At 71.0% G+C, this 42,192-nt stretch carries 34 protein-coding genes and 5 pseudogenes; 16 read left to right on the top strand and 23 right to left on the bottom strand.

What is annotated here, in order from left to right; genetic code table 11:
* Nucleotides 1–84 precede the first annotated feature (84 nt).
* From H8R17_RS33190 to H8R17_RS33165, 6 genes and pseudogenes are all read right to left on the bottom strand, one after another.
* Nucleotides 85–751: pseudogene (locus H8R17_RS33190) on the bottom strand (GNAT family N-acetyltransferase).
* Nucleotides 752–848: 97 nt separating this feature from the next.
* Complete coding sequence (locus H8R17_RS33185; protein ID WP_187826924.1) at nt 849–2,006, bottom strand: HoxN/HupN/NixA family nickel/cobalt transporter; 1,158 nt, start codon at nt 2,004–2,006, stop codon at nt 849–851.
* A gap of 154 nt (nt 2,007–2,160) precedes the next feature.
* Complete coding sequence (gene prcB, locus H8R17_RS33180; protein ID WP_187826923.1) at nt 2,161–3,015, bottom strand: proteasome subunit beta; 855 nt, start codon at nt 3,013–3,015, stop codon at nt 2,161–2,163.
* A 130-nt stretch (nt 3,016–3,145) separates the two neighbouring features.
* Complete coding sequence (locus H8R17_RS33175) at nt 3,146–4,642, bottom strand: hypothetical protein (RefSeq protein WP_187826922.1); 1,497 nt, start codon at nt 4,640–4,642, stop codon at nt 3,146–3,148.
* A gap of 161 nt (nt 4,643–4,803) precedes the next feature.
* On the bottom strand, nt 4,804–5,553 hold the full coding sequence (locus tag H8R17_RS33170; RefSeq protein ID WP_187826921.1) for an HAD family phosphatase: 750 nt from the start codon (nt 5,551–5,553) through the stop codon (nt 4,804–4,806).
* 55 nt (nt 5,554–5,608) lie between these two features.
* Nucleotides 5,609–6,016, bottom strand: a complete 408-nt coding sequence (locus tag H8R17_RS33165) for an SgcJ/EcaC family oxidoreductase (protein ID WP_187826920.1) — start codon at nt 6,014–6,016, stop codon at nt 5,609–5,611.
* 102 nt (nt 6,017–6,118) lie between these two features.
* Here H8R17_RS33165 and H8R17_RS33160 point away from each other — a divergent pair, with 102 nt between their 5' ends.
* Nucleotides 6,119–6,850, top strand: a complete 732-nt coding sequence (locus H8R17_RS33160) for a nucleoside/nucleotide kinase family protein (RefSeq protein WP_187826919.1) — start codon at nt 6,119–6,121, stop codon at nt 6,848–6,850.
* On the opposite strand, the gene H8R17_RS33155 is transcribed toward H8R17_RS33160, so the two are convergent.
* From H8R17_RS33155 to H8R17_RS33135, 5 genes are all read right to left on the bottom strand, one after another.
* Nucleotides 6,792–8,621 (bottom strand): hypothetical protein, encoded by a 1,830-nt coding sequence (locus tag H8R17_RS33155; RefSeq protein ID WP_187826918.1) that lies wholly within the window; start codon nt 8,619–8,621, stop codon nt 6,792–6,794. The two genes, H8R17_RS33160 and H8R17_RS33155, sit on opposite strands and share 59 nt — an antisense overlap.
* Before the next feature lie 7 nt (nt 8,622–8,628).
* The gene (locus H8R17_RS33150; RefSeq protein WP_187826917.1) at nt 8,629–9,531 is read right to left on the bottom strand and encodes a carbohydrate ABC transporter permease; all 903 of its coding nucleotides are present in this window, start codon (nt 9,529–9,531) and stop codon (nt 8,629–8,631) included.
* Nucleotides 9,528–10,439 carry a carbohydrate ABC transporter permease gene (locus H8R17_RS33145; RefSeq protein WP_187826916.1) on the bottom strand — a complete coding sequence of 304 codons (912 nt, stop codon included), beginning with the start codon at nt 10,437–10,439 and terminating at the stop codon, nt 9,528–9,530. The genes H8R17_RS33150 and H8R17_RS33145 overlap by 4 nt, the downstream gene beginning before the upstream one ends.
* A gap of 125 nt (nt 10,440–10,564) precedes the next feature.
* Entirely contained in the window at nt 10,565–11,887 is a 1,323-nt protein-coding gene (locus tag H8R17_RS33140; protein ID WP_187826915.1) for an extracellular solute-binding protein, read from the bottom strand.
* Nucleotides 11,888–12,161: 274 nt separating this feature from the next.
* Complete coding sequence (locus H8R17_RS33135; protein WP_187826914.1) at nt 12,162–13,283, bottom strand: ROK family protein; 1,122 nt, start codon at nt 13,281–13,283, stop codon at nt 12,162–12,164.
* A 251-nt stretch (nt 13,284–13,534) separates the two neighbouring features.
* On the opposite strand from H8R17_RS33135, the gene H8R17_RS33130 reads away from it, so the two are divergent.
* From H8R17_RS33130 to H8R17_RS33105, 6 genes and pseudogenes are all read left to right on the top strand, one after another.
* Nucleotides 13,535–14,434: a BadF/BadG/BcrA/BcrD ATPase family protein gene (locus tag H8R17_RS33130; protein WP_187826913.1), complete on the top strand. Its 900-nt coding sequence runs from the start codon at nt 13,535–13,537 to the stop codon at nt 14,432–14,434.
* A gap of 253 nt (nt 14,435–14,687) precedes the next feature.
* A pseudogene (locus H8R17_RS48905) lies at nt 14,688–16,603 on the top strand (phosphatase PAP2 family protein).
* Between the two features lie 91 nt (nt 16,604–16,694).
* Nucleotides 16,695–18,374: a glycosyltransferase family 39 protein gene (locus H8R17_RS33120; RefSeq protein ID WP_187826925.1), complete on the top strand. Its 1,680-nt coding sequence runs from the start codon at nt 16,695–16,697 to the stop codon at nt 18,372–18,374.
* An 89-nt stretch (nt 18,375–18,463) separates the two neighbouring features.
* Entirely contained in the window at nt 18,464–19,381 is a 918-nt protein-coding gene (locus H8R17_RS33115; protein WP_187826912.1) for a MurR/RpiR family transcriptional regulator, read from the top strand.
* A 337-nt stretch (nt 19,382–19,718) separates the two neighbouring features.
* Nucleotides 19,719–20,099, top strand: coding sequence for a hypothetical protein (locus tag H8R17_RS33110; protein ID WP_187826911.1), 381 nt, complete (start codon nt 19,719–19,721; stop codon nt 20,097–20,099).
* A 32-nt stretch (nt 20,100–20,131) separates the two neighbouring features.
* Nucleotides 20,132–20,410, top strand: a pseudogene (locus tag H8R17_RS33105) (antibiotic biosynthesis monooxygenase); the annotation flags it as partial.
* Nucleotides 20,411–20,513: 103 nt separating this feature from the next.
* Here H8R17_RS33105 and H8R17_RS33100 read toward each other — a convergent pair.
* A pseudogene (locus tag H8R17_RS33100) lies at nt 20,514–20,759 on the bottom strand (alpha/beta fold hydrolase); the annotation flags it as partial.
* 297 nt (nt 20,760–21,056) lie between these two features.
* On the opposite strand from H8R17_RS33100, the gene H8R17_RS33095 reads away from it, so the two are divergent.
* Nucleotides 21,057–21,572 (top strand): hypothetical protein, encoded by a 516-nt coding sequence (locus tag H8R17_RS33095; RefSeq protein WP_187826909.1) that lies wholly within the window; start codon nt 21,057–21,059, stop codon nt 21,570–21,572.
* 28 nt (nt 21,573–21,600) lie between these two features.
* Here H8R17_RS33095 and H8R17_RS33090 read toward each other — a convergent pair whose 3' ends face one another.
* The 4 genes from H8R17_RS33090 to H8R17_RS33075 all read right to left on the bottom strand — a co-directional run bounded on the left by H8R17_RS33090 (nt 21,601) and on the right by H8R17_RS33075 (nt 25,730).
* Nucleotides 21,601–22,146 (bottom strand): superoxide dismutase family protein, encoded by a 546-nt coding sequence (locus tag H8R17_RS33090; protein ID WP_187826908.1) that lies wholly within the window; start codon nt 22,144–22,146, stop codon nt 21,601–21,603.
* A 173-nt stretch (nt 22,147–22,319) separates the two neighbouring features.
* On the bottom strand, nt 22,320–24,713 hold the full coding sequence (locus H8R17_RS33085) for an excinuclease ABC subunit UvrA (RefSeq protein WP_187826907.1): 2,394 nt from the start codon (nt 24,711–24,713) through the stop codon (nt 22,320–22,322).
* 152 nt (nt 24,714–24,865) lie between these two features.
* Nucleotides 24,866–25,276 (bottom strand): VOC family protein, encoded by a 411-nt coding sequence (locus H8R17_RS33080; protein WP_187826906.1) that lies wholly within the window; start codon nt 25,274–25,276, stop codon nt 24,866–24,868.
* Between the two features lie 10 nt (nt 25,277–25,286).
* Nucleotides 25,287–25,730, bottom strand: coding sequence for a helix-turn-helix transcriptional regulator (locus H8R17_RS33075; protein ID WP_187826905.1), 444 nt, complete (start codon nt 25,728–25,730; stop codon nt 25,287–25,289).
* Between the two features lie 115 nt (nt 25,731–25,845).
* Between H8R17_RS33075 and H8R17_RS33070 the strand changes: the two genes are divergently transcribed.
* Both H8R17_RS33070 and H8R17_RS33065 read left to right on the top strand, forming a co-directional pair.
* On the top strand, nt 25,846–26,562 hold the full coding sequence (locus H8R17_RS33070; protein ID WP_187826904.1) for an SDR family NAD(P)-dependent oxidoreductase: 717 nt from the start codon (nt 25,846–25,848) through the stop codon (nt 26,560–26,562).
* A gap of 499 nt (nt 26,563–27,061) precedes the next feature.
* The gene (locus H8R17_RS33065; RefSeq protein WP_187826903.1) at nt 27,062–27,208 is read left to right on the top strand and encodes a hypothetical protein; all 147 of its coding nucleotides are present in this window, start codon (nt 27,062–27,064) and stop codon (nt 27,206–27,208) included.
* Nucleotides 27,209–27,220: 12 nt separating this feature from the next.
* Here H8R17_RS33065 and H8R17_RS47650 read toward each other — a convergent pair.
* From H8R17_RS47650 to H8R17_RS33050, 4 genes and pseudogenes are all read right to left on the bottom strand, one after another.
* Nucleotides 27,221–27,546, bottom strand: a pseudogene (locus H8R17_RS47650) (iron transporter); the annotation flags it as partial.
* Nucleotides 27,547–27,676: 130 nt separating this feature from the next.
* Nucleotides 27,677–28,099: a hypothetical protein gene (locus H8R17_RS33060; RefSeq protein WP_187826902.1), complete on the bottom strand. Its 423-nt coding sequence runs from the start codon at nt 28,097–28,099 to the stop codon at nt 27,677–27,679.
* A 943-nt stretch (nt 28,100–29,042) separates the two neighbouring features.
* Nucleotides 29,043–29,516 (bottom strand): carboxymuconolactone decarboxylase family protein, encoded by a 474-nt coding sequence (locus H8R17_RS33055; protein ID WP_187826901.1) that lies wholly within the window; start codon nt 29,514–29,516, stop codon nt 29,043–29,045.
* Nucleotides 29,517–29,614: 98 nt separating this feature from the next.
* Complete coding sequence (locus tag H8R17_RS33050) at nt 29,615–30,049, bottom strand: Lrp/AsnC family transcriptional regulator (protein ID WP_187826900.1); 435 nt, start codon at nt 30,047–30,049, stop codon at nt 29,615–29,617.
* 99 nt (nt 30,050–30,148) lie between these two features.
* On the opposite strand from H8R17_RS33050, the gene H8R17_RS33045 reads away from it, so the two are divergent.
* The 5 genes from H8R17_RS33045 to H8R17_RS33025 all read left to right on the top strand — a co-directional run bounded on the left by H8R17_RS33045 (nt 30,149) and on the right by H8R17_RS33025 (nt 37,665).
* Nucleotides 30,149–31,087: an SMP-30/gluconolactonase/LRE family protein gene (locus tag H8R17_RS33045; protein ID WP_187826899.1), complete on the top strand. Its 939-nt coding sequence runs from the start codon at nt 30,149–30,151 to the stop codon at nt 31,085–31,087.
* 85 nt (nt 31,088–31,172) lie between these two features.
* Complete coding sequence (argG, locus tag H8R17_RS33040) at nt 31,173–32,624, top strand: argininosuccinate synthase (RefSeq protein ID WP_187826898.1); 1,452 nt, start codon at nt 31,173–31,175, stop codon at nt 32,622–32,624.
* Nucleotides 32,625–33,189: 565 nt separating this feature from the next.
* Nucleotides 33,190–36,564, top strand: a complete 3,375-nt coding sequence (locus H8R17_RS33035; protein ID WP_187826897.1) for a pyruvate carboxylase — start codon at nt 33,190–33,192, stop codon at nt 36,562–36,564.
* Nucleotides 36,564–36,845, top strand: a complete 282-nt coding sequence (locus H8R17_RS33030; protein ID WP_187826896.1) for a hypothetical protein — start codon at nt 36,564–36,566, stop codon at nt 36,843–36,845. The genes H8R17_RS33035 and H8R17_RS33030 overlap by 1 nt, the downstream gene beginning before the upstream one ends.
* A gap of 4 nt (nt 36,846–36,849) precedes the next feature.
* Nucleotides 36,850–37,665: a class I SAM-dependent methyltransferase gene (locus tag H8R17_RS33025; protein WP_187826895.1), complete on the top strand. Its 816-nt coding sequence runs from the start codon at nt 36,850–36,852 to the stop codon at nt 37,663–37,665.
* On the opposite strand, the gene H8R17_RS33020 is transcribed toward H8R17_RS33025, so the two are convergent.
* The 3 genes from H8R17_RS33020 to H8R17_RS33010 form a co-directional block, all read right to left on the bottom strand.
* Nucleotides 37,601–38,065, bottom strand: coding sequence for an inositol monophosphatase family protein (locus tag H8R17_RS33020; protein ID WP_316959601.1), 465 nt, complete (start codon nt 38,063–38,065; stop codon nt 37,601–37,603). The two genes, H8R17_RS33025 and H8R17_RS33020, sit on opposite strands and share 65 nt — an antisense overlap.
* Nucleotides 38,066–38,204: 139 nt before the next feature.
* Complete coding sequence (locus tag H8R17_RS33015) at nt 38,205–41,336, bottom strand: amidohydrolase family protein (protein WP_187826894.1); 3,132 nt, start codon at nt 41,334–41,336, stop codon at nt 38,205–38,207.
* Between the two features lie 166 nt (nt 41,337–41,502).
* The gene (locus H8R17_RS33010) at nt 41,503–41,664 is read right to left on the bottom strand and encodes a DUF5132 domain-containing protein (RefSeq protein WP_223125769.1); all 162 of its coding nucleotides are present in this window, start codon (nt 41,662–41,664) and stop codon (nt 41,503–41,505) included.
* 149 nt (nt 41,665–41,813) lie between these two features.
* On the opposite strand from H8R17_RS33010, the gene H8R17_RS33005 reads away from it, so the two are divergent.
* On the top strand, nt 41,814–42,095 hold the full coding sequence (locus tag H8R17_RS33005) for a hypothetical protein (RefSeq protein WP_223125767.1): 282 nt from the start codon (nt 41,814–41,816) through the stop codon (nt 42,093–42,095).
* Nucleotides 42,096–42,192 lie beyond the last annotated feature (97 nt).

Raw genomic sequence — 42,192 nt, 5'->3', positions numbered from 1 at the left:
GCCAGCACGGCAGGACTCACCCACCCACCGGAGATCAAGACAGCGAGTTATTAATCGGCAAGCCCTAACTACACGGCATTGGGCCTAGTCCCGGCGGCGGCCCCGTCTCTCGGGGAGTTGCTGGAAGCCGGCTGACTTGTAGGTGGCGAGGGCGCCGGCATTGGAGGTCGGGGTGCAGACGAGCGCGCTCGACGAGCCCAGCGACTGGAGTGCCGCCGCCGCAGCGACGGTGATCGCCTTGCCGTAGCCGTAACCGCGATGTTCCCGGTGCACGCCCATCGGCTCGAGCAGCCCGGGCTTCCCCGGACCGGCCGACCACACCGTCACCGCCGCCACCGCGTTGCCCTCGTCGTCGTACGCGACCAGACACCGGGCGTCGGCGTACGGCAATCCGGCCGCCATCGCGCACCGGCGATCGACCGTGAACGTCGACCCGTCGAACGATGCCCGCAGCACGGCGGTCCACACGTGCGCCTGCTCCGGCCCGATCACCTCGATCCGCACGCCTGGGTCCTTCACCGGCTCCGCGAGGGCGCGGCGCAGCGGCGTCCATGGCTCGTCGGTGTTCCAGCCGACCTCGGACAGCAGATCCTGGGCCAGCGCGCCCGTGGGCGCCTCGACGTACCCCTTCCCCTCCATCAAGGTCCCCCGGATGCAGTTGCATCGGCGCCGCGTCGTACTGCCACTCCCGCAGCACGCCCACAGCCTCGCTCAACCCGTCGGCTCCCGGCTTGCCCAACCCCATCGTCATCGCCCCATCACATCCCACCGCGCCGACAGTGCGCACCCGGTTTCCGGCCGGCCGACGTCGGGGGATCGGGGATTCGGGAAGGGGGCAAACAGCGGGCTCAATGATCTCCATCGACCGGTCCGGTGAGGCCGGCTGACCACCTCTCCTCGATGCGGCCGAGTTTCCACACCAGCAGGGCGATCAGCCAGGTGGCGGCGAAGAGGCCGACCACCGCGTAGCCGAGGGTGTTGAGGTCGAGGCCCGCGATCCAGTCCCAGAACGGGCCGTGCAGACCGAGCCGCTGCGCGAGCAGGCCGAGGAGTTCGGCGGTGCCGATGAGCAGGGCGACGGCGACGGACAGGCCGGTGATGGTGAGGTTGTAGTAGACCTTGCGGACCGGGCGGGAGAACGCCCAGCCGTAGGCGAAGTTCATGAACGAGCCGTCGATGGTGTCGAGCAGGGACATGCCCGCGGCGAACAGCACGGGCAGGCACAGGATCGCGTACCAGGGCAGGCCGGAGGCGGCGCCGGACCCGGCGAGGACGAGCAGCGCGATCTCGGTGGCGGTGTCGAAGCCGAGGCCGAAGAGCAGGCCCAGCGAGTACATCTGCCAGGGCCTGGTGATCGACCTGGTCACCCGGCCGAGGAGGCGGTTCATCAGGCCCCGGCTGTTCAGCTGCGCCTCCAGGGCGGCCTCGTCGAAGTGCCCGGAGCGCATCCGGCGCAGCACCTTCCAGATGCCGGCCAGGACCACGAGGTTGACGGCCGCGATGACGTACAGGAAGGTCCCGGAGACGGTCGTGCCGATCAGGCCGGTGATGTCGTGCAGGGCGGAGCCGTCGTCGCGGACCGGTCCCGCCACGGCCTTCACGCCGAGGGCGAGCAGCAGGGCCAGGACGAAGACCACGCTGGAGTGGCCGAGCGAGAACCAGAAGCCGACCGACAGGGGCCGCTGCCCCTCTCCCATCAGTTTCCGGGTCGTGTTGTCGATCGCGGCGATGTGGTCGGCGTCGAAGGCGTGCCGCATGCCGAGCGTGTACGCGGTGACGCCGATGCCGACGCCGAAGGTCTGCGTGCCGATGCTGTGGTGCTGCGGGGCGACGACGGCGACGAGCGTGAACCAGCCGATCAGGTGCAGTCCGAGGACGACGGCGGCCATCCCGCCCGCCCTGATCCACTCCTGCCGCGTCATGGAGGTGCGGACGCGGTGCCAGACCGTGCGGTGTGCGGCGGTCCGGGCGGGGAGGGTCGGAGCGGAGTCAGGGGCGGCCGTCATCGGGGAGGGACTTTCTCTCGGCTGAGCGGCTGCGTGTACAGCCTTGTGCCATCCTCCAGTACCTGCAACTCATGTGCAGTAAAAGCCCTGACAGGTCTTGCCCACGGAAGCGGAAACTCCGGCAGCTTCCGGCAGCTCCTGGTGGGTGTGGTGATCACACGTCGGCGTTCGGCCCGTCCGGGCGGCCGTGACGCTGCTCCACCATCTCGTGGCTCAGCTCGGCCGTCTCCGCCTCCGGCAGCCGCTCGAAGCCGCCCTCGGTGATGACGGACACGACGGGGAAGATTCGGCGGCTGAGATCCGGGCCACCGGTCGCGGAGTCGTCGTCGGCGGCGTCGTACAGCGCGTGCAGGGCGGTGAGGGTGGCCTCGCGGCGGGACAGGCCGGGGCGGAAGAGCTTCTTGAGCGCTCCCCGGGCGTACGGGGAGCCGGAGCCCTCGGCGTGGAAGTCCGTCTTCTCGTACCGCCCGCCGGCCACGTCGAAGCCGACGATACGGCCGTGTGCGCCGTCGGGGGCGTGCACGTCGTAGGCGGCCATCAGCGGGACGACGGCCAGGCCCTGCATGGCCTGCCCGAGGTTCTGCCGGGTCATGCCGGCCAGCCGGGTCGCCTTGGCGCCGAGGGTCATGGGGACGCCCTCGATCTTCTCGAAGTGCGCCAGTTCGACCTGGTAGAGCTTCACCAGGTCCAGTGCGAGGCCGACGGAGCCGGCGAAGGCCACGGCGGTGTGGTCGTCGGCGGGGTGCACCTTCTCCAGGTCGCGCTGGGCGATCAGATTGCCCGCCGTGGCCCTGCGGTCGCCGGCGATCAGCACGCCGTCGCGGTAGGTGAGGGCGAGGACGGTGGTGCCGTGCGGGACCCGGGCGGGCGGTGCCTGCATGCCGTCGGGGAGGATCCAGTTGGTGTTCAGCGACTCGGGGCGGTGCGCCGCGAGGAACTCAGTGAAGGACGACGTGCCGGGCGTGAAGAACTCCTCCCCCAGCCGGCCCTCGCTGTCGTGCACGGTCATCCGGTTACCCCCTCGTCCGTCGAACACCTGACGGTCCGTCTCCTACCTGAACCGGCCGGAGGGGAAACGCCCTTCGGGGATCACGGTGCCCTGCGGCGGATCAGTACGGCCGCGAGCGACGGCTCCGGAGTCACGCGGCGCCGTCCTCCCGCGCCGTCGGGGCGACGTGGACGGTCAGTTCGCCGACGCGGTGGGCGGGCCAGGTGCGGGCGTAGGCGGGCGGGGTGCCGCCCGGCGCGACGAGGGCGGCGGCGGGGATGCGATGTGCGGTGCGCACGATGTCCGCCACCGTGGAGTTCTCGTTGTGGCCGCCGGTCGCCGCGGAGGAGCAGCCGGTGTAGTAGCCGACAGGGATGGCCTCGTGGCCGGTGAGCAGGCAGGGCGGGCTGACGCCGAGGCGGTGCAGTGTCTCGGCGGCGCGGGTCCAGTCCCGGCGGGCTTCGGTGTTGCGGTCGACGGTGCGCGCGAGCACGGCGTACTGCACCGCCAGATGTCCGGCGAGCCCGACCGCGACGAGAGCCGCGACCGCGGGCCTCCACTTCCCGTTCGGCGCTTTGGCCAGGGACCACAGCGCGTCGGCGACGGGCAGGGCCAGCAGGGCGTAGGCGGGCAGCAGGAAGCGGGGCGCCGCGTATCCGATCATGAACAGGTAGGGCACGGCGGCGGTCGTGGCGCAGGCGAGCGCGAGCACCGTGGGTGCGGCGCGGCGGGCCCGGACCGCGACGGCCAGGCCGAGGACGGCCAGCACCGGCAGGACGTACCACCACACGGTGAGCAGCGGGTTCGGCATCGACCCGGTGCACGGGCGGCACAGGGCCCGTCCGCCCAGGCTGCGCAGTTGGTCGTCGACGGCGAAGTACCAGCCCAGTCCCCCCTGGATGCGCGAGGCCTCGCGCAGCCGCTCCCCCAGCCCTCCGAAGCCTAGATACGCCTCGATCACCCACTCCACCGCCCCGGCCGCGAGGCCCGCCGCCAGCGCGAGCAGCGGTCGCCAGTACCGGCGTACGAGCGCGAGGACGACGAGCGGCACGGTCACCCAGACCGCGTCGGTCGGCCGCATCCACGCCATGAGGCAGCCGCCGGCCGCGACACCCCACAGGGCGGCCCGCGCGGAGCGGTCCGTGCGGGCCCGCAGGAAGCAGCCGACGCAGATCAGGGCGCCGACCGCGACCCAGTAGTTGGGCATGGCCTGCGGGCCGTAGAACAGGGTCACCCACAGGGAGGCGAACAGGGCGCCCGCCACGACCAGGACGCGGGTCGGGAACAGGCCGCGCCAGGCGCGCAGGGCCACGTAGAGGCCGAGGCCGGCCAGGACGGCGAGGTAGATCCGGAGCAGGGGCGTGGACGTCGACCACGATGCGATGGGCGCGACGAGCAGGGAGACGCCGCGGGAGCGCGGGGCGCTGAAGAAGGCCGCGGGCCCCTGGGTGCCGACCTGGCTGACGTACACGGTCTCGTCCCAGCCGAGCCCCAGGCCGGGGCGTACGAGGACGAGCTGGGCCAGCGTGAACACTCCGGCGAGTGCCGCGAGCGGCGCGGTGCCGCGCGCACGCCGGGACGCGTCGGCGCCGGGCGTCTGCTCACGCCCTCGCATACCTGTGAGGATGGCGCTCGCGCTGTGGGCCATCGTCCACCCCTTACCCCTACAAGTCGTTGGATTTCTGAGACGTTTCAGCTTGACGCATTTAATATGAAAGTACGGCAAAACGGAAAAACATTGACAAACTAACCCGTGAAGTGTCAGCACGCCGTGCGGAATTCCGCCGAATGCGCGGCAGGACCAGGCCGTCAGGTCCGGTGGGTCACTCCGGTCAGGTCGGCCAGGCTGGCCACGACCCGGTCCGCGCCGTGTGCGTACAGGGCGGCGGCCTGTCCGGTGCGGTCGACGCCGACGACGTAGCCGAAGTGGCCCGCGCGGCCCGCGTCCATGCCGGCGAGTGCGTCCTCGAAGACGGCAGCCTCCCGCGGCGCGACGCCGAGCTCGTGGGCGGCGGCGAGGAAGGTGTCGGGGCGCGGTTTGCCGGGGAGGTGGCGCTCGGCGGCGACGATGCCGTCGACGGTCACGTCGAACAGGTGCCCGGCGCCGACGGCGCGCAGTACGTCGCGGCAGTTGGCGCTGGCCGAGACGATCGCGGTGCGCAGGCCGCGGGCGCGGACCGCCTCGATGTAGCGCAGGGTGCCGTCGTAGGCCTCGACGCCTCCGGTGCGGATCTTCTCCCGCAGCAGGGCGTTCTTGCGGTTGCCGACGCCGTGCACGGTGGGGGCGTCCGGCGGGTCGTCGGGGTCGCCCTCGGGCAGGTGGATGCCGCGGGCGGCGAGGAAGGTGCGTACGCCGTCGGCGCGGGGGAGGCCGTCGACGTACGCGGCGTAGTCGGCGCCGGCGTCGAACGGCCGGAACCGCTGGCCCTCACGCTCGCGCAGGAAGGCGTCGAACGTCTCCTTCCAGGCGGCGGCGTGCACGACGGCCGTCCGGGTGACGACGCCGTCGAGGTCGAACAGGCAGGCCCGGATGTGTGCGGGGAGTCCGAGGTGCGTCATACGTCGCCGGGTTCCCCCATATGCGGGACGGGCTCCCTGCGCCGCGCAGACGCGGTCAGTCGTGCGGGAACGAGTGGTGCTCGTGGGCGACCACCCAGCGGCCCCCTTCCTTGCGCAGGCCGAAGGTCAGGCGCAGGCGGAGGGTGGGGCGTTCGGCCAGTTCCTCCGGGGTGCCGCAGCGCAGCAGCGCGTGGGCGTAGGCGACGTCGGTGCCGGCGGTGACGTGGAGGGACGTGATGTCGAAGCAGGCGCCCTGGGCCTGCCAGGCGAAGAAGGGCGGCCAGGTCACGCAGTAGGCGGCGAGGCCATGGATGCCCTCGTGGGGCGGGGGGACGTCGTACATGACGATGTCCCCGGCGTGCTGGGCGAGGACGCCGTCGAGGTCGCCGCGGTGGACGGCTTCGGCCCATCGGGTGATCAGGGTGCGGATCTGCGCCTCGTCGTCGGGTGTGGTGTCGGGCATGGTGCGGTTCCCTCCCCCCCCGGTCCTGGCGCGCTCCGGCCCGGGAGACTCCCCGCCTGGCCGGAAGCCGCCGCCTGCGCGCAGGGTGACACACTCTCCTGTGTGCCGCTGACTTTCGACGACCTCCTCGACCGCGCCCGGGCCCTCGCACACGGCGGGCGGCGCGCGCTTCTCGGCATCTCCGGCAGCCCCGGCGCGGGCAAGTCGACGCTTGCCGAGCACCTGGTGCAAGAACTGAACGGCGACGCGCAGCCGTGGGTCGCGCACGTCCCCATGGACGGCTTCCACCTGGCCGACGCGGAACTGGAGCGGCTCGGCCGCCGGGACCGCAAGGGCGCGCCGGACACCTTCGACGCGGCCGGGTACGCGGCGCTGCTGCGCCGACTGCGCGAGGACGAGAAGGACGACGGGAAGGAGGTCGTCTACGCGCCCGGCTTCGAACGTGTGCTGGAGCAGCCGATCGCCGGGGCGATTCCGGTGCCGCCGACGGCCCGGCTGATCGTGACGGAGGGCAACTACCTGCTGCTCGACACCGGCGCGTGGGCCCGCGTCCGGCCGCTGCTGGACGAGGTGTGGTTCTGCGAACTCGACGAGGAGGAGCGGATCCGGCGCCTGGTCGCCCGCCACGAGCGGTTCGGCAAGCCGCACGACGAGGCGGTGACCTGGGTCCTGCGCTCCGACCAGCGCAACGCCGACGTGATCGCCACGACGCGGCACCGCGCGGACCTGATCGTCCCGACGGCGACGCTGCCGTCGCCGGACGAGGCCCGTAGTCCTACGCCCGCAGCGCCAGCTCCGGTTCCCCGTAGGGGCCGCCCGCCGCCGCTCCGATGACCGCGGTGAAGGCCTCCGTGCGGACCGTGAGGTCGTCCCCCTCGCGTGCGAAGGAGGGCGTGAACCCACCGTCCTCGCCGTAGCGGACGGCGAAGACGTGCAGGTTCTCCGGGGCGCCCGGGGCCGGTTCGGCTTCCAGGGCCGTGGAGGAGACCAGGTGGCGCCAGCCCTCGTCGGGGTTGCCGTAGCCGCGCGGGTCGGCGGCCAGGGCGAAGGCGGCCTGCTCCTGGGTCGTGTCGGCGCGGGCGTCGAAGTGGTCCACGGTGTCCGAGGACGGATGCGTCAGCCGCAACGAGCCGGCCGACGTCACCTCGGCCTCCGCGGTCCGGCGCACCCGGTCGCCGTCGTCGGCCGCGTACGGCAACCCGGCCAGCAGGTACGGCGTACGGGGGAGGCGTTGCACTGCGACCGTCATCCACAGGCGGGTGCCGTCGGTGACGTACAGGGACTGCAGGTGACGCAGGACGTGGTCGCGGCCGACCACCGGCTTGGTGACCAGCTTGGCGGTCAGTCCGTCAGCCCTCAGGTCGCGGACGCGGACCTCGCCCATGGGGCGACACATCAGGAAGCCGTCGGTGACCGGGCCGAAGCCGTGCTGGCGGTTGACGGCGGCGGGCAGGTAGTAGGTGCCGGCGGCCTCCACCAGGGAAGGGGTCATCCGGTCGTCGAAGGCCACCGACACGCTGCCCGCGCGCAGTTGGTGCCGGGCCGGCGCCGTGGACGGTGTGCGGTGCCAGGACGTCGTGTCCTGGATCTGCCAGACCAGCATGAACGCGAAGTGGCCGTCGATGCCGCCGTCCGGCTTGACCGCGTGCCGGGCCCACCGGCTGTCGCCCCGGTAGCGGCCGAGGTCGGAGCCGATGCGGCGGCTGAAGTAGCGCAGGCCCAGGACCGACTCGAAGGCGGAGTGCTGCTCGCTGTAGCGCGGACCGCCGTTGTCGAAGCCGCCGCCCGTCAGGCGCGCGTCGATGTAGCGGGCGAGCGCGTCGCCGTCCTCCGCGAAGATCTCCTCGCCGCTGACCCGGTGCGCCTGGGCGAGGAAGGACAGGGAGATCGGGCCGTAGTTGTTGTCGTAGGCGCCGCCGTGCTCGGGCGGCAGCAGGGCACCACGGTCGGCGACCCGGTGGGCGCGGATCTTCTCCTCGTAGAGCCGCAGGGCCTCGCGCCGCACCGACTCGCCCTCGGCGGGCGGCAGGTGCCGGGCCAGCATCAGGCCGCCGACGACGCAGCCGATGGCCTGGTTGCCGGCCTCCTGCGGGTTGTAGAACGTCGCCTCCGTCAGCCAGCGCCAGTAGCCGTGCGCCACCTCCAGCAGTTCTGCGCGCTGTCCTTCGTCGACGAGGCCGTCGGCCGCGTCCAGCACGTTGACCGCCTGGAGCAGGGCCCACACGGTGCTCGGCCAGTCGCCGATGGGGTGGGCGCCGGCCGCCAGGGTGTAACGGGCGTACGGCAGCCCGGAGTCGCGTACCCGCAGGTTGGGGTAGCCGGGATTGTCCTCGGTGTACACCCGCTCGCTCAGGTGGAAGGCGAGGCTGCCGCGCACCGCCTCCGGCAGCCGCGGGTCCTTGTTCCGCTGCCAGGCGAGGGCGAGCAGGGAGGTGAGGCCGAGGGAGGTGTCGCCGATGTCGTCGACGCAGTCCGGGTGTTCGAGGTTGCCCTCCGGCGTCATCCGGGCCAGGGCCTGCTCGGTGACGTCGGCGAGGACGGCGTCGTAGGCCTCCGGGGTGTCCGGGAGGTCGTGCAACGGGCCGCGCTGGTGAGGGAGATGCACGGGTGGGTCAGTCCTTCAGTCCGGCGTTGATGTCGGCGTTCATGACGTAACGCTGGAACACCAGGAAGACGACGATCAGCGGAATCATGGAGATGACCGATCCGCCGAGCACCACCGACCAGTTGATGTTCTGCGCGCCGACGAGGCTCTGGATGCCGATTTGCACGGTGAACTTGTTGGGGTCGTTGAGCATCAGCAGCGGCCAGATGTAGTCGTTCCACCGCCACTGGAACGACAGGATGGCGAGCGTCAGCATGATGGGCCGGGAGATCGGCACCATGATCCTCAGAAAGATCGACAGTTCACGCGCCCCGTCGATGCGGGCGGCCTCGATGAGCTCGTCGGGGACCGTCAGGAAGAACTGGCGGAACATGAAACACCCGGTCGCGGTGAGCAGGGCCGGGAGGATGATGCCGGCGAGCGAGTTGTAGAGGCCGATGTCGCGGACCACCAGGAACTGCGGGGCGAGCATGACCTCGGAGGGCAGCATCGTCGTGGCCAGGATGCCCATGAAGAACACCTTGAGCCACTTGTTGTCGTACTTGGCCAGCGCGTACCCCGTGCAGCAGCTGACTCCCACCGTGAGGATCGTCGCGATCACACACACGATGGTCGTGTTGATGAAGTACTGGGAGAAGTTGGCGCTGTCCCACGCCGTCTTGTAACCCGACAGGGTGGGGTCGTGCGGAAGCAGCGTCAGCGGAAGGGAGAACAGGTCTCCCGCCGGCTTGAAGGAGCTGAGTACGAACCACAGCACCGGCAGCCCGTAGAGGGCCGCCAGGACCCACAGCAGTGTCGTCGCGGGCACCGCGCGCCGAAGCCCACCGCTGGCCGCGCTGCGGGGCCGCTTCTTGGGAACAACCGGTCCGAGCTCGGCGTCGACCGGGCGTGGCATGTCTGTGGTTGTCATCGGTTCTCCACCCGCCGGTTGACGATCAGCTGGATGATCGCGACGGCCATCAGGATGAGCATGAGCACGAACGACGCGGCGCTCGCGTAGCCGATCTGGCCCGATTTGAAGCCGGTCTGGTAGATGTACTGGACAAGCAGGTTGTTCGACGTTCCGGGTCCGCCGTTGTTGAGGGAGGCGAACAGCGGGTATTCCTTCATCGCGTGGATCGTGTTGAGCAGGATGACGATGAAGGAAGTGGGCGCGATGCTCGGCAGTGTGATGCTGATGAACTGGCGCCACGGACCGGCGCCGTCGAGCGATGCCGCCTCGTAGTACGACACCGGTACGTTCTTGATCGCCGCGATGAACAGCAGCATCGAGAAGCCCGTCCAGGCCCAGGATGCCGCCGCCACCACCACCATCAGCGACAGGTCCGCGTTCGACTGCCACGGAACGGCACTTCCGCCGAACTTCTCGATGACGTAGTTGACCAGTCCGAAGTTCTCACCGAACAGCCACCGCCACAGGACACCCACGACGATGGGTGACAGTAGCCACGGGATGAAGAAGAAGACGCGGGCGACCGACACGCCCTTGGCGTGCTTGCTCACCAGCACGTTGGCGATGAGCAGCGAGAACACGAAGTTCAGCGGAACGAAGAGCACGGTGTACAGCAGCGTCCGGGTCAGCGCGCTGTAGAAGGTGGAGTCCCCGAACAGGTTGTGGTAATTGTCCAGTCCGACGAACTGGAACGCCCCCACGCCCGTGTAGTTCGTGAAGGAGTAGACGAGCCCGATCACCGCCGGCCAGACGAAGAACAGCGCGAAGAGCACGACATTGGCCGCGATGAGGACGAGCGGCGCAAGGATGTACTTACTGCGTCTCCTGGGCGGGCTCGCGGACACGTCCGGGGCGCGTTTGGTCATCTTCCTGACTCCGTGCTGGTGGAATAGGTTCCTGTGGGCTCAGGGCCGTGAGCCCGGCATCACGTGGGGGCCCGAGGCCGGGCGGCGGTGTCTCGACCCCGCCGCCCGGCCCTGTCGGCCTGGGCTCAGCCGCCGACCTGCTGGTTGTAGCCGGCCACGATGTTGTCCAGCGCCTTGTCGGCCGACTGCTGGCCGTTGATCGCCTTGCCGAGCTCCGTCTTGGTCGGGTCCTCGGTGAGGCTCTTGCCCTTCAGCACCCAGTTCGTCTGCGCGGTGTTGAAGTAGCCGGAGATCGGGGCGTACAGCGGGATCGACTCGTTGTACAGCTTGAACGCCGCCTGCGCCGCCTCGGACTTGAAGGGGTACTTCGGGTTCAGACCGCTCTCGACCGGCAGGAACCCGGACGCCTCACACAGCGCCTGGTAGTGGGCCGGCTCGTACAGCCAGGACAGGAACTTCGTCGCGGCGGCGGCCGCGTCGCCGTTGTTGTTGAAGCCCACCGTCATGCCGCCGCTGTTGACGTCGCTGGCCTGCACCGGCTCGGCGGGAGTCGGGACGCTCGCCCAGTCGAACTTCTTGATGCTCTCCGCGAAGGCGGGAACCTGCCACACGCCGGACCAGTAGGCGACCACGTCACCGCTCTGGAACATGGCCGACGGGTCGGCGCCGCTGGTCCACACCGACTTCGGCATGGTCTTGTCGTCGTTCATCGCGACGAAGCGCTTCACAGCCTTCCTGGTCGCGGCGTCCACCGAGAACTTGCCGGAGGAGTCCGCGTGGACGTACTTCCCGCCGAGTTCGTACACCATGGCGCGGAGCCGGGACGGCGACTGGTCGAAGGTGAGGGAGTACTTGGCGCCGGTCTTCTCCCGGACCTGGTCCGCCGCCTTGATGAATTCGGTCCAGGTCCAGGTCTTCTGGGGCGAGGTCGGGAAGGAGACACCGGCCTTCTTGAACAGCGTCTCGTTGATGAACAGGCCGGACGCGGTGATGTCCGAGGGGATGGACAGCACCTTCCCGGACGAGTCCTTGGCGACGAAGTTGCCGTTGATCTTGTTGCTCTTCTTGTTGGCGATGGAGCTGAGGTCGATCAGCTTGTTCGCCCAGATCGGGTCCAGCTTCGGCACTGCCGCCACGTCGGGCAGGGAGTTCGCCTGCGCGGCGTTGCGCAGCTTCGCGTCGTAGCCGTCGTAGGGGATGTTGACGAGCTTGACCTTGACGCCGGTTTCCTTCTTGTACTGCGCCACCATCTTCTTCCAGCCCGCGTCCTGCCCCGGAACCGTGGAGATCCAGAACGTCAGCGACTTGGAGGTCCCGCCCGAGCCGGATTCCGACCCGCAGGCGGAGAGCAGGAGGGCACCTGCCGTGGCCACGGCAGCGAGGGGAACAACGCGGCGTATGCCGCCGCGGCCGAGTCGGCGGGAGCGCCGCACACCCACACTGGTCATCTTCAGTCCCTTTTCGTCGTAGCGGAAGAAGCACGGCGCCAGCCGAGGCGGCACAGGTGCATTTTGCGGGAAATTTCGCTTTCCGGGGGCACGGCCTCGCCCGGCCGCGTCGCCTTTGACGGTGGGGTCCCCGGCCATGACGGCCCACGTCGCACAAGCTCACCCTCGTGCGGCTGCCGTACTTCGTGTACGGGCGGGAGGCTCACCCGGAGTCGGTGTCCCGACCGACTCAGAAAGCGCTTGTCCGGACATTGGCAGACCGATGGCGCGCCCGTCAATGCTTCGCCCGTACAGCTCCGGTCACGGTTTGAATTCCATGGGCCACGGCCAGCCTGCTGGCGCCCGCCACCGTGCCGGTGTCCCCCACGACGCTGCTGACCACCTCGGTGGGCCAGCTCAGCCGGGCCAGCTCGTTCCGCACCCCGGGCAGCAGCTGCGGGTCCGCGCCGGTGGCGCCGCCCAGCACGATCAGCCCGGGGTCCAGTACGGCGGCCACGGCGGCAGCCAGCCGGCCCACGTCGGCGGCGTGCGCGGCGATCACCGCGTGGGCGGTGCCGTGCCCCTGCCGGGCCAGGGCGAAGAGCCGCTCGGCGCTGCGCGGGCACGGTCCGTCGCCGTCCTGCCAGGCGTCGGCCGCCCGGCGCAGCAGGGAGCGGGCGCCCATGTGCTCCTCCAGGCCCTCGTAGCGCGGATCGCGGTCGTCGGTCCAGGGGTAGGGCAGCCGGGCCACCTCACCGGCGGCGCCGTTCGCGCCGCGCAGCACCCGGCCGCGGATGACGACGCCGAGGCCGACGCCCACGCCGATGCGCAGGTAGCCGAAGGTGTCCCGGCCGCGTGCGGCGCCCTCGTGCAGTTCGGCGAGCGCGGCGCAGTTGACGTTGTTCTCCAGGTGGACGGGCACGCCCTCGGGCAGGGCGACGGCCATGGCGTCGAAGACGGGCCCGGCCTTGGCGGTCGCGGGGCGCTGCCCGGTGCCTTCCCGGTCCTGGGTGGTGACGTCGCCGACGGCGACGACGACGGCGCGCAGCGGGGCGCCGCCGGGCAGCGCCTTGAGGACCTCGCGGACGGTGTCGGCCGCGTCGGGCCGGGTCCCGCTGCCCTCGGCGAGCAGCGCGCCGTCCAGGGCGCAGCCGCGCACCCGGGTGCGGGCGGGGCCGAGATCGACGGCGAGGACGGCGCCGGCGGCCGGTCCGAGGCGGTAGACGGCAGCGCTGCGGCCGGTGCCGCCGGAGGCCGTCCCGGAGTGGGCGGCGAGGTCGACGGCCTCCAGCTCGGCCACCGCCGTGGAGACGGTCGGTTTGGAAAGGCCCGCACCGGCTGCCAGCTGGGGGCGGGTGGCGGTGCCCGCCCCGGCCAGAACGTCGAACACCACACGGGCACTCTCACTCAGGTGCATGCTCTCCCCAGGTCGTGCTGCGGCCGCGGAAGGTCGCGAGGGTCGCGCGGCATCGGGGTTTCCGTGCCTCTTGACGCACCCTACTTCGTTAGTTAACTTCCTAACGAACTTCACGGTACTCGCCTGCCGTGGCCCGCACGAGGCCCGTCCCGGGGCTTCCCGAACCTGTCAACTCCCGTACTCCGACGCATGGTTCGCCCGCCGTTCGCCGACTTGCCGCAGTGCGCCTGCGCGACGACGAAAGAGGACCCGTGCACTACTCCACGCCCTCCGTGGTCGGTATCGACGTGGGCGGCACCAAGACGCAGCTGCGCGCCCTCGCGGGCGACGGCCGCGTCGCCGATCACGTGCGTCCGAGCGGCGGCTGGCGGCCGCACGACCCCGTGGCGGCCGCCGACTGGCTGGCCGCGCTGGTCGGTGACGCCCTGCCGGCGGACACTCGCCCGTCCGCCGTCGCCGTGGGCGGCCATGCCTGTGAGACCCCGCGCCAGTGCGCCGTGATCCGGGCCGCGCTCGAGGACCTGCTCGGCGTGCCCGCGCTGGTCGTGGGCGACGCCGAACTCCTCGTTCCCGCAGCTGGTTTGGACAAGGGGGTCGGTCTGGTCGCCGGCACCGGCTCGGTCGCGGTGGGCCGGCTGCCCGACGGCAGACCCGTGCAGGTCGGCGGCTGGGGTGCGGTCCTCGGCGACGAGGGCGGCGCGGCCGGGATCGTCCGCGAGGCCGCGCGGGCCGCGTGGGCGGCGCACGACCGCGGTGAGGAGCCGGACGCGCTGGCCGCGGGGCTCGTCGCCGCGTTCGACGTGGGCGAGGTACCGGCGCTCGGCGCGGCGCTGGAGAGCGCCACGGACGTCTCCGCCGAGTGGGGCCGGCACGCACAGGTGGTCTTCGAGGCCGCGGAGGCCGGTTCGGAGCTCGCCCGTGCGGTGATCGCCGACGGCGGCCGGGCGCTGGCCGGGCTCGTCGTCCGGCTCGCCGCGCGCGGGGTCGCCGTGGACGACGTCGTGGTGGCGGGCGGCACGGTCCTCGCCCAGCCCGCGCTGTACGCGGCGTTCACCTCCTCGCTCGCCGACGCCCTGCACGGTGCCCGGCCGCAGCCGCTGCGCGCGGCGCCGGTCGAGGGCGCGGTGGCGCTGGCTCGCTCGCTGCGGTGAACGCCGCGGCGCTCGTTCACCCACCGGACACGTGCCGGTCGACCGGCCCTCCCCGACGGGACACGCCCCGGCCGTAGATCTTCGCTCGTACGCACCATGTGGCTCACAAAGACCCAACGCACCAACAGAAGTCCGAAGGCACCACAGGAGAGTCCCTGATATCCACGGGAAGCTCCCAGCCACCACGAGTCGCACACGATCGCACGACCGCCCCCGGCCGCACCGCCGAAGAACTCAAGAGAGGCGCACACGCATGCCGTCACCCTCCCCCGGCCGACTCGCCCTGAACCGGCGGGGTTTCCTCAAGAGTTCCGTCGGTGCCTCGGCCGGTGTGCTGGCCGCCCCGACGTTCGTGTCCTGGCTGTCCGCCGCGGACGCGAAGGCCGCGACCGGCGCCGCCGCGTTCGTCGACGACTACAAGACCAACGTCGTGGCGAACCAGACGCCCGAGACCAACGCGGTCATCCGGATCCTCGGTGGCTTCGCCGAGGTGTGGAAGACCGGCGACGACTGGAACACCGGGGCCCCGCTGCGGCCCGAGGTGCTGCGCGCCAACCTGCGCTACAGCGAGCGGATCACGGCGCGGCGCACCGAGGCGGAGGCGAAGCAGGCGTTCATCACCGACCGCCGGCACCAGAGTTACTCGGTGATCGGCGGCCTGGGTCCGCTGGCCGAGCTGTACAAGGCGGGCGCCAAGGCGGTCACGTCCATCACCAGCGCGCCCGACGGCACCCCCGCCGGCAAGATCAGCGACTCGGTGCCCGCCGACGCCCCGGCCGGTTCCGCGCTCGGCGCGGGCTCCCACGACTCGGACCTCGGCGAGGTGGCCAAGCTGGTCGACACCGTGCGCGGCCCGTTCGCCTCCAGCAACCCGGCCAAGTTCGCCTTCCAGTACCCGCGTCCGTGGCGCATGAACGAGGACAGCGAGGTCGTCGACACGGGCAGGAAGGACGAGTTCGGCTACCCGGTGTACGACTCGACGGTGGTCGTCGCCCCGCAGCTGCTGCGCCAGCGGTCCGAGGACCCGGCCGAGGACGGCGGCTTCCCCAGCGGTCACACCAACGCCCTGCACCTCGCGGCGCTGGCGTACGCGTACGCCGTACCCGAGCGGTTCCAGGAGATGGTGACGCGGGCCTTCGCGCTCAGCCACGACCGCATCGTGTCCGGCATGCACTCCGCCGTCGACGTCATCGGCGGCCGCGTCATGGCAACGGCGCTGGCCGCCGCCGCGCTGGCCGACCCGGCGAACGCCGGCCTCAAGGCAGCCGCCCGCAAGCAGGCCCTCGCCTACTTCCTGGAGAAGACAGGCACCACCGCCGACACCCTGTACGAGTACGCCCACTCGGCGGGACTGGACAGCGACCCGTACGCCGACCGGGACGCCAACGCCCGGGAGGTCGAGCCCAAGCTGACGTACACCTGAACCGGCAGGGCCGCAAGGTGCCCCTGACCGTGCCGAAGGGCGCCGAGGCGCTGGTGGAGACGCGGCTGCCGTACCTGGACGCGGAGCAGCGCCGCGAGGTGCTGCGCACCACCGCACTGCCCTCGGGGTACGTCCTGCTGGACGGCTTCGAGCAGTGGGGCCGGCTCGACCTGTTCGCCGCGGCGGACGGGTACGGAGCCTTCGACTCGGACGTGACGGTGACGCTGGACGCGGCGGCCGGCGGTTTTGACGCGGCCGACGCCTGGCGCAACGACATCGAGGGCGACGGCGGTCTGACCAAGCGGGGCACCGGCACGCTGACGCTGACCGGGCACAACCGCTACCACGGCGGCACCGTGGTCGAGGACGGCACGCTGGTCGCCGGGCATGCATGCGCGCTCGGCCAGGGTGACGTGCGGGTCACGGGCGGCACGCTGCGCGCGGAGAAGGTCCTGCGGGTGCACGGCAGTTACGTCCAGGAGGGCGACGCGACCCTGGAGCTGCTGCTGCGGGGGCACCACGGACCGGCGCTCACCGTGTCCCGGCGGGTCCTGCTGGGCCGGGGCAGCGTGCTGGCGCTGCGCCTGGACGAGGAGCGGCGGCCGGTGGCGGGGTCCACGGTGCCGGTGCTGGAGGCCGCGCAGCTGCGCGGCAGGTTCGACCGGGTGGAGCTGAACTCGGACTCGCTGCGGGCCGTACCTGTCTACACCGCGGAAGGTCTGTCGGTACGACTCGTGAGGCGGTGACGCCCGCGCGGCGGGAGCGGTGCGAGAGTAGCCCCGTGAGGTGGCTCTGGATCGCTCCCGCCGCCCCGCGGTGGATGTCACCGCGGGGCGGATGATGGCGCGCGCACAGCACTCGGTGTTCCTGGACCCGGACGCGCTCCCCCGGGCGCCCGCGGGGCGCCCCGCGCGCCGGCTGGTGAAGCCGTGGCTCGTGCCGCTGCTCGTCGTGCTGCTGCTCGTGCACATGGCGGTGGCGATGGTGACCACCGCCGTCCAGCAGACGCCGACGATCGACGAACCCGTGTACGTCGGTTCGGCCGCCGACTACTGGCACGAGCACAACCTGCGCTACAACCCGGAGCACCCGCCGCTCGGGAAGCTGGTCATCGGCGTGGGCGTGGCGCTTGCCGATCCCCACGTCGACGCGTCCTTCACGGGCGACCAGGGCGCGCTGGGCCGGCACCTGCTCTACGAGTCCGGCAACGACCCTGGGCACCTGATGCTGTGGGCGCGGCTGCCGGTGATCGCGCTGACGCTGCTGTTCGGGCTCGTGGTTTTCGCCTTTGCCCGTGAACTGGCCGGGAGAGCTGGGGCGTTGGCGGCGCTGGCCCTGTACTGCTTCTCCCCCGACGTCATCGCGCACGGCTCCCTGGCCACGCTCGACGTGCCCGCTGCCGGGTTCGTGCTGACGTCGGTGTGGCTGCTGTGGCGGTCGCGGCTCCGGCCGCGCCGGTATGTGCCGCTGGCCGGGGTGGCGTTCGGTGCGGCCCTGGCCACGAAGATGAGCGCGCTGCCCGCGGTGCCGGTGCTGCTCGCGCTGGCCGCCGTGTCGGTGTGGTGCGCGTCGGCGAGTGCCGGCCGGCGCAGGGCACTGCTGCGGGCGGGCGCGGGCGCGGCCCTCGTGGCGGTGGTCGCCGTGGCGGTCGTATGGGCGACGTATCTGGTGGTCGATCCGCGGCTGCGCTGGCAGCCCCAGCAGCATGTGCCCGTGGTGCACGGGCCGCGGGGGCTGCTGGTCGAGCTGGTGCCGTTCCCGGAGCCGTACCGGGACGGCATGCGGATCCAGTTCGGCTTCGAGAACCACCCCTGGGAGGGCTTCCTCTTCGGCCGGCTGTACACCGGCTCCCTCTGGTACTACCTCCCGGCCGCGCTGCTGGTGAAGACCCCGCTCGGCATGCTCGCGCTGTGGGCCGCCGGTGCCGTGGCGGTGGTGGCGCTGCGACGGCTGCGGCCCGCGTCGCCGTATCTGCTCGCGCCGGCCGCCGTGCTGCTGCTGGCGGCCATGGAGGGGTCGCGGAACTTCGGGACCCGGTACGCGGTCTTCCTGCCGATGTTCCTGGCAGTGGCGGCAGGCTGTGTGCTGGTGGTGCGGTGGCGGTGGACGCCGGCCGTGACGGGGGCACTGGTGGCGTTCGTCGCGGTCAGCTCGCTGCGGACGTATCCCTACTATCTGCCGTACTCCAACGAGGCGTTCGGCGGACCTGCCCGGACGCATCAGCGGCTGCACGACTCCAACGTGGACTGGGGCCAGGACCTGGGCCGGCTCGCGGACCGGCTGCGCGAACGCTACCCGCGCGAGCGGGTCTGGCTCGTGTACAAGGGCAGCGCAGTGCCGTCCTTCTACGGCATCGACGCCACCGATCCGCGGCGGGTGCCGGCCCGTCAGGTGCACGGGCTGCTGGTGGTGTCGGACTCCGCGGCCGCCAAGGCGACCGGGCGGCTGGCCGCGCTGATCGACAGCAGCCGTCCGGTGGAGTCGGTGGGCCACTCGATCACGATCTACCGCCGGTGAGCCCTCGCCCCTCATCTCTGTTGCAAGCCCTGGTCAGCACGGTCCGTGAGCTATGTTGAGCGACTGTGGGAGACAAAGGAGGCGCACCGGTGCCATCGCCCCAGCAGGCTCGCGCGCAGGCATCCGCCATCACCTCGGGAAAGACGGACCCGGAAGCTGAGGCCTCCCCGACGTCCCAGCTCAGGGAGCTCTTCGACCAGCCACGTCTGTCGCCGGGGCAGCGGCGCATCGCCCAGTACCTGATCGAGCACCTCACCGAAGCGGCGTTCCTGTCGATCACGGATCTCGCGGACCGTGTCGGGGTGAGCCAGCCATCGGTGACGCGTTTCGCCGCGGCGGTCGGCTTCAGCGGTTACCCCGCGCTGCGGGAGCGGCTCCAGTCGATCGCGCTCGGGGCGCGCGGCGGGGGCCCGGCCGAGGAGTGCCGGGGCAACGAGCTGCAGGCGGCGGTGGACGCCGAGATCGAGAACCTGGAGAACCTGCGGCGGGACTTCGCCGACCCCGACCGGGTGATCGCCGTCGGCCGCGAGCTGTCGGCGTCGGCGCCGCTGACCGTGCTCGGGCTGCGGATCTCCGTCTCGCTGGCCGAGTACTTCGCCTACGCCGCCCGCCGGATCCACCCGGACGTCAGGCTGGTGACCCGGGGCGGCAGCGTCGCCTACGACGCGCTGCTGCAGTCCCGCGAGGCCGGGGGCACCTGGGTGCTGGCGTTCTCCTTGCCCCGGCACGCGCACGAGACGCTCACCGCGGTGCGGGTCGCGCGCCGCGCCGGACTCAAGGTCGCGCTGATCACCGACCTGGCGTTGGGGCCGATGGCGGACGAGGCCGACGTCACCTTCGCCACCGGGACCGGGTCGCGCCTGGTCTTCGACTCCTACGCCGCGCCCGGCGTGATGTGCGCGGCGCTGCTGCAGGCCATGACCGACGCGGATCCCGAGCGGACGCAGGGCCGGCTGGAGGAGTACGAGCAAGTCGCCGACCGGCTCCAGTTCTTCCTCAAGGACTGAGGACCGGCACCACCCTCCCCCATGCCGTCACAGTGGTACCGTCCGCACCCCATCACACATGAATGTTTTCATGCTGCTTGAAAACCGGACAGCATATATAAATACTGCTCACGGATCGCGACCCGGACGTTTCCGGTTCGCGCTCCGCACCGTGGTCAACCCTCATCCCGCTCCGCACGGAGAAAGCCGACGGTCCGCCCATGCGCACGTTGCACCGCTCACCGCGCGGGCGACATCTGCCGTCGCCGGGCTCCTGCGCGACGGCCCCGGTCATCCCCCAGGCCGGGGCCGCCCCACCTCCGTCGCACACCCCCGACGACGCCGCACACCGGGAGCGATGATCATGCCCCTGACGTCCACGCGCATCAGCCCGGACTGGCCGTGCCAGGTCAAGGCCCCGGGCAGCTACGACTGGGAGCGTTCGGCCGCCAAGTGGCTGCGCGAGCTGGTGCCCGCGCGCTACGCCAGTTATCCCGCGCTGATCCGCCACCCCGTGCTGCTCGCCCGGCACGCGCAGATCCAGGTCCAGCAGGAGATCCGGGTGGCCCGCACCGCCCTGCAGACCGCGCGCGCCGACCTGCCGCGCCTCGGCCTGCCCGAGTCGGTCATCGAGCACACGATCAAGCTGTACGCGGCGGAGGTCATGCAGCTGCAGCACATCGCGCGGAGCGTGCGGGCGGTCACGCAGGCGCTGGTGGAGCAGAACGCCGGGCGCTGATAGCAGGGGCACGGGCCGCAGTACGACCGGGCATGACCGGCGCCACGCGTGGCACACGAGGCTGGATGAGCACCACCCAGGCACGGCGGGACGAGCCGGTGACCACGGTCCTCACCTGGCAGGTTCGCCCCGGCCACGAGAGGCAGTTCGAGGAGTGGACGCACGGGATCAGCCGCTGCGCCCGAAATTTCCAGGGCAACGAGGGTTTCTCCTGGCTGCGGCCCGAGGACGGCCACCGCTACCACGCGGTGCTGCGCTGGTCCGACCCGCACCGGCTCGCCGCCTGGCTGGACTCCCCGGAGCGCGCGCAGTGGCACGCGCGGATCGAGGGCGTCGCCACCGAGGTCGGCAGTGAGCGGCAGTCGACGACCGGGATGGAGACCTGGTTCAGCCTCGCAGCGGCACGTCGTACGCCGTGGCCACCCGGTAGGTCAGCAGCGCTCCCCAGTCGTGCCCGACCAGATCGACCGGCCCCGGCACGGAACGCAGCCGGTCCACCAGCCACTCGACGTGATCGTCCTTCCCGCCGCCGAACCCGGCCGGCCGCACGGCACCGAACCCCGGCAGGTCCAGCGCGACGCCCTCCCGGCCGAGGTGCCGACGCAGCTTGTCCCAGACCTCCCCGGTCTCGGGCACACCGTGGACGAATACAACGGTCATGGTCTTCTCCCGTCAACTACCCGCCCCGGGAGGACCGAGCAGGTTGACCCGGTCCGGACGGAGCTCTGCTCATGCTCCCAACTTCCCCCTGAGGCAGGGCGGTTACAGGTCACATGTACCCGTTCCGGCGAACACCTGAGTGCCTCCACGAGGGCCGCTCGCGGGCGTGGCGGCAGCCGGCCGCACGGCGTAAACGCGCGCGAAGTTCACCGCGAACGACAGCCCGAATCACTGGCGATCTCATTTTGCACTGTGCAAGCATCGTATTATCCGTGAGTACTTGACGAAGAGAGGGCCATGACCACCGTGGGGCCAGGCAGCAGTGGGGCGGACGACGGGGACGGCGCACCGCCCGTTCCGGAGGAGGTCTGGCACCGCTTCCTCGCCGACAGCGAGCGCGCCATCCGCGCTTCCGCCGCCCCCAGGGAACCCGCCGCGCGGGAGCGGGCACGAGGTCGGCACCCGCGGCCCCGGGACATGCGGCGGTGGATACGCCGCTCGGACGACGAGACCGACGCGGTGGGCGAGTTGTGGCAGCGGGAGGAGCCGCCGGCCGGGCCGAAGTGGCGGGATCTGGACCGCCGCGCCAGGTTCCGGCGAGCGGGCCGGGTGGCCGGAACAGCAGCCGCGGTAGCCCTGGCCATGGCGGCGTGGTCCCAGCTGTCCACGGGCGCGGGCACACCGGCCGGCGGACCGGGCGGCACGAGCGAGCAGAAGCTGGAGGTCGCCCCCGACGGCCTGTCCGCGGTGACGCCCCGTCCGCCCGGCGAGAGATCCGCGCGGCCGTCCTCGTCGGCGGTCCGCCCGGGGTGAGTCACGTACCGCGGAAGGCCGCCGGTACTCAGCTGAACGGCACGTTCACGCAGGCCAGTCGGGCGCCCGCCATGCCCGCGTGGCCGGGCCCGGTCTCGGTCGCGTGCTCGTGGACGACCACCGAGCGTGCCGCGCCCTCGCGGAACCGCCAGTCGACCGTGGCCACGGCACCGCCGCTGCCACGGGTGTTGGTGGTGAAGTCCAGCCACACCTCGTTGTCGGGGTTGGCGTAGGCGGGATCCACCGAGGGCTGCACCGGGTCCACGGTGTTCTGGTAGTGCGGGCCGGAGTCCGCGGGCTCGGGGCCGCACGGCTTGGTGTGCACGTGGGCGCCATAGGTGCGGTCCGGCTGGAGTCCCTTCAGGCCGACGGCGACCGTGGTCCCGCCTCCCTTGTGCGGCTTCTCCACGACCACGACGCGGCTGCCTTCCGGTACGGCGTCCCGGTCATGCGTGATGGCGGTCCCGGGCGAGCTTCCGAAACGCTCGGCGACGATCACACCCGGACAGTGCGTCTCGGCGGTCGGCAGCGCGGCCACCGCCGCGGCCAGAACCGTCGTCACGACTGCGGACATCGGCAACCCTTCCTCATACGACTCGTCCGTCCGTCTGAGCTCCTGTCCGGCCGATGTCGAGTCACACCGCTCGTATCCGGCCAACCGCGGTTGCTCGCCCACCGGGAAGCCGACCGGCCCTGCGGGGAGAGCGTGTTGGGCCTTACCCGCAGGGCCGCCCGCGACGGTCCCGGTCAGCTGCCGACGTAGGCCGCGAGGTGCTCGCCGGTGAGGGTGGAGCGCGCGGCGACGAGGTCGGCGGGGGTGCCCTCGAAGACGACCTTGCCGCCGTCGTGGCCGGCGCCGGGGCCGAGGTCGATGATCCAGTCGGCGTGCGCCATGACCGCCTGGTGGTGCTCGATGACGATGACCGACTTGCCGGAGTCGACGAGCCGGTCGAGCAGGCCCAGCAACTGCTCGACGTCGGCGAGGTGGAGGCCGGTGGTCGGCTCGTCGAGTACGAAGACGGACCGGACGCCGCCCTTCTCGGCCATGTGTGTGGCCAGCTTCAGCCGCTGCCGCTCACCGCCCGACAGCGTGGTGAGCGGCTGGCCGAGGGTGAGGTAGCCGAGCCCGACGTCCGCCATCCCCTCCAGGATCTTGTGGGCTGCCGGCGTGCGCGCCTCCCCCGCGCCGAAGAACGCCTCTGCCTCGGCCACCGACATCGCCAGCACCTCGCTGATGTCGCGACCGCCGAGACGGTACTCCAGCACCGCGGCCTCGAATCGCTTGCCGCCGCAGTCCTCGCACGGCGTGGCCACCGTCTCCATGAATCCGAGCTCGGTGTAGATGACCCCGTTTCCGTTGCACGTCGGGCACGCGCCCTCGGAGTTGGCCGAGAAGAGCGCCGGCTTCACGCCGTTGGCCTTCGCGAACGCCTTGCGGATGGGCTCGAGCAGTCCGGTGTACGTCGCGGGGTTGCTCCGCCGTGAGCCGCGGATCGCGGTCTGGTCGATCGTCACCACGCCGTCCCGCCCGGCCACCGAGCCGTGGATCAGCGAGCTCTTGCCCGAGCCCGCCACCCCGGTGACGGCGACGAGTACGCCGAGCGGGATGTCGACGTCGACGTCCCGCAGGTTGTGCAGGCCGGCGCCGCGCACCTGCAGCACGCCCGACGGCGTGCGCGCCTTCGGCTTCAGGGCGGCCCGGTCGTCCAGGTGCCGGCCGCTGACCGTGTCGCTCTTGCGCAACGCCTCCACGGTGCCCTCGAAGCAGATGACGCCGCCCGCCGTGCCCGCGCCGGGACCGAGGTCGACGACATGGTCGGCGATCGCGATCGTCTCCGGCTTGTGCTCGACCACGAGCACGGTGTTGCCCTTGTCGCGCAGGCGCAGCAGCAGGCCGTTCATCCGCTGGATGTCGTGCGGGTGCAGCCCGATGGTCGGCTCGTCGAAGACGTAGGTGACGTCGGTGAGTGACGAGCCGAGGTGCCGGAGCATCCTGATGCGCTGCGCCTCGCCGCCCGACAGCGTCCCGGACGGGCGGTCGAGGCTGAGGTAGCCGAGCCCGAGCTCCACGAACGAGTCGAGGTTCTCCCCCAGCGCCTTCAACAGCGGCGCCACCGTCGGCTCGTCGAGGCCGCGGATCCACTCGGCGAGGTCGGTGATCTGCATTGCGCACGCGTCGGCGATGCTGATCCCCTTGATCTTCGCCGACCGGGCGGACTCACTGAGCCGGGTCCCGTCGCAGTCGGGGCAGGCGGTGAACGTCGCGATCCGCTCGACGAACGCGCGGATGTGCGGCTGCAACGCCTCCTTGTCCTTGGAGAGGAACGCCTTCTGGATCCGAGGGATCAGCCCCTCGTACGTCATGTTGACGCCGTTGATCACCACCTTGCCGGGCTCGCGGTGCAGGAAGTCGTGCAGCTCGGTCTCGGTGAAGTCGCGGACCGGCTTGTCCGGGTCGAAGAGGCCCGACTCGGCGTAGAACCGCACCGACCAGCCGCCCGCCTTGTAGCCGGGGACGGTGATCGCGCCCTCGTTGATCGACTTGCTCTCGTCGTAGATCTGGGTCAGGTCGATGTCGGAGACCGTGCCGCGGCCTTCGCAGCGGGGGCACATGCCGCCGTGGTAGACGGCGTTGCGCACAATGGTCTTTTCACCGGTGGCGCTGGTCATCACCCCACTGGCCTTCCGCGCCGGCACATTGAACGCGAAGGCGGTGGGCGGGCCGACGTGCGGCGCACCGAGCCGGCTGAACAGGACGCGCAGGATCGCGTTGGCGTCGGTCACGGTGCCGACCGTCGAGCGGGGGTTGGCGCCCATCGGCTCCTGGCCGACGATGATCGCGGTGGTCAGCCCGTCGAGGACGTCGACCTCGGGCCGGGCCAGCGTCGGCATGAAGCCCTGCACGAAGGCGCTGTAGGTCTCGTTGATCATCCGCTGCGACTCCGCGGCGATCGTGTCGAACACCAGGGAGCTCTTGCCCGAGCCGGAGACACCGGTGAACACCGTCAGCCGGCGCTTCGGGATCTCGATGCTGACGTCCTTGAGGTTGTTCTCGCGGGCGCCGTGCACGCGGATCAGATCGTGTCTGTCGGCTGCGTGCGGCTCGCGCGACTGCGTGTCCGTCGTCGTGGCCCTGCTCATCGTCTCTCCATATGTCGGTCGGGGCCGCCCCCCGCGGCCTCGGTCGAACGTCTCCGGTTCGATCAGAGGGATACGAAAACCGGCGCCACGGCGTGGCGCGGCCTCCTTCACGGTGCCGTCCGTGCAGGCCGGGCCTGCGACAGCCGGACGGCTCAGCGCAGCTCCTGGATACGGACCATGTTGCCCGCGGGATCACGGAAGGCGCAGTCGCGGACCCCGTACGGCTGCTCGGTCGGCTCCTGGACGACCTCGGCGCCGCTGGCCTCCACCCGCTCGAAGGTGCCGTCGAGGTCGGGGGCGGCCAGGAGGATTCCGGCGTAGGTGCCCTTGGCCATCATCTCGGCGATGGTCTTGCGCTCGTCGTCGGTGATGCCGGGGTCGGCGGCGGGCGGTGACAGGACGATGGAGGTGCCGGGCTGGCCGGCGGGGCCGACCGTGAGCCAGCGCATCCCGCCGTATCCGACGTCGCGCCGGACCTCGAAGCCGAGGGTGTCGCGGTAGAAGGCGAGAGCGGCCTCCGGGTCGTCGTGCGGGAGGAAGCTCGCGTGAATCGTGATGTCCATGGCCGTCACGCTAGCCGCGGCTCGGGGAGGGCGCTTCTCGATTCCTGATCGGTCTGGTGACCTGTTTCGACACGCACGACGGCATGCCGGCCGTCGCGTCCGCCGCCTGCCTCCGGTAGGCGCTGGGCGGCATCCCGACCAGCTCGGTGAAACGGGTGCTGAAGGTGCCGAGCGACTGGCAGCCGACCGCGAAGCAGACCTCGGTGACGCTGAGATCGCCGCGCCGCAGCAGCGCCATGGCGCGCTCGATGCGCCGCGTCATCAGATAGCCGTACGGTGATTCTCCGTAGGCGTGCCGGAACTCCCGGCTGAGGTGCCCGGCCGACATGTGCACACCGCGGGCCAGCGCCTCGACGTCCAGTGGCTGCGCGTACTCCCGGTCGATCCGGTCCCGGACGCGCCGCAGCCGCGCGAGGCCGCGCAGGTACTGGGTGTCGTCGGATCTGCTGGCCACGTGCGCGATCGTGCCACATCGCGGGGGCCGTCGCGAGCAGAGCGACGAGCGTGATGCGTTCGTGCTCCGCCACGATATGTTTAGAGCTAAACGCAACAGTGATCAGGAGGATCCTTTGCCTCGCACAGTTCTCATCACCGGAGGCACCAGCGGCATCGGCCGTGCCGTCGCCGCACGGTTCGCCGCCGACCAGGCAGAGGTCTTCATCACCGGACGCACCCCCGACACCGTCGAACAGACCGCCGCAGAGCTCGGGGCGCACGGCGTCGTCTGCGACGCGAGCGACTCCGGGCAGGTCTCGGCGCTCGCCGCCCGGATCGACGAGTTGGACGTCCTGGTCAACGCCGCCGGCGGCCTGCCCCAGGTCACGCCCGGCGACGGACCGGCCCTGGACGCGCTGCTCGACGAGTGGCAGGCCAGCCTGGGGCAGAACCTGCTCACCGCGGTCCTGACCACGGCCTCGGTCCAGGACAAGCTCACCGGCGACAGCTCCGTCATCAGCATCGGCTCGATCGGCGCCGAACGCCGGGGCGGCTCCTACGGCGCGGCCAAAGCCGCCCTGGGCGCGTGGAACGCCGCACTGTCCGCCGAGCTGGCTCCCCGGGGTGCCACCTGCAACGTCATCTCCGCGGGGTACATCGCCGGCACCAACTTCTTCGGCGGCGGGCTGAGCGACGAACGCTATCGCGCGCTGGTGGAGGAGACGCACAACAAGCGGCCGGGCACGGTCGACGACATCGCCCGGACCGCCTGCTTCCTCGCGTCGCCAGGCGCCCGGCACATCACCGGCCAGACCATCCATGTCAACGGGGGCGCCTTCACCACGCGATAGCGGGCCGAGGCCGCCGCGTCAAGCAGAACCGAGGAGAAGAAGGCAGGCCCGAACACGGTGAACAATGCGCGAACTACCTGTGTGCGACAGCAACTTGACCGTGACGTGACCGTCAGCCGTGAGGTAATATCCGGCCAAAGAGACGGTCGCACCTCGCCAGGTCGGCCGCCATCGCGCTGACGCAGTGGCCGGCATGCGGTCCGGCCAAGGACATGACCCGGGGGGTGTTCCGATGGAGCGGCGACGGAAACCGCACGAATCGGGACGCCGGCCGGCACAGGCAGACGCACTCCCGGATCGCGGTCGCTCACGATCCCAGCACGCCTGACCGGCCCCTCTCGCGAACGCGTCATCCACGTCATCCACGGACGGTTCGGCCTCGCGGCCGAGTCGCGGGGCTCGGCCCTCAGTCGCCTCTCGCCCTCTCTCGGGCGAAGAGCGGAAAACCCCGGCTCTCCTGCAGCAACCCACGGCAGGACAGAACCCTAAGGAGGAATCGGTGTTTGATCTCCGGAAAGAGGCAGAGATGCGGCTGCACTCGGAAAAGCTGGCCAAGGAACTCGCCCTCGCAAAGCAGCGCGAAGAGAGCGAAGAGCAGACGGCCCCTGAAAACGCGGCCGCGGCCGACGCCGACCCCAGTGGCTGACCTCCGGCCGTGTCAGCTCTGCGCACGGTGTTCCCCGGACACCGCGCGCAGGTAGGCGCCGGGGCGGGAGATGGCCGATGGATTGCGGGGGCTCTCGACCAGATCGACGTAGTCGAGGGTGACGATCTGCCGGTCCTGATCGCGGAGACGTTGCGCAGCGGCGCGTAGGAGAGGAGGAACTTCTTCTTCTGCTTGGCGCTCACGTCGCCGTAGTCGCAGATGACGATGACGTCCGTGTTCCGCTCCACGACGCTCTCCCAGCCGCCGGTGGTCCAGGAGTCGTCGACGTCGTGCATGACGTTGGTCCCGCCCGCCTCGCTGAACCCTATGGGTTCGGGTTACCGGGCGTCCCGAACCGCGGCGGCTCAACGCCAATGAGCACTGCGCATCGTGAAGTTGCAGTTCACGATGCACAGTGCTCAATGAGGGAATCGCCTGTTGAAGGCGGCGGCCAGGGCCGACGGGTGGTCAGGAGGACGGGTACGGGTGGTGCGTCGCGTGGTCGCGCGTGTGGTAGTGGTAGAACAGCAGCGCGAAGACGCCCGCCGCGATCGGCAGCGTCGTGGCAACGATGCGCCGGAGGCTGGCGTCGCCGGTCTGGTCGTAGAGGAAGCCCACCGCGGCGCCGGTGAAGGCGGCCCAGGCCACGGCGCGCAGGGCGTGCAGATCACGCCGCATGCGCCGGACCAGCCGGTTGACCGCGAGGCAGATCACCAGGAAGGCGAGCGCGCTCAGGATGCCCAGCGAGAGGTCGGCGCCGGTGATCGCGTGCCCGTGGCGCCGGTTGACCGCGGCCCAGTCCCCGTAGAGCAGGCCAAGGCCCACGGCCAGGACCCACCGCAGGACCGTGTGCGTCCGTTCGCTGAAGACATCGGGTACCGCCTGTGCCATCGCAGCGCTCCGTTCCGCGTCACTCGTCTCCTACCGGCCCAATCTGGCACGGAGCGCATAGGGACGGCGTGAGGATCAGCTGTGTGCCCGCCGCTGGCCGGGGCGCTTTTCTGGAGAGGCGGCACGGCTCAGTCCTGGAGGGCATTGGTCGCCTCTCAGAGAATCTCAGCCTTCCGCGTGGCCCAGCCACAGGTCGGGCCCGAAGACCTCGTAGCGGATGTGCCGGGCGGGGGCAGTGGGTGCGGGGGTGAGGTTCCGTACCAGCGCAGGCAGCGGGGCGCTCAGTCGGGCGGTGGTGGTGGCGGGGGCACCGGATCGCAGCGCGGGAGGTGCTGGACGCGGTCACCATCCGGCGGGTGGCGTCGGATCTCGGTGTGGTGCTGATGGTTCTGTACCTGCATGTCGCGGACAAGCGTGAGCTGGTCGTCGCGATGCTCGACGACGTGGCGTCTCCGGCGACTGAGCGCGGCGCACGCGCCCGCGTATGCATCGCTCGTACGGCGCATGCACCCACTGGTGTCCCCTTGCGCCGTACGGCGGTTGCGTCAGCCGTCGGTACAGTGTAAAGGGGCAGCGGACGCACATTTCCGCCATCAACCTGGCCACCATCGCCGCCCGGTGGCAGCTGCGTGCTCTGCCCGGCCAGGATCTCCGTATGGCGTTGTCGGCCGCCCTGCGGCCACGCGAACTCCGCATGCACGCCACCCCCAGGACGCCGAGCCGGAAGGCGGGTACGTCATGACGCTTTCCCTTCCGAGCCCGGATGCCTCGGATCCCGGCCACACCGGACATTCCCCGGATGATCCAACGTGCCTCCACCTGACCGGTGTTGCCGCGGTCCGGCCGACCACCCGGGCCCGGGCCCCAGGCCGCCGGACATGACGAGAAGGCGGCGGGGACCGGCGCAGCCGCGCACCACCCTCCACCGCCCCGGCACTCCCGGCTATGCGAACTGCCCGGGCTCGTAGTCGCCGGCGGGCTGCCGGACGATGACGTTCATCCGGTTGAAGGCGTTGATGAGGGCGATCAGGGACACCAGGGCAGCGAGCTGGTCCTCGTCGTAGTGCTTGGCGGCCTTCCCCCAGACCTCGTCCGTGACTCCCCCGGCCGCGTCCGCGATGCGGGTGCCCTGCTCCGTCAACTCCAGCGCGGCGCGCTCGGCCTCGGTGAAGACCGTGGCCTCCCGCCAGGTCGCGACCAGGTTGAGGCGCACCGACGACACACCGGCGGCAGCGGCCTCCTTGCTGTGCATGTCGGTGCAGAAACCGCACCCGTTGATCTGGCTCGCGCGGAGCTTCACCAGCTCCTGTGTCGCGGCAGCCAGCGTCGAGTCCGTGACCACTTGGCCCGCCGAGACGATGCCCTTCACGAACTTGCCCGCGGTCGCGTTGGTGAAGAAGTTCAAACGAGCATCCACCGTGTACTCCTCTTTCATCGTCGGCGCCTACACACCCATGACGGACGGACGCGACACGATGTGACAGGGACGCACGTGACGTGCGTCTCCCCGGCCGGCTACGGAGCGACGGGGCGTTCGAAGAAGGTCTCCAGTACGACGGTGGCGTGGGTGCCGCTGACTCCTTCGATGGCGTACAAACGGCGCAGCGCGTCCTGGAGTTGCTCCGTCGTCGCGGTCCTGACCTTGACCAGGACCGCTGCGCTGCCGGCGATGACATGCGCTTCCTGGATCTCCGCGATGGCGGCGAACCGTTCGCCGGAGTCACCCACCCACTGCGTCGACTCCACCATGACGAAGGCGAGCACGCCCCGCCCCACCGCAACGCGGTCGACCTCGACGGCCGTCCGGCGGATGACGCCCCGCTCGCGCAGCTTCCGCACGCGTTCATGTGTGGCCCCCGGGGACAGCCCCTCGGCCTCCCCCAGCGCCGCGTACGACTGTGAGGCGTCCTGCTGGAGGAGGACGAGCAGCTGCCGGTCGATGTCGTCCAACGGATCTCCATCCTGAGGAAAACTTGATCTGCCGAATGTCATTCAGCAGAGTCTGGATCTGTCAGATCGGGATTCGGCGGAGAAGGGGAAGGTGACAGCATGCCCGGCGAGCAGCCGCATTTGTACCAGGTCATCGATGAGCGGTTCCGCACGGGCAGGTGCGCCGCGGGCGACTCGAAGCTGGAGCCCCTCTTCGAGGCCTGCCGCTGGGCCGAGGGCCCGGTCTACGTCCCGGCCGGGCGGTACCTGGTGTGGAGCGACATCCCCAACGACCGCCTGCTGCGCTGGGACGAGACCACCGGCACGGTCGGCGTGTTCCGCTCCCCCGCCGGTCACCCCAACGGCAACACTCTGGACAACGAGGGCCGCCTCGTCACCTGCGAGCAGGGCAACCACCGGGTCACCCGCACCGAGCACGACGGATCGGTCACCGTGATCGCCGAGCGCTTCGAGGGCAAGCGGCTCAACAGCCCGAACGACGCCGCCGTAAAGTCCGACGGCTCGATCTGGTTCTCCGACCCGGACTTCGGCATCACCAGCGACTACGAGGGCCACCGCGCCGACAGTGAGATCGGCGCCTGCAACGTCTACCGCGTGGACCCCGACAGCGGCGAGGTGCGGCTGGTCGCCGACGGCTTCGACGGCCCCAACGGCCTGGTCTTCTCCCCCGACGAGCGCCGGCTGTACGTCTCGGACAGCCGGGCCAACCGCATCCGCGTCTTCGACGTCCACGACGGCGGCACCCTCAGCGGCGGCGAGATCTTCGCCGAGGGCAGGACCGGCAGCTTCGACAACATCCGCTTCGACGACGCCGGTCGGCTCTGGGCCGCCGCCATGCACGACGGCGTGCACTGCTACGACCCGGACGGCACCCTCATCGGCCGCATCCTGGTCCCCGGCACCGTCGCCAACATCCGCTTCGGCGGCGCCAAACGGAACCGCATGTTCATCGCCGCCGACACCACGCTCTACTCCCTCGTCATGTCGGTCACCGGCACACCGCCGCTGCCGACGGCCCGCCGGAAGGATCAGACGTGACCGGCCTGGCGACATCCTGAGCGCCCGTCGGCCGGATCTCATCCCCGGCGTTGCATGATCATGCATTATGGCGCATAATCTTCCCATGTCCAAGGTTCTCACCTCCCTGCCCACCGGCGAGCGCGTCGGCATCGCCTTCTCCGGCGGACTCGACACGTCCGTCGCCGTCGCGTGGATGCGCGACAAGGGCGCCGTCCCGTGCACCTACACCGCCGACATCGGCCAGTACGACGAGCCCGACATCGCGTCCGTCCCCGGCCGGGCGTCGGCGTACGGCGCCGAGATCGCGCGTCTGGTCGACTGCCGCGCGGCGCTGGTCGAGGAGGGCCTGGCGGCGCTCGCGTGCGGCGCGTTCCACATCCGTTCCGGCGGGCGCGCGTACTTCAACACGACGCCGCTCGGCCGCGCCGTCACCGGCACCTTGCTGGTCCGCGCGATGCTCGAGGACGACGTGCAGATCTGGGGCGACGGCTCGACGTTCAAGGGCAACGACATCGAGCGGTTCTACCGCTACGGCCTGCTCGCCAACCCGCACCTGCGCATCTACAAGCCGTGGCTCGACGCGGACTTCGTCTCCGAGCTGGGCGGCCGCAAGGAGATGTCGGAGTGGCTGCTCGCCCACGGCCTCCCCTACCGCGACAGCACCGAGAAGGCCTACTCCACGGACGCCAACATCTGGGGCGCCACCCACGAGGCCAAAACCCTGGAGCACCTCGACACCGGCGTCGAGACCGTCACCCCGATCATGGGCGTGCGGTTCTGGGACCCGGAGGTCGAGATCGCCGCCGAGGACGTGACGATCGGCTTCGCGCAGGGCCGCCCCGTGACGATCAACGGCAAGGACTTCGCCACCCCGGTCGACCTGGTGATGGAGGCCAACGCCATCGGCGGCCGCCACGGCATGGGCATGTCCGACCAGATCGAGAACCGGGTGATCGAGGCCAAGAGCCGCGGCATCTACGAGGCGCCGGGCATGGCGCTGCTGCACGCCGCGTACGAGCGTCTGGTCAACGCGATCCACAACGAGGACACCGTCGCCCAGTACCACACCGAGGGCCGCCGCCTCGGCCGCCTGATGTACGAGGGCCGCTGGCTGGACCCGCAGGCGCTGATGATCCGCGAGTCGCTGCAGCGCTGGGTGGGCGCGGCGGTCACCGGAGAGGTGACGCTTCGGCTGCGGCGCGGCGAGGACTACTCGATCATGGACACCTGCGGCCCGGCGTTCAGTTACCACCCGGACAAGCTGTCCATGGAGCGCACCGAGGACTCGGCGTTCGGCCCGGTGGACCGGATCGGTCAGCTCACCATGCGCAACCTCGACATCGCCGACTCCCGCGCCCGGCTGGAGCAGTACGCCGATCTCGGCATCGTCGGCAACACGCAGGCGGCGCTCGTCGGTGCCGCCCAGGCCGCCTCGACGGGGCTGATCGGCGCGATGCCGCAGGGCGGCGCCGAGGTCATCGCCTCCCGCGGCAGGGTCGAGGGCGACGACGACCAGATGCTCGACCGCGCGGCGATGGAGTTCGGCACCGACTGAGCGGGACAACGGACCACGCGCCCTCTCCAGGGCCCCGCGCGAGGGACCGCGCCCCCAGGCCCCGCGGGAGGACCGAGCGCCCCCAGCGCCCGGGCGGGGGCTGACCTTACCCAGCCGCCATGCGGGGGCTGCCCCTCCCCGACCCCCGTGCGGAATACCAGGCGCCCCCAGGCCCCGTACAACCACCGGAGGCCCGCAGACCCACCACGAGGACCGAGCCCCCCCAGCACCCGCACGGGGAGACCGACCCTCCCCAGCCCGTGCGGGAGACCGGGCGCCCTCAGGCCCCGTGCGGGGACGCTGGGCACCCCCAGTCCCCGCGGGTGGTCGGGGGGCGCGTCCGGGGCGGGCCGACGGCCGGCAAGGCCGATGGGCCGCTCAGGGCATGACGCTGAATGTCGTCGGGACCGCAAACCCGGGTAGGACCACGACGTCACTGCAAGACTGCGCACCCGGGTGAGCGCGCTTGCCCATGCCCACTCGCGGCGCCGGGGGGCTATGCTCCCGCGACGGCGTGAGAGTTGACCTGAAGCACGCGTTGTACCGATCGAAGGAGTGGTGAGCCGTGTTCCGCAAGGTGCTGGTCGCCAACCGCGGCGAGATCGCGATCCGGGCGTTCCGCGCCGGCTATGAGCTGGGCGCGCGGACCGTCGCCGTCTTCCCGTACGAGGACCGCAACTCGCTGCACCGGCTGAAGGCCGACGAGGCCTACGAGATCGGCCGGCCGGGGCATCCGGTGCGGGCCTATCTCTCCGTCGAGGAGATCGTGCGCGCGGCGCGGCGAGCCGGAGCGGACGCGGTGTACCCGGGCTACGGGTTCCTGTCGGAGAATCCCGATCTGGCGCGCGCCTGTGAGGAGGCGGGCATCACCTTCGTCGGGCCGAGCGCCGAGACGCTGGAGCTGACCGGCAACAAGGCGCGTGCGGTGGCCGCCGCCCGCGCGGCGGGCGTGCCGGTGCTGGGCTCCTCGGCGCCGTCCACCGACGTGGACGAGTTGATCCGTGCCGCCGAGGGCATCGGCTTCCCCGTGTTCGTCAAGGCGGTCGCCGGTGGCGGCGGGCGTGGTATGCGACGGGTCGAGGACCCGGGACAGCTGCGTGAGTCGATCGAGGCTGCGTCCCGCGAGGCGGCCTCCGCGTTCGGCGACCCGACGGTCTTCCTGGAGAAGGCTGTTGTCGACCCCCGTCACATCGAGGTGCAGATCCTCGCCGACGGCCACGGCGACGTCATTCATCTCTTCGAGCGCGACTGCTCGGTCCAGCGCCGCCACCAGAAGGTCATCGAGCTGGCGCCCGCGCCGAACCTCGACCCGGCGCTGCGCGAGCGGATCTGCTCGGATGCCGTGCGGTTCGCCCGGGAGATCGGCTACCGCAACGCCGGCACCGTGGAGTTCCTGCTCGACCGCGACGGCAACCACGTCTTCATCGAGATGAACCCACGCATCCAGGTCGAGCACACGGTGACCGAGGAGGTCACCGACGTGGACCTGGTGCAGGCGCAGCTGCGCATCGCGGCCGATGAGAGGCTGGCCGACCTCGGGCTGTCGCAGGAGACGGTCACCCTGCGCGGCGCTGCCCTGCAGTGCCGTATCACCACCGAGGACCCGGCCAACGGCTTCCGCCCGGACACGGGCCGGATCAGTGCCTACCGCTCGCCGGGCGGTTCGGGCATCCGCCTGGACGGCGGTACCACGCACGCGGGTACGGAGATCAGCGCGCACTTCGACTCGATGCTGGTGAAACTCACGTGCCGGGGCCGGGATTTCCAGGCCGCGATCGGCCGGGCCCGGCGTGCCGTCGCCGAGTTCCGTATCCGCGGTGTCGCCACGAACATCCCGTTTCTGCAGGCCGTCCTGGACGATGCGGACTTCCGGGCAGGGCGGGTGACGACGTCGTTCATCGAGCAGCGTCCGCATCTGCTGACGGCGCGGAGTTCCGCCGACCGTGGCACCAAGCTGCTCACCTACCTCGCCGATGTGACGGTGAACAAGCCGCACGGCGAGCGCCCCGACCTCATCGAACCGGTCACCAAACTGCCGCCGCTGCCCGCCGGTGAGCCGCCCGCCGGCTCCCGGCAGCGGCTCGTCGCGCTCGGCCCGGAGGGCTTCGCCCGGTGGCTGCGCGAGTCGCCGACCATCGGCATCACCGACACCACCTTCCGCGACGCCCACCAGTCACTGCTCGCCACCCGGGTCCGCACCAAGGACCTCCTCGCCGTCGCCCCGGTCGTGGCACGGACCCTGCCCGAACTCCTCTCCCTGGAATGCTGGGGCGGCGCCACCTACGACGTCGCGCTGCGCTTCCTCGCCGAGGACCCCTGGGAACGCCTGGCCGCCCTGCGCGAGGCCGTGCCCAACGTCTGCCTCCAGATGCTGCTGCGCGGCCGCAACACCGTGGGCTACACGCCGTACCCGACCGAGGTCACCGACGCCTTCGTCCAGGAGGCCGCAACCACCGGCATCGACGTCTTCCGCATCTTCGACGCCCTCAACGACGTCGGCCAGATGCGCCCCGCCATCGACGCCGTACGGGAGACGGGCACGGCCGTCGCCGAGGTCGCTCTCTGCTACACCTCCGACCTGTCCGACCCGTCCGAACGCCTCTACACGCTCGACTACTACCTGCGCCTGGCCGAGCAGATCGTGAACGCGGGCGCCCATGTGCTCGCCGTCAAGGACATGGCCGGCCTGCTGCGCGCCCCGGCCGCCGCGACGCTGGTAGCGGCGCTGCGCAGCGAGTTCGACCTGCCGGTGCACATCCACACCCACGACACCGCGGGCGGCCAGCTCGCCACCTACCTCGCCGCGATCCAGGCGGGCGCGGACGCGGTGGACGGAGCGGTGGCCTCCATGGCGGGCACCACCTCGCAGCCGTCGCTGTCGGCGATCGTGGCCGCGACCGATCACTCCGCGCGGCCGACCGGCCTCGACCTCCAAGCGGTCGGCGACCTGGAGCCGTACTGGGAGAGCGTGCGCCGCGTCTACGCTCCGTTCGAGGCAGGCCTGGCCTCGCCGACTGGACGCGTCTACCACCACGAGATCCCCGGCGGGCAGCTCTCCAACCTGCGCACCCAGGCCGTCGCGCTGGGCCTCGGTGACCGCTTCGAGGAGATCGAGGCGATGTACGCCGCCGCCGACCGCATCCTCGGCCGTCTGGTGAAGGTCACCCCCTCCTCCAAGGTGGTCGGCGACCTCGCCCTGCACCTGGTCGGCGCCGGCGTCTCCCCCGAGGACTTCGAGGCGGACCCGGACCGCTACGACATCCCCGACTCCGTCGTCGGCTTCCTGCGCGGCGAGCTGGGCACCCCGCCCGGCGGCTGGCCGGAGCCGTTCCGCAGCAAGGCACTTCAGGGCCGGGCCGAGCCCAGGCCCGTGCAGGAACTGACCGCGGACGACCGCACGGGCCTGGTGAAGGACCGGCGGGCGACGCTCAACCGGCTGCTCTTCCCCGGGCCGACGCGCGAGTACGACAAGCACCGGCAGGCCTACGGCGACACCAGCGTGCTGGACAGCAAGGACTTCTTCTACGGCCTGCGCCCCGGCAAGGAGTACGCCGTCGACCTCGAACCGGGCGTGCGGCTGCTCATCGAGCTGGAGGCCGTCGCTGAGGCTGACGAGCGCGGGATGCGCACCGTGATGTCCACCCTGAACGGCCAGCTGCGGCCCATCCAGGTCCGAGACAACGCCGTGGCCTCCGACATCCCCGCGACGGAGAAGGCCGACCGGACCGATCCCGGCCATGTCGCCGCGCCGTTCGCCGGAGTGGTGACCCTCGCGGTCGTGGAGGGCGACGAGGTGGCGGCCGGCGCCACGGTGGCCACCATCGAGGCGATGAAGATGGAGGCCGCGATCACCGCCCCGAGGGCCGGGACGGTGTCGAGGCTGGCCATCAACCCCATCCAGCAGGTGGAGGGCGGTGACCTGCTCCTCCAGCTCACCTAGTGCCCGCCACTTCTTGTGCGCACCGTGGTCCAGCAGCACCAGGGGCGCGCGATCGGCGCCGGACGCGGGCGACCTGCTGGGCCGCCACCAACCTGGCCAACCACAACACCGCCCTCCCCGTCGGCCTCGCCCTGGACGTGAACCAGCGCTGCCACGCGCAGGACAGCCAGCGCGGCGCCCTGCCGACGCTGTATGCCGCCGAGGAGCTGACCGGCGTCACCTTCCCCGAACGGCTCCGGGTGAGACGAACGTCTGAACCTGCCGCGCGCGCAGTACCGTGAGCCCATGTGCGCTTTCTCGGTGCGGGACTTCTACGACGGCCTGGCCCCCGACTACCACCTGATCTTCCGGGACTGGGACACGAGCATGGCGCACCAGGCGACAGTCCTGAACGAGGTGGTGCGCCAGCGTCTGGGAACCGGACCTCATACGGTCCTGGACTGCTCGTGCGGGATCGGCACTCAGGCGATCGGGCTTGCCCTGCGCGGGCACGAGGTCGTCGGCAGCGACCTGAGCCCGCTCGCCGCCGCACGCGCCGCGGCCGAGGCGGCCGCCCGGGGCGCCCATCTCCCGGCGGCTGCCGCAGACATGCGTCGGCTGCCCTTTGCGTCATCCGCCTTCGACATCGTCGTCTGCGCCGACAACTCGCTCCTGCATCTGCTGACCGCGCAGGACGTCGAGGCGGCCCTTCTCGGCATGCGACGGGTACTCCGCGACGACGGACTGCTGATGATCACTGTGCGCGCTTACGACGAAGCCCGCACGACCAGACCCACAGCGACACCTCCACAGGTCACGGAGACTCCCGACGGCAAGGTGATCAGCTTTCAGCTGTGGCACTGGCACGAGGACGGCGAACACTACGACCTGGAGCACTTCCAGCTCGTCCCCGAGGCTGGCACCTGGACGGTCCGGCACCGCCGGACCACCTACTGGGCACTGACCCGCGCAGAGGTGACCCAGTTCGCGGCTGACGCCGGCTTCACCGACATCACCTGGCACAGCCCGGACTCCACCGGGTTCCACCAGCCCGTCCTCACCGCACACAGCGAGCGAACCGAATCCGTTTCAGGTGCGCTCCCCTGCCCCGGACCGCCGTGAAAACCTCGCCCCGCCACGGGTCCGCCACCACACCCACCAGCGGCTTCCCGTCGGGCTCCGCCAGCCCCAGCGAGAAGGAACACCAGCCGATTCCGTGCGCGTAGTTGGTCGTTCCGTCCACGGGATCGATCAGCCAGCGCGGCGCATCCGACGTCCCCTCCTCCACGCCGTACTCCTCGCCGTCGATCCCCCAGCCCGGGAACTCCCGCCGCAACACCGCCCGTACGCGCGCCTCGACCTCCTCGTCGGTGTCCGTGACGATGTCCGCGGGACTCGCCTTCTCCCGGACCGCACCCACCGGGCCCACGCCCGTGCCGCTCGCGCCGCGGATCGTCTCGGACGCCCACTCGGCCAGCTCCACGGCCACCCACAGAGCACGCTCGGCCGCATCCTCGGTCACAGCTCTTCACCACCCCGATCCCATCCTCACTGACGATCGCATGCACACCCCAGAGAGTGCAGAGTGCGCCCCCAGTGCGCTGGGCGCACGCCTGGCCGCCCGAACCACAGGTGTCGGCCCGAACGGAAGCCGACCGTCTTCAGCAGCAGGAGTGCGGGATGTGCTCCTGCCGGTGCCACCAGAAGCGGTCGTGGGCCGGTTGTCGGGGTACGTCGGGCAGGGCGGCGTTGCGGACGGTCGGCCCGCTCCGCTTCACCGCTGTCTCCAGCAGGTCCGCGACGGTATGCGGGGTGCCGCCGACGACGACCTGGCGTACGGCGGCCGCGGCCGCGATGTCCTTCGTCGGGTCGCCCTCCACCAGGACGAGGTCGGCGAGTTTGCCCGGCTCGACGGTGCCCAGGTGGTCGGACAGGCCCAGGGCGCGGGCGCCCTGGACGGTGGCGGAGCGCAGTGCCTCGTACGGGCTGACGCCGTGGCGGATCATGGTCTGCAGGTTGAGGTGGTAGTAGACGCCGGGCGGGACGAGCGGGCTGTCGGTGCCGACGGCGATGTGGGCGCCCTGGTCGATCAGGCGACACACGGTCTCGCCGTGCCGGGCGACGAAGGCGAGTTCGGCGGTCGGTTCGTCGGCCCGCGCCGCCTCGACGCCGTCGCGGAGCTCCGTGTACTCGGCGGCGGTCAGCAGTGAGGTGAGCCGCGGGTCGTCCAGGGCCCACTCGGCGTGGCGGTACAGGGCGGCACGGACTGCGGGCAGGCCGAGGCCGGACAGGCCGAAGGTGGGCGTGAACGCCATGCCGGACGCGGCGAGCGGGACGGTGACGTCCTGGTAGCTGTGGCCGAGATGGGTCTCCTTCTGCCGGCGGCCGTAGCGGCTGGTGCCTCCGATGTGCTCGACGCCGTCGGCGCCCATGCCGAGCGGGCCGAACAGGTAGTGGGACGTGGTGCGCAGGCCGACGCGGTGGGCGGCCTGGATCGCCCTGCGCTGCCGGGAGTACGGCAGCCGGACGTACGTCTTGACCATGTCGTGGCCGAGAGCGAGGGCCTTGCGGATCTCGCGGCGCAGTTGGTCGTCGTCGGTGATCGGGCGGGCGGAGGAGTAGTAGATGCGGGATCCGTCGACCATCTCGCCGGCGGTGAAGACGCGGGGCCCGGTGCGGCGGCCAGCGGCGAGGGTCTCCTTGGCCTCGACGGCGGCGTAGTGGGCGGTGCCGGGCGAGCGCAGCGCGGTGATGCCGAAGGACAGCCACAGGCGCATGAGTTCGTTCCGCTCCCAGGGGCCGTGCTCGTGCACGGCGACGAGGCCGGGCAGCACGGTGAGCCCGCGGGCGTCGACCACCTTGTCGCCGGGGCGCGTGCGGTGGGCCCCGCACGTGGTGACGGCGGCGATGCGGTGGCCGTCGAGGACGATGTCGACTTCGTGCCGCAGGACGGGGCCGGTGCCGTCCCAGAGGGCGCCGGCCTGGATGACCGTACGGCCGGTGGGCAGGGCCGGGCGCCAGGTGAGCCGGAGCGGGACCGCGGCGGGCCGGGCCCCGGGCTCGGCGGCCACCAGCCGGAGGTGGCCGTCGCAGAGGTAGAGCAGGGAGCCGGAGTCGCCGCTCCAGCTGGGAGCGTCGGCGGTCTCGGCGCTCACCTGGCGGGCGGTGCCGATGGTCCGGCCGGTGGCGTCGAGATCGCTGATGTGCAGGGTGCCGTTGGCTATGTACGCCGTCCTGGTGCCGTCGGGTGCGTGCACGGGGCCCGCGTCGATGCGGTTGGTGAGGGAGCCGCCGGGGAGGGGCTCGCTGTAGTGGGCCTCGCCGGTGGTGAGGTCGACGGTGAGGATCTGGTTGCGGCCCTCCCGGAAGCGCGGAGTGGCAGGGACGAGGACGGCGGCGGACAGCCGTTTGCCGTCGGCGGTGAAGGTGGGCCGGCCTGGGGCCTTCAATGGGCCGGCCACCTTGCGGACGGCGCCGCTGGTCAGGTCCAGGGTGGAGAGGGTGGTGCCGTCGGAGATGAAGGCGACGGCAGTGCCGTCCGGGCTGACGGTGGGTGCGGCGGCGGCCAGCCCGGTGTCGGTGAGGCGGCGCCGGGCTCCGGTGGCGAGATCGTGGCTCCACAGGGCGATGCCGCCGTCGCGGTCGCTGACATGGATGAGGGTGCGGCCGTCCGGGGACCACGCCGGATCCGTGTTGCGGTGGCCGTCGGCGACGACGGCCTCGGGGGCCCTGCCGCGGCGCATGAGCCACAGGTCGCCGAGGGCGCCGAAGGCGACGGCAGTGCCGTCCGGGGAGAGCGCGGGGCCGACGATGCCCTTGACCTGGCGGCTGCGGGTGCCGTCGAAGTCGCGCGCGGCGGGCCGTTCGGCGACCTTCGGCACGGTGACGCGGGCGCTGAACGGCACGTCTTTGACGGCGCCTTGGAGCGTACGGCGGCGGAGCTTGCCGTCGGCGGTGTAGAGGAGTTCCTCCGGCCCGGCCCAGCGGGCGGCGAACGGGAACACGTCCTCGCCGTCGTCGGTCAGCCGCTCGCCGTCGACGACCAAGGCCGTGCCGGTAGTGGTGAGGTGAACGTAGGCGAGGCGGCTGCCGTCGGGCGAGAGCGAGGGCCCCGCGAGGCGGCCCTCGGTGACGGTGGCGAGAGTGCGGCGACTGCCGTCGGCGCTGACCTGGTCGATGGCCTGCGGCGCGTCATCGGTCCCGGTGGTGAAGGCGATCGCCGTGCCGTCGGGCGTCCAGCACGGCTGGCCCTCCTGCGCGGTACCGGTGGTCCACACCGTGGTCACGCCGGCCTCGATGTCGATGACGTGGATCGCGTACCGGCCGCCGGTCTCGGCCGCGCAGGCGAGCCGGTCGCCGCCCGGCGAGAAGCGCGGCTCACGGTGGTCGGCGAAGCCGGAGGTGAGCTGCCGGCGTCCGCTGCCGTCGGCGTTCATCAGCCAGAGCTGGAAGGTGCCGCCGGTGTACGCCGTGTACACGATCCGCTCGCCGTCCGGCGAAAAGTCCGGCTCGCTCGCTTCCTCCTCCACGCTGGTCAGCGGTACGGCCTCGCCGCCGTCGGCGGGCAGCGCCCACACGATGTTCAGCAGGTCCAGGACGACGCGCTGCCCGTCCCGGGCAACTGCAACGGACGCGTTGGTCGCCTCCGTGACGGTCACGCCGACCGTCTGCGCGCCCGTCTCACCGTCCCCGGCCAAGGATGCCCACGCCGGGCTCCCCTGACCGCCCAACGCCCCTGCCGTCGCGGCGAGTCCGGCTCCCCGCTTGATGAGCGCACGCCGCGTCAGCCCCATTGGTCCACGCCTCTCCGTAGGGTTCGATGCACCCTACAGATGAGTACGGACCGGCGGAACAGGCCGTTCCGCTGTGTTCGCAGCGCGCAAACACCGCAAACACCTGTTTACACAGGTGAGTTGACGGCTCGCGGGCGGCCGCCGTGCCGCCGGCCGCCCTCTCTTCTCAAGGGGTCGCGTTGCCGGTACGAGCCTTCTTGGCGGTCTGGCGCGGCACCTCGGAGCCTTCCTTGAGGTCGGAAGCAAATACTTCGGCGGTTGCCTCGGCGGCAATGCCGCTCAGGTCTTCGTTGATTTCGTGGGCTACTCGCCTGGCGTCCAGCGCCAGCTTTACGGACTACTTGACAGTCCCTCGAATAACCTTCTTGATAAGGGGCGCGGAAGCTTAGCCCCCAAAAGGGTCGCCTCACCAGGATGATCCATGATTTTCACTCTTTCGGGTACACCCTTACTTCAGTCGATCTTTACCGCCACAACGTGACCTACTGTGCAGTTCGGGCAGGATATGCGCCATCCTCCGAGTTTGCATTGAGCCAGGAGTTCATCATGGAAAATTCTGCAACTGGCGAGGCAGCTGCTGCGAGTGAACCCACGATGGAGAAAATTCTGTACTCCGCTGAATTGCGGCATGAAAAAGGAAAGTGCACGCTCACCATCAACGACCACCTGCACGGCAACGTGGAGGTCTACGTGGTGCCGAAGAGCGCCGTGCAAAAACTCCCGTTCTATCTTGCGATGGTCAGGAGCAAACTCGCTTGAGCAGTAATTCGGGTCTTCGAATTTAGGCGGGGAGGGGTCCTCGCTGGCCGTGCCGCTGACTGCGGAGCGTGACTGCCGCGCGGGAGGCCGGACCTGA

Source organism: Streptomyces sp. TRM68367 (assembly GCF_014495685.1).
Classification (GTDB): Bacteria; Actinomycetota; Actinomycetes; order Streptomycetales; family Streptomycetaceae; genus Streptomyces.
This window is presented reverse-complemented; position numbering and strand designations above follow the sequence as displayed.

What these genes read in the sequence shown, in the direction of transcription:
- H8R17_RS33185 (WP_187826924.1), bottom strand. Translation starts at nt 2,006, where the DNA reads ATGACGGCCGCCCCTGACTCCGCTCCGACCCTCCCCGCCCGGACCGCC.
- prcB (WP_187826923.1), bottom strand. Translation starts at nt 3,015, where the DNA reads ATGACCGTGCACGACAGCGAGGGCCGGCTGGGGGAGGAGTTCTTCACG.
- H8R17_RS33175 (WP_187826922.1), bottom strand. Translation starts at nt 4,642, where the DNA reads ATGGCCCACAGCGCGAGCGCCATCCTCACAGGTATGCGAGGGCGTGAG.
- H8R17_RS33170 (WP_187826921.1), bottom strand. Translation starts at nt 5,553, where the DNA reads ATGACGCACCTCGGACTCCCCGCACACATCCGGGCCTGCCTGTTCGAC.
- H8R17_RS33165 (WP_187826920.1), bottom strand. Translation starts at nt 6,016, where the DNA reads ATGCCCGACACCACACCCGACGACGAGGCGCAGATCCGCACCCTGATC.
- H8R17_RS33150 (WP_187826917.1), bottom strand. Translation starts at nt 9,531, where the DNA reads ATGACAACCACAGACATGCCACGCCCGGTCGACGCCGAGCTCGGACCG.
- H8R17_RS33145 (WP_187826916.1), bottom strand. Translation starts at nt 10,439, where the DNA reads ATGACCAAACGCGCCCCGGACGTGTCCGCGAGCCCGCCCAGGAGACGC.
- H8R17_RS33140 (WP_187826915.1), bottom strand. Translation starts at nt 11,887, where the DNA reads ATGACCAGTGTGGGTGTGCGGCGCTCCCGCCGACTCGGCCGCGGCGGC.
- H8R17_RS33135 (WP_187826914.1), bottom strand. Translation starts at nt 13,283, where the DNA reads ATGCACCTGAGTGAGAGTGCCCGTGTGGTGTTCGACGTTCTGGCCGGG.
- H8R17_RS33120 (WP_187826925.1), top strand. Translation starts at nt 16,695, where the DNA reads ATGATGGCGCGCGCACAGCACTCGGTGTTCCTGGACCCGGACGCGCTC.
- H8R17_RS33110 (WP_187826911.1), top strand. Translation starts at nt 19,719, where the DNA reads ATGATCATGCCCCTGACGTCCACGCGCATCAGCCCGGACTGGCCGTGC.
- H8R17_RS33095 (WP_187826909.1), top strand. Translation starts at nt 21,057, where the DNA reads ATGACCACCGTGGGGCCAGGCAGCAGTGGGGCGGACGACGGGGACGGC.
- H8R17_RS33090 (WP_187826908.1), bottom strand. Translation starts at nt 22,146, where the DNA reads ATGTCCGCAGTCGTGACGACGGTTCTGGCCGCGGCGGTGGCCGCGCTG.
- H8R17_RS33085 (WP_187826907.1), bottom strand. Translation starts at nt 24,713, where the DNA reads ATGAGCAGGGCCACGACGACGGACACGCAGTCGCGCGAGCCGCACGCA.
- H8R17_RS33080 (WP_187826906.1), bottom strand. Translation starts at nt 25,276, where the DNA reads ATGGACATCACGATTCACGCGAGCTTCCTCCCGCACGACGACCCGGAG.
- H8R17_RS33060 (WP_187826902.1), bottom strand. Translation starts at nt 28,099, where the DNA reads ATGGCACAGGCGGTACCCGATGTCTTCAGCGAACGGACGCACACGGTC.
- H8R17_RS33045 (WP_187826899.1), top strand. Translation starts at nt 30,149, where the DNA reads ATGCCCGGCGAGCAGCCGCATTTGTACCAGGTCATCGATGAGCGGTTC.
- argG (WP_187826898.1), top strand. Translation starts at nt 31,173, where the DNA reads ATGTCCAAGGTTCTCACCTCCCTGCCCACCGGCGAGCGCGTCGGCATC.
- H8R17_RS33025 (WP_187826895.1), top strand. Translation starts at nt 36,850, where the DNA reads ATGTGCGCTTTCTCGGTGCGGGACTTCTACGACGGCCTGGCCCCCGAC.
- H8R17_RS33015 (WP_187826894.1), bottom strand. Translation starts at nt 41,336, where the DNA reads ATGGGGCTGACGCGGCGTGCGCTCATCAAGCGGGGAGCCGGACTCGCC.